Origin of the sequence: Pseudomonas sp. URIL14HWK12:I6 (assembly GCF_000514195.1) — a bacterium.
GTDB lineage: Bacteria > Pseudomonadota > Gammaproteobacteria > Pseudomonadales > Pseudomonadaceae > Aquipseudomonas > Aquipseudomonas putida_A.
The window spans coordinates 1-52,796 of the sequence record NZ_AZVL01000029.1 but is presented as its reverse complement, the minus strand read 5'-3'; the positions used below and the strand labels follow the sequence as shown (position 1 = coordinate 52,796).

44 protein-coding genes and 1 rRNA gene are annotated in these 52,796 nt (G+C 60.7%); 32 read left to right on the top strand and 13 right to left on the bottom strand.

Annotated elements, in window-relative coordinates:
- Positions 1-134: 134 nt before the first annotated feature.
- The 7 genes from rrf to H043_RS0125020 all read left to right on the top strand — a co-directional run bounded on the left by rrf (position 135) and on the right by H043_RS0125020 (position 12,099).
- A 5S ribosomal RNA gene (gene rrf / locus H043_RS0125050) occupies positions 135-250 on the top strand.
- A 154-nt stretch (positions 251-404) separates the two neighbouring features.
- Positions 405-3,857, top strand: coding sequence for an exodeoxyribonuclease V subunit gamma (gene recC, locus H043_RS0125045; protein ID WP_027614155.1), 3,453 nt, complete (start codon positions 405-407; stop codon positions 3,855-3,857).
- Entirely contained in the window at positions 3,854-7,543 is a 3,690-nt protein-coding gene (recB, locus tag H043_RS0125040; protein ID WP_027614154.1) for an exodeoxyribonuclease V subunit beta, read from the top strand. Before recC ends, recB begins: the two co-directional genes overlap by 4 nt.
- The gene (gene recD, locus H043_RS0125035; protein WP_027614153.1) at positions 7,540-9,639 is read left to right on the top strand and encodes an exodeoxyribonuclease V subunit alpha; all 2,100 of its coding nucleotides are present in this window, start codon (positions 7,540-7,542) and stop codon (positions 9,637-9,639) included. The genes recB and recD overlap by 4 nt, the downstream gene beginning before the upstream one ends.
- A gap of 120 nt (positions 9,640-9,759) precedes the next feature.
- A complete protein-coding gene (locus H043_RS0125030; protein ID WP_027614152.1) occupies positions 9,760-10,335 on the top strand; it encodes a YfiR family protein in 576 nt (191 codons plus the stop codon).
- A complete protein-coding gene (locus tag H043_RS0125025) occupies positions 10,332-11,600 on the top strand; it encodes a diguanylate cyclase (protein ID WP_027614151.1) in 1,269 nt (422 codons plus the stop codon). Before H043_RS0125030 ends, H043_RS0125025 begins: the two co-directional genes overlap by 4 nt.
- 43 nt (positions 11,601-11,643) lie before the next feature.
- Complete coding sequence (locus H043_RS0125020; protein WP_171061906.1) at positions 11,644-12,099, top strand: OmpA family protein; 456 nt, start codon at positions 11,644-11,646, stop codon at positions 12,097-12,099.
- Here the strand turns inward: H043_RS0125020 and H043_RS0125015 are convergent.
- On the bottom strand, positions 12,096-13,043 hold the full coding sequence (locus tag H043_RS0125015) for a LysR family transcriptional regulator (protein WP_007962101.1): 948 nt from the start codon (positions 13,041-13,043) through the stop codon (positions 12,096-12,098). The two genes, H043_RS0125020 and H043_RS0125015, sit on opposite strands and share 4 nt — an antisense overlap.
- 150 nt (positions 13,044-13,193) lie before the next feature.
- Here H043_RS0125015 and H043_RS0125010 point away from each other — a divergent pair, with 150 nt between their 5' ends.
- Both H043_RS0125010 and mmsB read left to right on the top strand, forming a co-directional pair.
- Positions 13,194-14,720: a CoA-acylating methylmalonate-semialdehyde dehydrogenase gene (locus H043_RS0125010; RefSeq protein ID WP_027614149.1), complete on the top strand. Its 1,527-nt coding sequence runs from the start codon at positions 13,194-13,196 to the stop codon at positions 14,718-14,720.
- A gap of 9 nt (positions 14,721-14,729) precedes the next feature.
- Positions 14,730-15,617, top strand: a complete 888-nt coding sequence (mmsB, locus tag H043_RS0125005; protein WP_007962098.1) for a 3-hydroxyisobutyrate dehydrogenase — start codon at positions 14,730-14,732, stop codon at positions 15,615-15,617.
- 246 nt (positions 15,618-15,863) lie between these two features.
- Here mmsB and H043_RS0125000 read toward each other — a convergent pair whose 3' ends face one another.
- The 4 genes from H043_RS0125000 to H043_RS0124985 all read right to left on the bottom strand — a co-directional run bounded on the left by H043_RS0125000 (position 15,864) and on the right by H043_RS0124985 (position 18,248).
- Complete coding sequence (locus H043_RS0125000; RefSeq protein ID WP_003221437.1) at positions 15,864-16,214, bottom strand: cupin domain-containing protein; 351 nt, start codon at positions 16,212-16,214, stop codon at positions 15,864-15,866.
- Between the two features lie 113 nt (positions 16,215-16,327).
- Positions 16,328-16,699: a MerR family transcriptional regulator gene (locus H043_RS0124995; RefSeq protein WP_027614148.1), complete on the bottom strand. Its 372-nt coding sequence runs from the start codon at positions 16,697-16,699 to the stop codon at positions 16,328-16,330.
- Positions 16,700-16,746: 47 nt separating this feature from the next.
- Positions 16,747-17,322 (bottom strand): NAD(P)H-dependent oxidoreductase, encoded by a 576-nt coding sequence (locus tag H043_RS0124990; protein ID WP_027614147.1) that lies wholly within the window; start codon positions 17,320-17,322, stop codon positions 16,747-16,749.
- A 44-nt stretch (positions 17,323-17,366) separates the two neighbouring features.
- Positions 17,367-18,248 (bottom strand): LysR substrate-binding domain-containing protein, encoded by an 882-nt coding sequence (locus tag H043_RS0124985; protein WP_027614146.1) that lies wholly within the window; start codon positions 18,246-18,248, stop codon positions 17,367-17,369.
- A 214-nt stretch (positions 18,249-18,462) separates the two neighbouring features.
- On the opposite strand from H043_RS0124985, the gene H043_RS0124980 reads away from it, so the two are divergent.
- Positions 18,463-19,227, top strand: coding sequence for a sulfite exporter TauE/SafE family protein (locus H043_RS0124980; RefSeq protein ID WP_027614145.1), 765 nt, complete (start codon positions 18,463-18,465; stop codon positions 19,225-19,227).
- Here H043_RS0124980 and H043_RS0124975 read toward each other — a convergent pair.
- The gene (locus H043_RS0124975; RefSeq protein WP_027614144.1) at positions 19,217-19,531 is read right to left on the bottom strand and encodes a putative quinol monooxygenase; all 315 of its coding nucleotides are present in this window, start codon (positions 19,529-19,531) and stop codon (positions 19,217-19,219) included. The genes H043_RS0124980 and H043_RS0124975 overlap by 11 nt on opposite strands.
- 182 nt (positions 19,532-19,713) lie before the next feature.
- Here H043_RS0124975 and H043_RS0124970 point away from each other — a divergent pair, with 182 nt between their 5' ends.
- The 9 genes from H043_RS0124970 to H043_RS0124930 all read left to right on the top strand — a co-directional run bounded on the left by H043_RS0124970 (position 19,714) and on the right by H043_RS0124930 (position 29,225).
- On the top strand, positions 19,714-20,304 hold the full coding sequence (locus H043_RS0124970) for an NAD(P)H-dependent oxidoreductase (protein ID WP_027614143.1): 591 nt from the start codon (positions 19,714-19,716) through the stop codon (positions 20,302-20,304).
- Between the two features lie 207 nt (positions 20,305-20,511).
- Positions 20,512-21,423: a LysR family transcriptional regulator gene (locus tag H043_RS0124965; RefSeq protein ID WP_027614142.1), complete on the top strand. Its 912-nt coding sequence runs from the start codon at positions 20,512-20,514 to the stop codon at positions 21,421-21,423.
- 103 nt (positions 21,424-21,526) lie between these two features.
- Entirely contained in the window at positions 21,527-22,420 is an 894-nt protein-coding gene (locus H043_RS0124960; protein WP_027614141.1) for an NAD-dependent epimerase/dehydratase family protein, read from the top strand.
- A 563-nt stretch (positions 22,421-22,983) separates the two neighbouring features.
- On the top strand, positions 22,984-24,705 hold the full coding sequence (locus H043_RS0124955; RefSeq protein ID WP_027614140.1) for a carbamoyltransferase C-terminal domain-containing protein: 1,722 nt from the start codon (positions 22,984-22,986) through the stop codon (positions 24,703-24,705).
- Between the two features lie 62 nt (positions 24,706-24,767).
- Positions 24,768-25,943 (top strand): MFS transporter, encoded by a 1,176-nt coding sequence (locus H043_RS0124950; RefSeq protein ID WP_027614139.1) that lies wholly within the window; start codon positions 24,768-24,770, stop codon positions 25,941-25,943.
- A gap of 1 nt (position 25,944) precedes the next feature.
- Positions 25,945-26,619, top strand: coding sequence for an HAD family phosphatase (locus H043_RS0124945; protein ID WP_027614138.1), 675 nt, complete (start codon positions 25,945-25,947; stop codon positions 26,617-26,619).
- Complete coding sequence (locus tag H043_RS0124940) at positions 26,616-27,254, top strand: YdcF family protein (RefSeq protein ID WP_027614137.1); 639 nt, start codon at positions 26,616-26,618, stop codon at positions 27,252-27,254. Before H043_RS0124945 ends, H043_RS0124940 begins: the two co-directional genes overlap by 4 nt.
- A gap of 25 nt (positions 27,255-27,279) precedes the next feature.
- Positions 27,280-28,737, top strand: a complete 1,458-nt coding sequence (locus H043_RS0124935) for an amidohydrolase family protein (RefSeq protein WP_027614136.1) — start codon at positions 27,280-27,282, stop codon at positions 28,735-28,737.
- A gap of 119 nt (positions 28,738-28,856) precedes the next feature.
- Positions 28,857-29,225: a glyoxalase superfamily protein gene (locus H043_RS0124930; protein WP_027614135.1), complete on the top strand. Its 369-nt coding sequence runs from the start codon at positions 28,857-28,859 to the stop codon at positions 29,223-29,225.
- A 61-nt stretch (positions 29,226-29,286) separates the two neighbouring features.
- Here H043_RS0124930 and H043_RS0124925 read toward each other — a convergent pair whose 3' ends face one another.
- Positions 29,287-29,652 (bottom strand): hypothetical protein, encoded by a 366-nt coding sequence (locus H043_RS0124925; protein ID WP_027614134.1) that lies wholly within the window; start codon positions 29,650-29,652, stop codon positions 29,287-29,289.
- A 520-nt stretch (positions 29,653-30,172) separates the two neighbouring features.
- Entirely contained in the window at positions 30,173-31,189 is a 1,017-nt protein-coding gene (locus H043_RS0124920; RefSeq protein ID WP_027614133.1) for an AraC family transcriptional regulator, read from the bottom strand.
- A 211-nt stretch (positions 31,190-31,400) separates the two neighbouring features.
- Between H043_RS0124920 and H043_RS0124915 the strand changes: the two genes are divergently transcribed.
- From H043_RS0124915 to H043_RS0124880, 8 genes are all read left to right on the top strand, one after another.
- On the top strand, positions 31,401-32,996 hold the full coding sequence (locus H043_RS0124915) for an FAD-binding oxidoreductase (protein WP_027614132.1): 1,596 nt from the start codon (positions 31,401-31,403) through the stop codon (positions 32,994-32,996).
- A 5-nt stretch (positions 32,997-33,001) separates the two neighbouring features.
- Positions 33,002-34,597: a glycerol-3-phosphate dehydrogenase/oxidase gene (locus H043_RS0124910; RefSeq protein ID WP_027614131.1), complete on the top strand. Its 1,596-nt coding sequence runs from the start codon at positions 33,002-33,004 to the stop codon at positions 34,595-34,597.
- A gap of 20 nt (positions 34,598-34,617) precedes the next feature.
- A complete protein-coding gene (locus tag H043_RS0124905; protein ID WP_049827951.1) occupies positions 34,618-36,186 on the top strand; it encodes an FGGY-family carbohydrate kinase in 1,569 nt (522 codons plus the stop codon).
- Positions 36,187-36,428: 242 nt separating this feature from the next.
- Complete coding sequence (locus H043_RS0124900; RefSeq protein ID WP_027614129.1) at positions 36,429-37,718, top strand: phospholipase; 1,290 nt, start codon at positions 36,429-36,431, stop codon at positions 37,716-37,718.
- A gap of 47 nt (positions 37,719-37,765) precedes the next feature.
- Positions 37,766-39,724, top strand: a complete 1,959-nt coding sequence (locus H043_RS0124895) for a DUF1302 domain-containing protein (RefSeq protein ID WP_027614128.1) — start codon at positions 37,766-37,768, stop codon at positions 39,722-39,724.
- Positions 39,725-39,875: 151 nt separating this feature from the next.
- Positions 39,876-41,249, top strand: coding sequence for a DUF1329 domain-containing protein (locus H043_RS0124890; RefSeq protein ID WP_027614127.1), 1,374 nt, complete (start codon positions 39,876-39,878; stop codon positions 41,247-41,249).
- Between the two features lie 221 nt (positions 41,250-41,470).
- Positions 41,471-41,716, top strand: coding sequence for a plasmid stabilization protein (locus tag H043_RS0124885; RefSeq protein ID WP_027614126.1), 246 nt, complete (start codon positions 41,471-41,473; stop codon positions 41,714-41,716).
- Entirely contained in the window at positions 41,713-42,132 is a 420-nt protein-coding gene (locus tag H043_RS0124880) for a type II toxin-antitoxin system VapC family toxin (RefSeq protein ID WP_027614125.1), read from the top strand. The genes H043_RS0124885 and H043_RS0124880 overlap by 4 nt, the downstream gene beginning before the upstream one ends.
- An 87-nt stretch (positions 42,133-42,219) precedes the next feature.
- Here the strand turns inward: H043_RS0124880 and H043_RS0124875 are convergent, their stop codons facing one another.
- Positions 42,220-44,139, bottom strand: coding sequence for a methyl-accepting chemotaxis protein (locus H043_RS0124875; RefSeq protein ID WP_027614124.1), 1,920 nt, complete (start codon positions 44,137-44,139; stop codon positions 42,220-42,222).
- A 255-nt stretch (positions 44,140-44,394) separates the two neighbouring features.
- Between H043_RS0124875 and H043_RS0124870 the strand changes: the two genes are divergently transcribed.
- The gene (locus H043_RS0124870) at positions 44,395-45,066 is read left to right on the top strand and encodes a histidine phosphatase family protein (protein WP_027614123.1); all 672 of its coding nucleotides are present in this window, start codon (positions 44,395-44,397) and stop codon (positions 45,064-45,066) included.
- Positions 45,067-45,143: 77 nt separating this feature from the next.
- On the opposite strand, the gene H043_RS0124865 is transcribed toward H043_RS0124870, so the two are convergent.
- Both H043_RS0124865 and rimJ read right to left on the bottom strand, forming a co-directional pair.
- On the bottom strand, positions 45,144-46,622 hold the full coding sequence (locus H043_RS0124865; RefSeq protein ID WP_049827950.1) for a glycosyltransferase family 39 protein: 1,479 nt from the start codon (positions 46,620-46,622) through the stop codon (positions 45,144-45,146).
- Positions 46,623-46,652: 30 nt separating this feature from the next.
- Positions 46,653-47,240 carry a ribosomal protein S5-alanine N-acetyltransferase gene (rimJ, locus tag H043_RS0124860; RefSeq protein ID WP_027614121.1) on the bottom strand — a complete coding sequence of 196 codons (588 nt, stop codon included), beginning with the start codon at positions 47,238-47,240 and terminating at the stop codon, positions 46,653-46,655.
- A gap of 142 nt (positions 47,241-47,382) precedes the next feature.
- Here rimJ and H043_RS0124855 point away from each other — a divergent pair, with 142 nt between their 5' ends.
- Complete coding sequence (locus H043_RS0124855) at positions 47,383-47,955, top strand: GNAT family N-acetyltransferase (RefSeq protein ID WP_027614120.1); 573 nt, start codon at positions 47,383-47,385, stop codon at positions 47,953-47,955.
- Positions 47,956-48,106: 151 nt separating this feature from the next.
- Here H043_RS0124855 and H043_RS0124850 read toward each other — a convergent pair whose 3' ends face one another.
- Positions 48,107-49,030, bottom strand: a complete 924-nt coding sequence (locus H043_RS0124850) for a hypothetical protein (protein WP_027614119.1) — start codon at positions 49,028-49,030, stop codon at positions 48,107-48,109.
- 205 nt (positions 49,031-49,235) lie between these two features.
- On the opposite strand from H043_RS0124850, the gene H043_RS0124845 reads away from it, so the two are divergent.
- The 3 genes from H043_RS0124845 to H043_RS0124835 all read left to right on the top strand — a co-directional run bounded on the left by H043_RS0124845 (position 49,236) and on the right by H043_RS0124835 (position 52,302).
- Positions 49,236-50,276 carry a DMT family transporter gene (locus tag H043_RS0124845; protein ID WP_027614118.1) on the top strand — a complete coding sequence of 347 codons (1,041 nt, stop codon included), beginning with the start codon at positions 49,236-49,238 and terminating at the stop codon, positions 50,274-50,276.
- 33 nt (positions 50,277-50,309) lie between these two features.
- Positions 50,310-50,987, top strand: coding sequence for a hypothetical protein (locus H043_RS0124840; RefSeq protein WP_245223421.1), 678 nt, complete (start codon positions 50,310-50,312; stop codon positions 50,985-50,987).
- Between the two features lie 574 nt (positions 50,988-51,561).
- The gene (locus tag H043_RS0124835) at positions 51,562-52,302 is read left to right on the top strand and encodes a hypothetical protein (RefSeq protein ID WP_027614116.1); all 741 of its coding nucleotides are present in this window, start codon (positions 51,562-51,564) and stop codon (positions 52,300-52,302) included.
- A gap of 220 nt (positions 52,303-52,522) precedes the next feature.
- Here the strand turns inward: H043_RS0124835 and H043_RS30575 are convergent.
- A partial coding sequence (locus H043_RS30575) for a hypothetical protein (protein WP_256214481.1) occupies positions 52,523-52,796 on the bottom strand: 274 nt, incomplete at its 5' end.

Below are 52,796 nucleotides of genomic sequence, written 5' to 3'. Positions count from 1 at the left end.
ATGCTCGAAAGAGACCAGATTGCGGTGTGTGAAGACGCAATGAACCGAAAGTTCGCGATGCTCACAAAACACCTGTATCACATACCCGATTTGCTGAAGCGAGGCCAACCGGTCACGAGTCAGTACCCGAATTTCTTGACGACCATAGAGCGTTGGAACCACCTGATCCCATCCCGAACTCAGAAGTGAAACGATGCATCGCCGATGGTAGTGTGGGGTTTCCCCATGTGAGAGTAGGTCATCGTCAAGATTAAATTCCGAAACCCCAATTGCGAAAGCAGTTGGGGTTTTGTTTTGCCCGCAGGAAAGTTCCTACAGCATGCGGTAGGCCCTTCCGGCTGTCACAGCCTGCCGACAGTGCTAAGGTTCTGCCTTGGCTTTTGTACTTTTCCAAGGAAGCTTTTATGCCGGACGCCTCGTCCCTCAACGCTGCATTCATGGTGGTCCAGAGCAATAGCCTGGACGAGCTGCGCAGCCTGGTGGTCAGCATCATGCGGCGCTACCCATTGGCTCCCTTGGAGAATGAAATCGCTCTGGTCCAAAGCAACGGTATCGCCCAATGGCTCAAGCTGGCATTGGCAGAAGATCCTGAAGAGGACGATCTCGGTGGTTGCGGAATAGCCGCTGCCATCGATGTGCAGCTTCCAGGCAGTTTCATGTGGCAGCTCTACCGTATGGTGTTGGGCCGAGACGAAATCCCCGCCACATCCTTGCTCGACAAAGCTCCCCTGACCTGGCGGCTGATGCGCCTGTTGCCGCAAGTGATTGATCGCCCCCATTTCGAACCGCTACAACGCTTCCTCACCCATGACACCGACTTGCGCAAGCGCTACCAGTTGTCCGAGCGCCTGGCAGACCTGTTTGACCAATATCAGGTGTATCGGGCCGACTGGCTCGAAGATTGGGCCGAGGGCCGGCATCAGTTACGTAATGTTCGAGGCGAGATAAAGCCACTGCCTCCAGTCAGTTGCTGGCAGGCTGAATTGTGGCGTGCTCTTTTGGAAGATGTCGGTGAGCAAGGCATGGCCCAGAGCCGCGCCGGTGTTCATCAACGATTTATCGAGTGCATAAATTCCCTCGAACATGCACCAGCAGGACTACCCTCGCGGGTGATCGTGTTCGGTATATCCTCGTTGCCCGCCCAGGTGCTTGAAGCGTTGGCCGGACTCGCACGTTTCAGTCAGGTGCTGTTGTGTGTACACAACCCTTGCCGACACCACTGGACCGATATCGTCGCCGACAAGGATCTGCTGCGTCATCAATACAAGCGTCAGAGCCGCAAGAACGGCATGCCGGTCGTACTCGATCCTGAAACGTTGCACCAACATGCTCATCCGCTGCTCGCCGCCTGGGGCAAGCAAGGCCGCGACTATATCAACCTGCTCGACAGTTACGATGACCCCAACAGCTATCGCGCGGCGTTTCGTGATGGGCGCATTGATCTGTTCAGCGAAAATCAGCCACATAACATGCTCAACCAACTTCAGGACGACATCCTCGAGTTGCGGCCACTGAATGAAACGCGTGAGCGCTGGCCTGCCGTTGACTTGACGCAGGATGGGTCGATCCGCTTTCACATAGCCCACAGTGCCCAGCGCGAAGTGGAAATCCTTCACGATCAGTTACTCGCACGCTTCAGCGCTAATCCAGATCTGCGCCCACGAGATGTAATTGTGATGGTGCCGGACATCGACAGCTATGCGCCGCATATCCGGGCGGTGTTCGGACAACTGGATCGACATGATCCACGCTTCATTCCATTTACCTTGGCCGACCAGGGCCAGCGGGGCCGCGATCCGTTGCTGATTGCTGTCGAGCACCTGCTGAAGCTGCCCGATAGTCGTTTCCCGGTGAGCGAGATCCTCGATCTGCTCGACGTCCCTGCGTTGCGCGCCCGATTTGGCGTACAAGAGCGTGATTTGCCTACTCTGCATCGCTGGATCGAAGGAGCAGGCGTGCGCTGGGGAATGAACGCCGGGCAACGTGCCGGCCTGGGCTTGCCGGATGAGCTTGAACAGAACAGCTGGCATTTCGGTTTGCGGCGGATGTTGTTGGGGTACGCAGTTGGCAGCTCCAGCGCCTGTGCCGGTATCGAACCCTACGATGAAATCGGTGGTCTGGATGCTGCGTTGATCGGTCCGTTGGTTGCCCTGCTCGATGCATTGGAACTGGCCCATCACGAACTCACTCAAGTCGCTCAGCCCAAGGTGTGGGGCCAGCGCCTGCAAATCCTGATGCAGCTGTTTTTCAAGGCCAGTAATGAGCACGACGATTATCTGCTCACGCAACTTGAGGAGTTGCGCGAAACCTGGCTGCAGACCTGTGAATCCGTTGGGTTGGTCGATGAATTGCCGCTGACGGTGGTTCGCGAAGCCTGGCTCGCGGGGCTGGATCAGGGGCGTCTGTCCCAGCGTTTTCTCGCCGGCGCAGTAAACTTTTGCACGCTGATGCCCATGCGGGCAATCCCGTTCAAGCTTGTCTGTTTGCTGGGGATGAACGATGGCGATTATCCCCGGGCGCAACCCCCGCTGGATTTCGACCTCATGGGCAGTGACTACCGGCCAGGGGACCGTTCCCGGCGTGAAGACGATCGCTATCTGTTGCTCGAGGCGCTCCTGTCTGCGCGCGATCAGCTGTACATCAGTTGGGTCGGACGCAGCATTCGCGACAACAGTGAACGGCCTGCTTCAGTGCTGATCGGGCAGTTGCGCGATCACCTCGCCAGTGGCTGGCGGTCGCTCGATGAGCATCAGGATATGTTGACCTCCATGACCGAGGAGCATCCCCTGCAACCGTTCAGTTCGCGCTATTTCCATGACGGCGATCAACTATTCAGTTATGCCCGTGAATGGCAGGTTTTGCACCAGGTGCATGCGCCACAACATGAGACGGAGCTACTCGCGCCCCATGTTCAGGAGGAGCCGCTGAGTCTGGCTCTGCTGCAGGATTTCTTGCGTAACCCGGTCCGGCACTTTTTCACGCAGCGCCTCAAAGTGTACTTCGAGGCCGCCGAGGCGCCCCTGGCTGACGAAGAACCGTTCGTGCTGGACGCATTGCAACGCTACACACTGAGCGACAGCCTGCTCAACGCCGCACTCCGGCAGCCCGACAATATCGATCGGGCACTCGAAGATCAGGCGCGGCGTTTGCAAAACAGCGGATTGCTGCCCATGGCCGGCTTCGGCGAATGCCTGCAACGAGAGTTGATCGAGCCGTTACCGGACTTGCTGCAACGTTACCAACACCTTCTGGCGTTATGGCCGACACCATTGACCAGCGCGCTCCCGGTCAGTCTTGAGTTGCAGGGCGTGCGTGTTGAAGGCTGGCTCGCCGGTTTGCATCAACGCGCTGACGGTGGCGTGTTGTCGGTCACGACCATTCCCAACAGCATCGGCTCGATCAACAGTCGGAAATGGCATCGGTTGATCAAGCCGTGGGTCAATCACCTGGTGGCCTGCGCCAGCGGACTTATCCTGACCACGGCACTGGTGGCGAGTGACGATACGCTGCTGCTTGAGCCGCTGGAGAAGGATCGAGCGGTTCGTTTTCTGGGTGATCTGCTGCTCGCCTGGCAAGCCGGCATGCGCCAGCCGTTGCCGATCGCGGTCAAGACGGCCTTCGCCTGGCTTGCGCAGACTGATCCGCTCAAGGCTGAGGCGGCTGCCAGAAAAGCCTACGAAGGCGACGGCCAGACCAGTGAAGGTGAGCGCCGTGAAAGCCCTGCGCTGTCACGCCAATTCGCTGACTTTGACGCATTGAGTGCCGACGAAACATTCTCCGGTTGGTGCGACGCGTTGTATCGCCCCCTGTTTGAAGCGCCATGGCGCTCGTTGGCCAGCGAAGGGGCACGCGCATGAGTACCAAAACACCGCTGGCTCTGGCCTTCCCGCTGCACGGCAGTCAACTCATCGAAGCCAGTGCGGGTACCGGCAAGACCTTTACCATTTCTGCTCTCTATCTGCGGCTGATCCTTGGCCACGGCGGCGAATCGAGCGGCTTCGGCCGTGAATTGCTGCCCCCGCAGATACTTGTGGTGACCTTCACCGATGCCGCCACCAAGGAGCTGCGTGAAAGAATCCGTACGCGGCTGGCCGAGGCTGCGCGGTTTTTCCGTGAAGAAACCCCCGCGCCGGATGGCTTGATTGCCGAGCTGCGCGAGCAGTTTGACCCGGCACAATGGCCCGGTTGCGCCAATCGCCTGGACATCGCCGCGCAATGGATGGATGAAGCGGCCGTCTCCACCATCCACAGTTGGTGCCAGCGCATGCTGCGCGAACACGCGTTCGACAGCGGCAGCCTGTTTACCCAGTCCCTGGAAACCGATCACAGCGATCTGCTCGGTGAAGTACTGCGCGATTACTGGCGACTGTTCTGTTACCCGATGCAGGGCGACGCGCTGAACTGGGTTCGCGCTAACTGGGGCGGGCCGGCAGCGTTGTTGCCACGAGTGCGCGGCCTGTTTGGCAGTGAGCGCGACAGTGATGACGGCAAGGCCCCTGCAGAATTGATCAATGAGTGTCTGCAAGAACGGCGTGCCGCGTTGCTCGAGCTGAAGATGCCGTGGCGTCAGTGGGCCGATGAGCTGCTGGTGATCTGTCACGAAGGCGTTGCGAGCAAAGCCGTCGACGGACGCAAGATGCAGGCGCGCTACTTCGAGCCCTGGTTCGAGAAACTCAAGGCGTGGGCCGAAGACGAGGCCATGGAGCAACTGGACATCGGCACCGGTTTCACCCGATTGACCCCTGACGGAATGGCCGAAGCCTGGAAGGGCCAGGCACCGAGTCATCCGGGTCTCGACGCGATGCCGGGGCTCAAGTCGAGCCTCGACGCGCTTCCCACCCCCGATGCCGCCGTATTGCAACATGCGGCGAGATGGGTGGGCGCGCGTTTTGAGGAAGAGAAGCGTCGTCGTGCGGAAATGGGGTTCGACGACATGCTGTTGCGCCTCGATGCGGCGTTGCAATCCGACAGCGGCGAGCGCCTTGCTGCGGTGATCCGCGAGCAGTTTCCGGTGGCATTGATCGATGAGTTTCAGGACACCGATCCGGTGCAATACCGGATCTTCGAAAGCATCTATCGCATCGAAGATAACAGTCCGGACACCGGCCTGTTCCTGATCGGCGACCCCAAGCAGGCGATCTACGCGTTCCGTGGCGCCGATATCTATACCTACCTGCGCGCGCGTCAGGCCACCACCGGCCGCCTGCATACGCTGGGCACCAACTTCCGCTCCAGCCATGGCATGGTCAATGCGGTCAATCATGTATTCGAACGCGCCGAGTCCCGTGAGCAGGGGCGCGGCGCGTTTTTATTTCGGGAAAAAACCGGGGAAAACCCGGTGCCGTTCCAGCCCGTTGATTCGCAAGGACGCAAAGAGCGGCTGCAGATTGCCGGCCAGGATGTCGCGGCACTGAATGTCTGGCACCTGTCGACGGACCAGCCGCTGTCAGGGGCGGTCTATCGCCAGCAGTTGGCGGCGGCCTGTGCCAGCGAAATCACCGCGTTGCTCAATGGCGGGCAAACCGGTGCGGCGGGATTTGTCCGCGACGGAGAAGACTTCAGAGGCTCGCGACCCTCTGACATTGCGATTCTGGTACGCGACGGCAAAGAGGCCCAAGCCGTACGCGCAGAACTCGCGGCCCGTGGCGTGCGCAGCGTTTACCTGTCGGACAAGGACTCGGTGTTCGCCGCCCAGGAAGCGCATGACCTGCTCTCCTGGCTCAAGGCCTGCGCGGAGCCGGATGTCGAGCGCTCTCTGAAGGCTGCGCTGGCCAGCATCACCCTCAATCTGCCGCTGGCTGAACTGGAACGATTGAATCAGGACGAGTTGGTCTGGGAAGCCCGGGTCATGCAGTTTCGTGGCTATCGCGAACTGTGGCGCAAGCAAGGTGTGTTGCCGATGTTGCGGCGCCTGCTGCACGACTTTCACCTGCCGCAGACCCTGATCGCACGCAGTGATGGCGAGCGGGTACTGACCAACCTTTTGCACTTGTCGGAACTGATGCAGCAGGCTGCCGCTGAGCTTGATGGCGAGCAAGCGCTGATTCGTCATCTGGCCGAGCTTCTGGCGTTGTCTGGTCAGGCCGGCGAAGAGCAGATATTGCGTCTGGAGAGTGACGAGCAACTGGTCAAGGTCGTGACCATTCACAAGTCCAAAGGGCTTGAGTATCCACTGGTGTTCCTGCCGTTCATCTGCTCGGCAAAACCGGTGGATGGCAGTCGCTTGCCGCTGCATTACCACGATGCCTCCGGCAAAGCCCAGGTGACACTGAAGCCGACCGCCGAATTGATCGCCCTGGCGGATGACGAGCGTCTGGCCGAAGATCTGCGTCTGCTCTACGTCGCCCTGACTCGCGCGCAACATGCCTGCTGGCTGGGTGTCACGGACCTCAAGCGCGGTAATAACAACGGTTCGGTGCTTCATCTTTCGGCGCTTGGCTATCTCCTGGGTGGCGGCGCAAGGCTGGATGAGTCAACCGGTCTGAGCCGCTGGCTGCAGGATTTGCAACAGAACTGCACGGCCATCAGTTTGGGGGAGTTGCCTCAAGCCACTCAGGAGATCTACCGGCCCGAGCGCAACGAAGCGATCCTCAGCGCTACATTGGTGCCCAAGCGCAAGGCCAGCGAAAACTGGTGGATTGCCTCCTACAGTGCTTTGCGCATCAGTGACGTGTTGAGCGTGGGCAGCGATGAGGCGCCGGACAGTCCACAAGCGCAAAAGCTGTTTGATGATGAGCGTCTCGACCCGGATGCGCCGCGAGAGCTCGTGGTTGGTGGCGCCGATATCCATCGTTTTCCCCGCGGTCCGAACCCGGGAACCTTCCTCCATGGTTTGCTGGAGTGGGCTGGCGATGAAGGCTTTGCCGTTTCCAGTGAGTCGATCAAGGACGCAATTGGCCGGCGCTGCAATCTGCGCGGCTGGCAGGGCTGGATTGTTACCTTGAGTGACTGGCTGCAGCACTTGCTCAAGTCCCCGCTGCCAGCAGGTGGCGGACAGCCTCCGGTCGTGCTCGAGCAACTGAAGCAGTACCGCGTTGAAATGGAGTTCTGGTTCGCCAGCCACAAGGTCGATGTTCTCAAACTCGATGAGTGGGTGCGCCAGTACACCCACAACGGTGTGGCACGAGTGGCCGCCGAGCCAGTACAGCTCAACGGCATGTTCAAAGGCTTCATCGACCTGACCTTCGAACACGAGGGGCGCTACTACGTGGCCGACTACAAATCCAACTGGCTGGGTGTCGACGATGCGGCCTATACCGAGCAAGCCATGGAGCGCTCGATTCTCGACAACCGTTATGACCTGCAATACGTGTTGTATCTGCTGGCCTTGCATCGGCAATTGAAGGCGCGCCTGCCCGACTACGATTACGATCGACATGTCGGTGGTGCGTTGTATGTGTTCCTGCGCGGGACCCGGGCAGACAGTCGCGGCGTGTATTTTGCGCGGCCGCCGCGCGAACTGATCGAGCGCCTGGATCGCCTTTTCCAAGGCAAGCCGGAACCCAAGGCCGAACCCGCATGGGAACAGGGAGTCCTGTTATGAGCCGTACCTTCGCCGATCTGTCATCGGCTATCGACAACCCGTCGAGCCTGGCGCCACTGACCAGTGCCTCGGATCTGCTGATCTTGCTTGATCGCTGGGTCGAGCGAGGCTGGCTTCGTTCGCTGGACAAGGCCTTTATCGGTTTTCTGTACGAACTCGCGCCTGAGTCCGATCCACTGGTGTTGCTCGCTGCCGCACTGACCAGCCATCAACTGGGTCACGGACATGTCTGCCTCGACGTGTTCGAAACCCTCAAGGCCCCGGATTTCGCCCTCTCTCTGCCTCCGGAAGGCGATGAGCAAAGTGATGTCTTGCTCCTGCCGTCGCAGTTGCTTGAAACGCTGGATGGCGCCCATTGGTGCAAGGTGCTGGCGAGCAGCGCTCTGGTTGCACTGGCTGCGGACAATAGCGAAGCGGCGCATCAGCGACCGTTGGTGCTGTCCGGCAAGCGTCTGTACCTGCGGCGCTACTGGGCCTATGAGCGGCGTATCGATGCGGCGTTACGCACACGTCTGGCCCAAGGCGAAACGCCGCCGGATGACTTGCCCCAGCGTCTCGATGAATTGTTCGGCCCCGCCAGGCCGGGAGCAGTGATCGACTGGCAGAAACTCGCCTGCGCGCTTGCCACTCGGGGAGCCTTCAGCATCATCACGGGCGGCCCGGGAACTGGCAAAACCACCACGGTGGTGCGTCTGCTCGCGCTGCTTCAGGCGCCGGCGGTGGAAGCCGGTCAGCCGTTGCGCATTCGTCTGGCGGCGCCCACGGGCAAGGCTGCTGCGCGGTTGACCGAGTCCATCAGCCAGCAAGTGCAGTCGCTGCAAGTCACCGAAGACGTGCGCGAGAAGATCCCCTGCGACGTGACCACTGTCCATCGTTTGTTGGGCAGTCGGCCCGGCACCCGACATTTCCGCCACCATGCCGGCAACCGCTTGCCGCTGGATGTGCTGGTGGTCGATGAAGCTTCCATGATCGACCTGGAAATGATGGCTAACCTGCTCGATGCGTTGCCGGCGCATGCGCGTCTGGTGTTGCTCGGTGACAAGGATCAACTCGCCTCCGTAGAGGCCGGGGCGGTGCTCGGCGATCTGTGCCGCGATGCCGAGGCAGGCTGGTACAACCCGCAGACCCGGCGGTGGCTGGAGTCGGTCAGTGGTGAGTCATTACAGGACAGTGGCCTGCACGATGACCACGACGGCTCGCATCCTTTGGCTCAGCAACTGGTGATGTTGCGCCATTCCCGACGCTTCGGTGAAGGCAGCGGCATCGGTCAGCTGGCGCGGCGGGTCAATCAGCAGTTGCCGGAGGAGGCGCGCCAGTTGCTGGCGGCCGGTCACTATGATGACGTGTTTTCCCTGCCGCTCAAGGGCGAACACGATCACACGTTCGAGCGGCTGCTGCTCGACGGTCATGGGGAAGGTCCAAAGGGTTATCGCCACTATCTGAATATCCTGCGCCAACAACGCCCGCCAGCGGAAAGACCGCTGGAGCATCCGGACTGGATCAACTGGGCGCGGGAAGTGCTGCAGGCGTTCGACACCTTCCAGTTGTTGTGTGCTGTGCGCAAGGGGCCTTGGGGCGTTGAAGGGTTGAATCTGCGGATCACCGAAACGCTGGTCAAGGCACGCCTGATCGAGCATGACCAGCAATGGTACGAAGGCCGGCCGGTGCTGATGACGCGCAACGATTACGGTCTGGGTCTGATGAATGGCGATATTGGCATCGCCCTCAAGTTGCCCGAGCGCGAAGGCCCCGACGCCGGCAAACCGGTGCTGCGCGTGGCCTTTCCGCGTAACGACGGGCAGGGCGGTGTGCGTTTCGTGCTGCCGAGCCGGCTCAACGATGTGGAAACGGTGTACGCGATGACGGTGCACAAATCCCAGGGCTCCGAGTTCGCCCACACCGCGCTGATCCTGCCGGACGCCTTGAATCCGGTGTTGACCAAGGAATTGATCTATACCGGTATTACCCGGGCCAAACACTGGTTCACTTTGATCGAGCCCCGGGCCGGCGTGTTTGAAGAGGCGGTGCAGCGCAAGGTCAAGCGCCTGAGCGGATTGATGCTGGAACTGGAAGAAGGTGGCGAGGTTCGGGAATGAAATAACCTGATGTTCGGTGCCGATTATTGACCATCTGGTCAGCAGCTGCTGTCTCGCTGGTGTTACTGCGCTGTGCTATCGTTGCGGCATCATTTCGGTACGATCCAAGAGAATCCCTGCATGAAGGTGGCTGTCTGGGCGACAGAGCGCGTGGTTCGCTGCAAGCACGCATTGCTTGTCGGTCTGCTCTGTTTGCTGACCGGCGCCGCCATGGCGCAGGCACAGACGCCGGTGGGCATGGCCGAGCAGCGCGCCCAGTCGGTGACGCAGGTTGTGCTGGGCATCCTCAGTTACGCGCGCTGGCCGGTGGAACCCGCACAATTGCGCCTGTGCATCGTCGGCCCCACCGAATACACCGATGACCTGGTCAAAGGCACTACGCAAGCCACCGGTCGTCCGGTCGCTGTGCGCCGACTGCTGGCCGACAACCCGGCGATCGTCAGCGAATGCGATGCGGTGTACATCGGCAAACTCACCGCAGATGAACGCAGTCGGCTGTTCACCTCATTGATCGGCCATCCGGTGCTGAGCATCAGCGAAGGTGGCGATCAGTGCACGGTCGGCAGCCTGTTCTGCCTGCGGGTCGGCGATCAGCAGGTTTCCTTCGAGGTCAATCTCGACTCCGTCGCCCGCAGCGGTGTACGCATCCACCCGAGCGTACTGCAGTTGTCGCGCCGCAAACCGGCGGCACCATGAAGCTGTTTCGTTCCAGGAGCCGCCCGACACTGGGCTCGGTCATCGGCCGCGGCCATTTGATTGTCGCGCTGGTGGCCGTGACGATGGCCAGCGTGTCGCTGACCCTGCTGGGCGTTCTCGCGCTGCGGGTGTACGCCGATCACAACCTGCATCTGATTGCACGTTCGATCAGCTACACCGTGGAAGCGGCGGTGGTGTTCAACGATAAGGACGCCGCCACCGAAGCGCTGGCCTTGATCGCGTCCACCGAAGAGGTGGCGGATGCCCAGGTGTTCGACACACAGGGGCAGTTGCTGGCGCGTTGGCAGCGGCCCGAAAACGGTCTGTTTTCCCAACTGGAAATGCAGGCTGCCCGGACCATTCTGGAAAAGCCGATCAGCCTGCCGATCGTGCATCAGGATCGTGAAATCGGACGCATCCTGCTGGTCGGTCACGGCGGTAGCCTGATGCGCTTTTTGCTCAGCGGTCTGGCGGGGATCATTCTTTGCACCGCGATCAGTGCCTGGGTCGCGCTGTATCTGGCGCGCCGACAGCTGCGCAGCATTACCGGCCCGCTTCGCAGCCTCGCGGCGGTGGCCCACGCTGCCCGCAGCGAGCGAGCACTGGATCGCCGGGTACCACCGGCGCAGATCGCCGAGCTCGACAACCTCGGCAACGACTTCAATGCCCTGCTCGATGAACTCGAATCCTGGCAGACCCATCTGCAAAGCGAGAACGAAACCCTCGCCCATCAGGCCAGCCACGACAGCCTCACCGGTTTGCCCAACCGGGCGTTTTTCGAGGGGCGATTGATTCGCGCCTTGCGCAACGCCGGCAAGCTCAATGAGCGGGTGGCGGTGCTGTTTCTCGACAGCGACCGCTTCAAAGGCATCAATGACAACTTCGGTCACGCCGCTGGCGACGCGGTGCTGGTGGCGGTCGCCAATCGGATCCGCGCGCAACTGCGTGAAGAGGATCTGGTGGCGCGGCTCGGCGGCGACGAGTTCGCCGTACTGCTCGCGCCGCTGCACAAGATCGAGGACGCCGAGCGCATTGCTGACAAGATTCTCGCCAGCATGGACATGCCCATCGCGCTGCCGGGGGATACCAGTGTGGTGACGTCGCTCAGTATCGGCATTGCCGTTTTCCCTGATCATGGTGTCACGCCAGGTGCCTTGCTCAACGCCGCCGACGCCGCGATGTATCAGGCCAAGCGCCTGTCGCGTGGCGCTCAATTCACTGCCGGGTCGGAGAGCCCGGTCGTCAATCTGCAAACCAGGAGCTGATTCCGTGTTCACATTTCCCGCTCGACTGTTTTCCGCCTTGCTGATGATCGCCGTACTGGCGCTGACCGGGTGCCAGACCGCACCGCAGAAAGGCCTGACCCCGGCGCAGATCGCCGTCCTCAAACAACAAGGCTTCGAAGCGACCGACGAGGGCTGGGAGTTTGGCCTGTCCGGCAAAGTACTGTTTGGCAGCGATATCGAAAGCCTGAACAACCAGAGCACCGAAATCGTCGAACGCATCGGCAAGGCACTGCTCGGCGTCGGTATCGAGCGGGTGCGGGTCGACGGTCATACCGATGCCTCGGGCAAGGAAACCTACAACCAGCAACTGTCGCTGCGTCGGGCCAAAAGCGTGGCCAAAGTGCTGACCACCGTCGGTATGAAGGAAGAGAACATTCAGCTGCGCGGACTGGGCAGCAGCGAGCCGGTGGCGTCCAATGACACTGCCGCCGGACGCACCGAGAATCGCCGGGTGTCGATTGTGGTCAGCGCCGATTAATCGGCAAACCGCATCTCGCGGGTCTGCCCCATCAGCAGACCCTGATTACGCTCGGTCACCTCACGGATGTAATCCCACAATAGGGTGATCCGCTTCAATTTCCTGAGATCCTCCCGGCAGTACATCCAGAACTGCCGGGTGATGTCGATTTCTTCGGGCAGCACCGGCAGCAGGCGCGGATCCTGCGCCGCGAGGAAGCACGGCAGAATCGCCAGTGAACGCCCTTGCTGCGCCGCGACGAACTGCGCGATCACGCTGGTGCTGCGCAGGTTTGCGCTGGCGCCGGGCAGCACGTTCGCCAGGTACAGCAGCTCCGAGCTGAACGCCAGGTCATCCACATAACTGATGAATTGATGCTTGCCCAAGTCCGCAGGGCGGCGGATCGGTGGGTGCTGGTCGAGGTAGTCCTGGGTTGCGTACAGCTGCAAGCGGTAGTCGCAGAGTTTGCAGCACACGTACGGGCCGTGCTCCGGGCGTTCCAAAGCGATGACGATATCGGCCTCGCGCTTGGACAGGCTGATGAAGTGCGGCAGCGGCAGGATGTCCACCGAGATCGCTGGGTAGGCGTCGACGAAGTGGCTCAGCTGCGGGGTGATGAAAAAACTGCCGAAACCTTCGGTGCAGCCCATGCGTACATGCCCGGAAAGTGCCACACCAGAGCCCGAGACCTGCTCGCAAGCCATGTGCAACGTGCTTTCAATCGACTCGGCATAGCCCAGCAAACGCTGGCCTTCAGTGGTCAGGACAAAACCGCTGGTGCGCGATTTTTCGAACAGCAATGTACCCAGCGCCGCTTCCAGCGAACTGATGCGTCGCGACACGGTGGTGTAGTCCACCGCCAGGCGTTTGGCCGCGGTGCTGGCCTTGCGGGTGCGGGCGACTTCGAGGAAAAACTTCAGGTCGTCCCAGTTCAGCGACCCCAGGGAGGTGATGTTTTTTTGCATGATGGACGGGCTTATATGTGCGTTCTTATTAGAAGTTTGCACATCTATACTCCAAAAACAGTCCGACAACCAATTCGTGACACACGCCTCATCTCAAGGCGAACCCTTTCGCCTTGGCTCCTACGATAAAAACAAGTTTCGGAGACCAGCATGAACGCATCGCTTACGCCCAACGAAACCACGGTCCAGAAGGTCAAGCTGCTGATCGATGGCGAGTGGGTCGAATCGCAGACCACCGAATGGCACGACATCGTCAACCCGGCGACCCAGCAAGTGCTGGCCAAGGTTCCGTTCGCCACCGCCGCTGAAGTCGATGCCGCCATCAGTGCCGCGCACCGCGCGTTCCAGACCTGGAAACTGACCCCGATCGGCGCGCGGATGCGCATCATGCTCAAGCTGCAGGCACTGATCCGCGAACACTCCAAACGCATCGCCGTGGTGCTGAGCGCCGAGCAGGGCAAGACGATTGCCGACGCCGAGGGCGATATTTTCCGTGGCCTGGAAGTGGTCGAACACGCCTGTTCCATCGGCACCCTGCAAATGGGCGAGTTCGCCGAAAACGTGGCCGGCGGCGTCGATACCTACACCCTGCGCCAGCCGATCGGCGTGTGCGCCGGCATCACCCCTTTCAACTTCCCGGCGATGATTCCGCTGTGGATGTTCCCGATGGCCATCGCTTGCGGCAACACCTTCGTCTTGAAACCTTCGGAACAGGATCCGCTGTCGACCATGCTGCTGGTGGAGCTGGCGATTGAGGCGGGCGTTCCGGCCGGTGTGCTCAACGTGGTTCATGGCGGTAAAGACGTCGTCGATGGTCTGTGCACCCACAAGGACATCAAAGCGGTGTCGTTCGTCGGTTCGACCGCGGTCGGTACGCATGTCTACGACCTGGCTGGCAAGCACGGCAAACGCGTGCAATCGATGATGGGTGCGAAGAACCACGCCGTGGTGCTGCCGGACGCCAATCGCGAGCAAGCGCTGAATGCCTTGGTCGGCGCCGGTTTCGGTGCGGCAGGGCAACGCTGCATGGCCACCTCCGTGGTGGTGCTGGTCGGTGCGGCGAAACAGTGGCTGCCGGACCTGAAAGCGCTGGCGCAGAAGCTCAAGGTCAACGCTGGCAGCGAGGCGGGCACCGATGTGGGTCCGGTGATCTCGAAGAAAGCCAAGGCGCGGATTCTCGAGCTGATTGAAAGCGGCATCAAGGAAGGCGCCAAACTGGAACTCGACGGTCGCGACATCAAGGTGCCGGGCTACGAGCAAGGCAACTTCGTCGGCCCGACCCTGTTCTCGGGCGTGACCACCGACATGCAGATCTACACCCAGGAAATCTTCGGCCCGGTGCTGGTGGTGCTGGAAGTCGACACCCTCGATCAGGCCATCGCGCTGGTCAACGCCAACCCGTTCGGCAACGGCACGGGCCTGTTCACCCAGAGCGGTGCGGCGGCGCGCAAATTCCAGACGGAAATCGACGTCGGTCAGGTCGGTATCAACATCCCGATTCCAGTGCCGGTGCCGTTCTTCAGCTTCACCGGTTCGCGCGGATCGAAACTCGGCGACCTCGGCCCGTACGGCAAGCAAGTGGTGCAGTTCTACACCCAGACCAAAACGGTCACGGCGCGCTGGTTCGATGACGACAGCGTCAACGACGGCGTGAACACCACCATCAACCTGCGCTGAGGAATCGCCATGAAAATCGCATTTATCGGTCTGGGCAACATGGGCGCGCCGATGGCGCGCAACCTGATCAAGGCCGGCCATTCACTGAATCTGGTCGACCTGAACAAGACGGTGCTGGCGGAGCTTGAGCAACTGGGCGGCACTATCCGCGCCTCGGCCCGTGAGGCCGCCGAAGACGCCGAGCTGGTGATCACCATGCTCCCGGCGGCGGTGCATGTGCGCAGCGTCTGGCTCGGTGAGGACGGTGTGCTGGCCGGTATCGGCAAAGGCGTGCCGGCGGTGGATTGCAGCACCATAGATCCGCAAACCGCCCGCGATGTGGCCGCCGCTGCTGCCAAACAAGGCGTGGCCATGGCTGATGCACCGGTCTCCGGCGGCACTGGCGGCGCGACCGCCGGCACGCTGACCTTCATGGTCGGCGCCACTCCGGAACTGTTCGCCACCCTGCAACCGGTGCTGGCGCAGATGGGCCGCAACATCGTGCATTGCGGCGAAGTCGGCACCGGGCAGATCGCCAAGATCTGCAACAACCTGCTGCTGGCGATCTCGATGGTCGGCGTCAGCGAAGCAATGGCGCTGGGCGATGCACTGGGGATCGACACCTCGGTGCTGGCCGGAATCATCAACAGCTCGACCGGGCGTTGCTGGAGTTCGGAAATGTACAACCCGTGGCCGGGCATCGTCGAAACGGCGCCGGCCTCGCGCGGTTACACCGGTGGTTTCGGTGCCGAGCTGATGCTCAAGGATCTGGGGCTGGCCACCGAAGCGGCGCGTCAAGCGCATCAACCGGTGGTGCTCGGCGCGGTGGCGCAGCAGTTGTATCAGGCGATGAGCCAGCGCGGGGAGGGGGGCAAGGACTTCTCGGCGATTATCAACAGTTATCGCAAGCCACAGTAACTTGGACATCAATACTTTTTGTGGCAACGGAGACTTTCTGGTGAGGGGATTTATCCCCGATCGACTGTGTAGCAGTCGCAACCACTGAGCCTGCGTTTCAACTGACACAATGCGGGGGGCGCTTTGCGCCCATCGGGGATAAATCCCCTCGCCACAAATCTCACAGGCGCCACAACCATGGCGTCAGCCAGAATGCAGTAGGTGTTGCCGGGAAATCACGTCGGGTGGTTTCCCGGCTTTTTTGCATCAGGCGAAGACGAAATATTTGCGTACGGTCTCCACCACTTCCCAGGTGCCTTTCATCCCCGGTTCAACCACGAAGATGTCGCCGGCACGCAGGTGAATCGGCGCCATGCCGTCCGGGGTGATGATGCAGTAGCCTTCCTGGAAATGGCAGTACTCCCACTTCACATAATCGACCCGCCACTTGCCCGGGGTGCAGATCCAGGTGCCCATGATCTTGCTGCCGTCTTCGCTGGTGTAAGCGTTGAGGTTGACGGTGTGCGGGTCACCTTCGAGTTTTTCCCATTTGCAGGCATCGAGTACCGGCAGCGGGTGGGTGTCGCGCAGAACGGTGATGGGGGCGGTCGCGGTCATGAGAACTCCGGGCAGTGGGCGGATGGCAAAGAAACCAACTCGCACCCTATAGCGCCCGGTTGCCGCTCAGTTGTCTGTGCTCGACATCGAGCTGCTCAGAAACGCGCAAACCGTCAAAGGTTTTCCAGCGGGCATTCGACCCGCGCCCGTTCAAGGTCGATTTCGAAACCTTCCAGTTGCGCGTATTGCCGCGTCAGCTCAGCGATGCTGCTGTTGATCTCGCGTTTTTTTGCCTCGATAGCCTGTTGGGCCAGATCCCATGGCATGGCCTCGCCATGATGCGCGGCAAAAATCGTCTGCAATTCCCGGAGCCTGAAGCCCATCTCTTTTGCGCATTTGATGAAGATCAGCAGTCCGATGCTTTGTTGGTCGTAGAGGCGATATTTACCTTGGCGCCGGGGCGCGGGCAGCAGACCGATCGACTCGTAGTGGCGAATGCTTTTGATGGTGGTGCCGGCACGTTGCGCGGCTTGGCCGATGTACATAAAAGTCCTTTTTCAATGTGAAACCGTGCGGCGCATTATCGGCAGACTTAGCGGCGGGCGATAGCGTGCGCCTGTTGCAGCCAGCGCTGGCGCTGCCGGTCGCTGGACTCAAGCAGCGGGCCGAAGGTCAGCGTGCGCAGGGGGGTGATACCACAGAACTGCAGGGTGGTCTTGCGCACCTGATGCAGTCCCGGCATCCGGTAGATCCAGCGGTAATACCAGAGTGGCGTGTCCATCGTCACCAGCAAATGCGCGGTGCGCCCCTTGAGCAACTGATCGGGAAAGGGTTTGCCTTTTCGGTATTTGAAGGCGAATCCCGGCAGCAACACCCGATCAAAAAAACCTTTGAGCAGCGCTGGAATGCCGCCCCACCAGATCGGGTAGACCAGCGTCAGATGTTCGGCCCAAAGGATGTCGGATTGCGCGCGGCTCAAGTCTTCTTCCAGCGCTTGAACCTGTTGATACCCCTGGCGCAACACCGGGTCAAAAGCCATCTCTCCCAGGCGTAGCTGACGCACCTGGTGTCCGGCATCGAGCGCTGATTGTGCGTAGCGCTCGGCGAGTGCGGCGCAGAAACTCGTCGCGCCGGGATGGCCGAGAATCAGCAGAATGCGTTTGCCCATGGTCATGCTCCTTGCCGTTGAACGCCAAGGATGAAGTCTGCCCCTCAGGGGAGAGTCAAGGCTTGCAGCAAGGCTTTGGCATAACCGGGCAGGGCGCTGAAGTCCCGGGCGCAGAGCATCAGCGTGCGGCGGGCCCATGGCTCATTGAGGGCGATGCTGTTGAATGAACGCGGCGTCGCGCGTTCAATCGCCGCCAGCGGCACGATGGCGAGGCCGGCGCCTCGGGCGACCATGCGCAGCACCCCTTCGAAACCGTCGGCGCGGATCCGCACCTGCATGCGCGAGCCGCTGTGCAGCGCCTGTTCTTCGAGGTAGATCGCCAGCGCGCTGTCGGTGCTCAGACCGACGAAATCGTAGTGCAAAGCGGCGCTGAAACTGACCTCGGCGGCGTCGGCCAGTGGATGTCCGTGCGGCGCGATCAGTCGCAACGGGTCGTCGCGAAACGGCTGGGTCTGCAGATCGGTGGTGTCCACCGCATCGGAGACGATGCCAATATCGGCTGCGCCCTGGCGCAAGGCGTGGATGATGCGGGCGCTGGGCAGTTCCTGCAGATCGATGTCGAGGTTGGGATGCTCGCGCAAAAAGTCCGCGAGCACTTCCGGCAGGTATTCGGTGATCGCCGTGGTGTTGCACAACAGTCGCACCTGTCCTTTGACGCCCTGCGCGTAGTCGGCCAGATCCTGCTGCATGCGTTCGGCCTGTTGCAGGAGGATGCGCGCGTGGTGGGCCAGTGCCTTGCCAGCGGGCGTCGGGCTCACGCCACGGCGGCCGCGCTGCAGGAACTCGGTGCCCAGCGAGGCTTCCATGGCGCGGATGCGGGCGCTGGCGGCGGCGAGCGAAAGATGGCTGCGGGCGGCGCCGGCGGTGATGTTGCCGGTGTCGAGAATGTGCAGGTAGAGGCGCAGGTCGGTGAGGTCGAAGTGCATGGGGCCGCCTGTGGTTTTTGTGGTGTCTGGGCGGGCCTCTTCGCGAGCAAGCCCGCTCCCACAGTGGATCAGTGGTGAATCCAAAACTGTGGGAGCGGGCTTGCTCGCGAAGGGGCCATCAGCCGCAACGCAATTAACAGCCTCTTGTACCGGCAGAGGCAGCCTCAGTATATGGCAGATTTTCAACGCACCCGCCAAAGCGCACAGTAGCGCCATGAACGCATTTGCAGACTTCTATCAAAACCTCGGCTTGGCTCTGTCCCTGCTGGTCATCGCCACTTTCATCATGGCCGGGCTGGTCAAAGGCGTAATCGGCCTCGGTCTGCCCACCGTCGCCATGGGCCTGCTCGGTCTGGCTATGGCGCCGTCACAGGCAGCCGCGTTGCTGATCATTCCGGCGACGCTGACCAATGTCTGGCAATTGGCGTTCGGCGGGCATCTGAAAGGGCTGCTCAAACGCCTGTGGCCGCTGTTGCTGATGATCTTCCTCGGCACCGCCGTCGGCACGTTGTCGATCGGCATGGCAGGCGGGCATTGGGTGGTGCGTGGGCTGGGCGCGGCGTTGCTGCTGTATGCATTGAGCGGGTTGTTGCTGCCAACGCTGCAGGTCAAGCCTCGGCATGAACCGTGGCTGGGTCCGCTGTGCGGGCTGATCACCGGGGTTATCACTTCGGCCACCGGTGTGTTCGTGATTCCGGCGGTGCCGTACCTGCAGGCGCTGGGTTTGAGTCGCGATGAGCTGGTGCAGGCGCTGGGCCTGTCGTTCACCGTGTCGACTCTGGCGCTGGCCGGCGGCCTGTTCTGGCGCGGCGCACTGGGCAGTGGCGAATTGAGTGCGTCGCTGCTGGTGCTGATCCCGGCGATGCTGGGCATGGGGTTCGGCCAATGGCTGCGTCAGCGCATCAGCGCCGTGCTGTTCAAGCGGGTGTTCTTTATCGGACTGGGCGCACTCGGCGCCCATTTGCTGATCAGCGGCTAGCCGACGAGGCGCTGAGCATGTCGATCCGACGGATATCGAAATCACGCTCCAGATACGTCATGCGGTTGTCGAAAAACTCGCGCATGTGCGGCAGATTCGAATGCACGTCGAGGTGCGCCTGGCTTTCCCAGATCTCGTAAAAGATGAACAGCGTCGGGTCTTCCTTGTCGCGCAGCATGTGGTACTCGATGCAGCCTGGCTCGGCGCGGCTCGGCTCGACATAGGCGCGAAACAGCGCTTCGAAGGCCTCGGCTTTTTCCGGGCGGGTCTTGGCATGCAGGATGAAACCGTGGCGTTCACTCATCAAAACAACTCCTCAAATGCAGATGGCCGGGAATGCTATTGCAACAATCGGCATTCGATTCGTGCTTTTTGATCAAATGTATTTTGCGCCGACGCGGCTTATTCCGCGCGAGATGGATGGTTAACCTGCCGCCATTCGTTTTCCCATCTTTCTCCAGCCCAATGGCTGCGCGAGGCGTTCCGATGAAAAAAGTGTTGTTGCTCAATGGTGGCAAGAAATTCGCCCACTCCGACGGTCGTTACAACGCCACCCTGCACGAAACCGCGCTGAGCGTGTTGGATCGTGGCGGTCTGGATGTCAAAACCACGTTCATCGACGAGGGTTACGACGTCGCTGAAGAAGTGGCCAAATTCCTCTGGGCCGATGTGATCATTTATCAGATGCCGGGCTGGTGGATGGGCGCGCCGTGGACGGTGAAAAAGTACCTCGACGAAGTCTTCACCGAAGGCCACGGCAGCCTCTATGCCAGCGATGGTCGGACCCGTTCCGATGCGTCGCAGAAGTACGGCAGCGGCGGTCTGATTCAGGGCAAGCAGTACATGCTGTCGCTGACCTGGAACGCGCCGCAGCAGGCGTTTGACGACCCGAGCGATTTCTTTGAAGCCAAAGGTGTGGATGCGGTGTATTTCCCGTTCCACAAGGCCAACGAGTTCTTGGGCATGAGCGGGTTGCCGACGTTCCTGTGTGTGGACGTGATGAAGCGCCCGAACATCGAGAATGATGTGGCGCGGTATGAGCAGCATCTCAAGCAGGTATTTGGCCTCAAGGCTTGAGGTGATTTCATGTGGTTACGGTTGTAACTGTGGTGAGGGTTGTAAATGTGGTGAGGGGATTCATCCCCGATGGGTCGCGCAGCGGCCCCCTGATCTTGATCTCGAAAAGCGGGGCCTGCTGCGCAGTCCATCGGGGATAAATCCCCTCGCCACAGGGGTGTTCTCTCTCCACAATGGATTTGTGCAGTTGATCAATAAGGGACACCCGTGAAAGCCAGATCCGATGAGTTGCAGATTTTCGTCTGCGTGATCGAATGCGGTTCGATTTCCGCCGCTGCCGAGCAGGTCGGCCAGACCCCTTCGGCGGTCAGCCGCACACTGTCGCGGCTGGAAGCCAAGCTCGACACCACGCTGATCAACCGCACCACGCGGCGCATGGACCTGACCGAGGAGGGCAAGTATTTCTTCGAGCAGGCCAAGCTGATTCTCGATCAGATGGACGCCCTCGAAGAGCGACTGTCCTCACGCCAGCAAACCCCGTCCGGGCGCCTGCGAATCAACGCCGCGTCGCCCTTCATGCTGCACGCCATCGTGCCGTATATCGACGAATTCCGTGGTCTGTACCCGGACATCCAGCTCGAACTCAACAGCAATGACCTGATCATTGACCTGCTGGAACAAAGCACCGACGTCGCCATCCGTATCGGCACTCTTGCCGACTCGACGTTGCATGCGCGCTCACTGGGTTGCAGCCCGCTGCTGATCGTCGCCAGCCCGGCGTATCTGGAAAAGCACGGCGCGCCGCAGCAGGTCGCCGACTTGAGCGAACACACCCTGCTCGGCTTCACCCACAACGAAGGCCTCAATCAGTGGCCGCTGCGTTACGTGCACGGTGACCGTTGGCCGATCACCCCGGCGATCAGCGCTTCCAGCGGCGAGACCGTGCGCCATCTGGCGCTGGAAGGCCAGGGCATTGCCTGCCTGTCGCACTTCATGACCATCGACGACATCCGCGCCGGGCGCCTCAAGGTTTTGCTGGCGGAGTTCAACAGCGGTTATCGCCAGCCGATCAACGCGGTGTACTACCGGAACTCGCAACTGGCGCTGCGCATCCAGTGCTTCCTCGATTTCATCCAGAGCAAACTCGCGGCGTACGCCAGCGCCGATTTCAAGGGTTGATTCGTGATCCCTGCGCAACAGTGATTTGGGCGAGGGCGGGTTTTTCCATCGGAGTGGCCGGTCGATACTCGCTGCATCACTTATTCACGCAGGGAGTTTCTCCATGAACGTATTCATCACCGGCGCTGCCGGGTTTATCGGCGGCTCGATCGCTACCGGTCTGGTTCAGGCCGGGCACCGTGTCACGGGCCTGGTGCGCAGCGCCGAACAGGCCGATGAGCTGAAAGCTTTGGGCATCACCCCGGTGATCGGCACCCTCGAAGACAGCACATTGCTGGCTGAACAGGCCCGCGCCGCCGATGCGGTGATCAACGCCGCCAGCAGTGACCATCGCGGCGCGGTCGAAGCGTTGCTCGATGCCCTGCGCGGTTCGAACAAAGTGTTCCTGCACACCAGCGGTTCGAGCATCGTCGGCGATGCTTCGGGCGGCAAGTCCAGCGATGTCATCTACTACGAAGACAACCTGCCGGAACCCACCGTCGACAAGGCTGCCCGTGTGGCCATCGACAACCTGATCCTCGCCGCCGCGAAGGACGGCGTGAACTCGGCGGTGATCTGCAACACCCTGATCTATGGCCACAGCCTGGGCGTCAATCGCGACAGCGTGCAGTTGCCGCGCCTGCTCAAACAAGCACGCAAAAGTGGGGTGGTGCGCCATGTCGGCACTGGCCAGAACATCTGGTCCAACGTGCACATCGAAGACGTCGTCGCCCTGTACCTGCTGGCGCTGACCAAAAACGTACCGGGCACTTTCTACTTCGTCGAAAGCGGCGAAGCCTCGTTCATCGACATGACCACTGCCATGGCCGAAGCGCTGAATCTCGGCGAGCCACAAGACTGGCCGCTGCAAGATGCCGAAGCGGAGTGGGGTTACGAAATGGCCAACTACGGCCTTGGCTCGAACAGCCGCGTACGCGGCAAACACGCTCGTGAACTGCTGGGCTGGGCGCCAAAGCGTACGTCGGTGGTGGAGTGGATTCGTAACGAAATGGTGTGAGTTCACGCTGCACCGCGTGAAGCCATTCGCGAGCAAGCCCGCTCCCACAGGTTAACCGCATTCTGGCTGACGGAATGCGATCAACCGGTGGGAGCGGGCTTGCTCGCGAAAGCGGTGGAACAAAAACAGAAAAGTTGAATGGCACGCCGTCATCGTCCGTTTTTTTGTCCCGGTAAACCCCCGCAAATACGCCGCATGCCAGTGGAATTTAATTTTTAGCGGGTGCTTCGCCGGGTGCTCGGGAAATTACCGGCTAGGCTGCTACCGCGATGAAACGAGGACGGCTGCGATGGATGTCGCCCTCCACGTATTGCAGGCATGAGGCCCGTGCAGCACGGCACCGCCCATGGAGTTTTTTGGCAAAAGGAATTTGCGATGGCGAGACACATTGATGCCTTCTCGTAAAGGCGTATCCCCCCGGCGGACCTACATGAATCCGCGATCTCCCGATGAGAAATGGTCGGCCATGACGGCCGGCATCTGTCATTGACTCTGGTTATTGCATTGCACGCTACGCGCGTGGGCGAAGCCGTCACCTCAATTGGCGAAAACAAGGAATAGTTATGATCATTTTGGGTATTACAAACAATGATTTGGCGGGTGCTTGCCTGGTACGTGATGGTCAGATTCTTTCAGCGGTCAGTGAAGAGCGCTTCACCCGCATCAAGGATCATAAAATCTGGCCGGCCAAGTCCATCGAGTTTGTGTTGAGCCAGGCCGGCGTGTCGCTGGAAGACGTCGATCATGTCGCCTATGGATGGAACGCCGGTTTCAGTGCCGACAAACATCTGGCGTTGTACTTCGATCGCATCGTCGAGGAAGTCCGGAGCAACCCCCAGGGCCTTGCGCAGTTCCGTCAGCGTGTGACCGATGAAATCAACAACGACAAGGCCAAGCGCGGCGAATTCGACCAGTTCATTGTCGACAACGGTCTGCAAGGCAAGGCGTACTACATTGATCACCACGAGTGCCATGCGCTCGGTGCCTATGTCTGCTCGCCATTCGAGGACGCGTTGACCCTGACGTGCGACGGACGCGGCGACTTTCAGTCGCTGACCGTCACCTGGTACAGCCCGTCAGAAACCACGGTGCTGCAACGCGAAACCAGTGTCGACAGCCTCGGTTATTTCTACGGCCGGATCACCCACCTGCTCGGTTACAAACCCAACCGCCACGAAGGCAAGGTCACCGGTCTGGCCGCATTCGGCGATCCGCAGAAACTGCTGGGCGTAATGCAGCAGATGATCCGTTTCGAAGACGGCCGCATCAAGGCGCGCTGCGGCGATATGTTCCTGCCGTCCTACAACACCTACAGCGAGCCGCTGGAAACCCTGTTTGCCCGGGAAACCCCCGAGGACATCGCCGCCGCTGTACAGCGTCACAGCGAAGACCTGCTGGTGGCCACCGTCAGCCATCATCTGGCCCAGCGCGGCAGTGCCAACCTGTGCCTGGCCGGCGGCGTGTTTGGCAACGTCAAACTCAACCAGCGTCTGCGTGAGATCCCGGGCGTCAAAGACGTCTACGTGCTGCCGTGCATGGGCGATGGCGGCCTGGCACTGGCTGCTGCGGTCGGTACCGCGTACCTGGAAAACGGCACCCGCTTCAAGAATCCGTCAATGATGCTTGGCCCGGAATCGCGCAGCGTTTCGCAGAACATCAACCTGATCAATCGCGACTACCCTGAACTCGGTTATCACACGCCGTCGAACATCATCGAGGTGTTGACCGAGGCCCTGACGGAAAATCAGGTGCTGGGCATGTTCAAGGGCAAGATGGAGTTCGGCCCGCGTTCGCTGTGCAACCGCAGCATCGTCTATCACGCGCAGGATGCCGAGGTGAACGACTGGCTCAACAAGCGCATGCACCGCACCGAGTTCATGCCGTTCGGCCCGGTCACCGCCATTGAGCAAGCACCGGCCTGCTACGTCGGTTGGGACGAGGAGCAAGTGGCCGCCGATACCATGACCATGACCTACGACTGCCATCCGCAATTTCGCGAGGCGAGTCCGGCCGTGGTGCACATCGACGGCACCGCGCGCCCGCAGATCATTCGCCCGCAGAGCGACCCGTTCATGCATCGCCTGCTGACGGCCTGGCACCAGAAAACCGGTCAGGCAGCCTTGATCAACACCTCGTTCAACCGCCATGAAGAGCCGATCGTGTGCTCTTCCCAGGACGCACTGGATGCGCTGAAAGAAGGCATGGTCGATCTGGTGGTCATGAGTGAATCGCTGATCGTCTGGCGCAAGGGCAAAAACAGCTTCACCCAGCAACGCTTCGAATAATGGATGGTATTCAGGGCTCCTGGGGAGCCCTGCTTCTGGAGTGTCAGGCGTATGGTTGACGAATGTATTTAATCTTTTTCGGGTTCTTTGCGGCGGAAGGGATCATCTATCCGTTCTGGCCGACCTGGCTGGATTCCCTGGGCTTCAGTGCCAGTGAAATCGGCTTGCTGATCGCCGCGGCGTATTGGCCGCAGGTGGTGACCGGGGTGCTGATCACCTATGTGGCCGACTGGCGCGTGGATCAGTTGCGGCTCGCCGCTGTGCTGAGCGTTACCGCCGCGTTATGTACGTTGCTGTTCTACTTCATCCCGGCGCACTTATGGATGTTCGTGTGCCTGAGTGTGCTGTTTGGAGGGGTATGGATGGTGGTGTTGCCGCTGTCCGAGTCCTATCTGCTCAAGCGCGACAAACTGGCCCTGCAGAATTACGGTTGGGTGCGGGCGGTAGGCTCATCGGCCTTTATCCTGACCTCGACCCTCGGTGGTTTTCTGTTTGCGCAGTACAGCCAGTCGTGGGTGCCGCTGGTGATCGCATCGAGCATGTTGATCACCGCTGTGGCGTGTCTGCGTCTAAAGCGCCAGGTGTCGCGGGCGCATCTGGCGCCGTCCGGTCCGACGCGCAAACGGCCTGACTGGAAAGCTCTGTTGGCGCACAAAAGCCTGCTGATTGCGATTGCTGCCGCCAGCTTCATTCAACTGAGTCACACCCTGTACTTTTCCACGGCTTCGATTGGTTGGGGGGTGAAGGGTTTTTCTTCCTCGGCAATCGGCATGTTCTGGGCGGTGGCCGTGATTGCGGAAATCACCTGGTTCGCGCTGTCCAACAAAGTCCTGGCGTTTTGCGCGCCGTTGTCGTTGGTGATGTTTTCCAGCGTGTGTGCGGCGCTGCGCTGGGCGCTGTTTGCCAACAGCGATGCGGTGTCGATGATCATTCTGGGCCAGTGCCTGCACGCGCTGAGCTTTGCCGCCTACCACGCGGCGATCATGCGCTTTATTCGCGACCAGGCACCGCAGGATATTCAGGTCTTTACTCAAGGGGTCTATTACTCCCTGGCGGTGGCCTTGCCCATGGGCCTGGCCACACCTTTCGCCGGCTACCTGTACCAGACCCGGCCGCAGTGGTCCTACTACGTGATGGCGCTGTTCGCGTTGGTCGGAACGGTGCTGGCGTTCATTGCTCATCAGAAAATGCGAAGTTCAACTCATGGCTCAACAAACGTTTACAGCCGTCTGCTTTGATATGGACGGCGTGCTCATTCAGTCGCGCGAGGTGATTGAACACGCCTGGACCACCGTGGCGCGCGAGTACGGGCTCAGCGTCGATCAGGCGTTCATTGACGAGCACATCCACGGCCGCCCCGGTGGTTACACCCTCAAGACCTTGTTTGCCGAGTTCGACGAAGCACAGCGGGTGGCGATCAAGCGTGAAGTCGACGCCATCGAGCAGGTGACGAACTGTGCGCTGGTGCCGGGCGTCGCGGCGTTGATCGCCCGACTCCGCGAGCACGCCGTGCCCTTGGCGCTGGTCACCAGCAGTTGGCGGGCGCGGGTCGGGCACGTTCTGCAGCAACACGACCTGACGTCGGCGTTCGACAGCATCATCTGCCGCGACGACGTACGCAGCGGCAAACCGGCCCCCGATCCCTATCGCCTGGCGGCGGCACAACTGGGTCGGCAAAGTGATGAATGCCTGGTGTTCGAAGACTCTGTCAGCGGCGTGCAGTCGGCGGTCAGCAGCGGCGCACTGTGCATCGGCATTGGCGACGACCCGACGCTGACCGCGCATGGTGCTGCAGGCGTGTATGCCGATTTCACTCGGCTTGCGCTCAGGCTGGACGGCAGGGGCGCCCACGGTTATGCCGATGGAGCGCTGTTCATCAACGCGCACCCGAGCCAGAGGTTTGCCCGGTCATGACATTGACGTTGCAGCACGCCAGCGTGCTCTGGAAATTCCTCGGTGCGGGGCGCCAACACAGCGCTTGTGAATTGATTGTGGTCTGCGGCTCCTACGACCTGCGGGTCTGCGATTACGCTTGCCAACTATTGAAAGACGGCGTGGCCCCCCACCTGTTGTTCACCGGCAATACCGGCAACTGGACCAGGCATTTGTGGGAACGCTCCGAAGCCGATATTTTTGCCCAACGCGCCTTGGCGCAAGGGGTGACGGCGCAGCAGTTCACCCTGGAAACCCGCGCGACCAACTTTGCCGAAAACATCGCGTTTGCCCGAGCGATGTTTCCCGACGTGCGTCGTGCGACGTTTCTGACCAAACCCAATTCGATCCGGCGCGTGGCGTTGACCCTGCCCGTGCAGTGGCCCGGACTGGAAGCCTTTGTGGATGCGCCGTCGTTCGATTTTCCTGATGACGTCAGCAACCTGATCGGGGTGCTGGGCCTGATCGACGAAATGGTCGGCGATGTGCACCGCATCATGGTTTACCCTGCGTTGGGTTTTCAGGTCGAACAGGCGATCCCCGAAGAGGTTCAGGTAGCCTGGCGGTATCTGGTGGAGCAAGGCTTCGATCACCATTTGATCAAGGGCAGGAGTTGACGCTGACTCCCGCCGGGAGACAGACATGCAGTACGACACGCTGATCCGCAACGCCACCGTCATCGATGGCAGCAACACCCCCGGCTACCGCGCTGATGTGGCGATTCTCAACGGGCGCATCGAACGCATCGGCGACTTGCGCGACGCCAGTGCGACCGAAGAAATCGACGCCGCCGGCCGCGTGCTCGCCCCGGGTTTCATCGACGTGCACACCCACGATGACACCGTGGTCATCCGCCAGCCCGAAATGCTGCCCAAGCTCAGCCAGGGCGTGACCACGGTGATTGTCGGCAACTGTGGGATCAGCGCCTCGCCGGTCAGTCTCAAAGGCAATCCGCCGGACCCGATGAACCTGCTCGGCAGCTCTGCCGCATTCGTTTACCCACGCTTCAGCGATTACCGCGCCGCCGTCGAAGCGGCGAACACCACGCTGAACGTCGCCGCACTGGTCGGCCACACCGCACTGCGCAGCAATCACCTCGACGACCTGTTGCGCACCGCCACGCCTGACGAAATCGCCGCGATGCGCGAGCAGTTGCGTGAAAGCCTTGAAGCCGGCGCGCTCGGTTTATCCACAGGCCTGGCCTACGCCAGCGCCTTTAACGCCTCCACCGACGAAGTGAAGCAACTGACCGAAGAACTGACCGCATTTGGCGCGGTGTACACCACCCACCTGCGCAGTGAGTTCGAGCCGGTGCTGGAGGCGATGGAGGAAGCGTTCAGCATCGGCCGTCACTCACAATCCCCGGTGATCATTTCCCACCTCAAATGCGCCGGTGTCGGCAACTGGGGGCGTAGTCCGCAGTTGCTCGCATCGCTGGAAGCAGCGGCGAAAACCCAGCACGTAGGATGCGATTGCTATCCCTACGCGGCGAGTTCTTCGACGCTGGATCTGAAGCAAGTCACCGACGCCCACCGCATCACCATCACCTGGTCGACGCCGCACCCCGAAGTCAGCGGTCGCGACCTGATCGACATCGCCGCCGAATGGAACGTGCCACTGCTCGAAGCCGCCAAGCGCCTGCAACCGGCGGGCGCGGTGTACTACGGCATGGACGAGGCCGATGTACGAAAAATCCTCGCGCATCCACTGTCGATGGTCGGGTCTGACGGACTGCCGGAAGACCCATTCCCGCATCCACGCCTGTGGGGCGCTTTCCCACGAGTGCTCGGCCATTTCAGTCGCGATCTCGGGTTGTTTCCGCTGCACACGGCGGTACACAAGATGACCGGCCTGTCGGCGGTGCGGTTTGGCTTGAAAGAGCGCGGCGAGATTCGCGAGGGGCACTGGGCGGATCTGGTGCTGTTCGATCCGGCGACGGTGCGCGATGTGGCAGATTTCGCTGATCCGCAGCGGGCGGCGCAGGGGATTGATGGGGTGTGGGTCAATGGTGTGTTGAGTTATCGCGACGGGCAGGCGAATGGTCGCCGGGAAGGGCGGTTTCTGGCGCGGGACGGGGATTTGCGCAACAACTTTCGCTGACGTTTCGCGGAGTGCGTCACAGTGGTGGCACATTGCAATTAAAGAAAGCCACCGCCAAGCCGAATTGCTGACATCCAGCCCGTCTACACTTTTGGGCCAAACAAGTCAGGGAGCACCCCATGAGCTTCGGCAAAACCACCCCGATCCTGCGGATCTTCGATGAAGCCGAGGCGTTGGAGTTTTACGTCGACTTCCTCGGTTTCAAGATCGACTGGCAGCATCGTTTCGAAGCGAACTTCCCGCTGTATCTGCAGGTGTCCCGTGGCGAGTGCGTGCTGCACCTGTCCGAGCATCATGGCGATGCGACGCCTGGCTCGGCGTTGCGCATCGAGACCGATGAGCTGGAGGCGTTTCAGCAGCAACTGATGGCCAAGGAATATAAATTCTCGCACCCACAGATTCAGGCGATGCCGTGGGGCAGTCAGGACATGACCATTGCCGATCCGTTTGGTAATCGACTGGTGTTCACCAACGCGATCAGTGTCTGATTCGAGACAGGCAAAAAAGCCCGCTGCCATACCATCAAGGTCTGGCCGCGGGCTTTTTCGTTTATTCGGTCGGCACTAACTTGTCCAGCACCCGGTTGACGGCGATCTCCGCCACCATCACTACTTGCGCGATGCCTTGCAGAGTCTTGCGGTGCGAGCCTTCCAGTAGCCCGGCGAAGTCGTTGAGCATCACGGTGGCCGAGCCGAGGGATTCGCAGGCGTCGGCCAGCAACGGTTCGGTGCCGCTGGCCGGATTGGCCATGTAGAGACGATTGGGCTGGTACGGGGTGGCCATGATCGCGGGCCTCGGTGGGCCGAGGTAGTGGTCGAGGGCGCGCTCGGCGGCTTCGTGGAATTTCCTTGATTCGGGGGATTCATAGGGGGAGGCCGCGTCGGTGGGCGGCGGGTTGGGCGTAACTTTGAACATGATTTTGGGTCCTGAAGTAGGAGCCATCACCGCTTCTCTACTAATAAGAAGAGGTGGCAGCTGTGCGCAGGTTAGTAGACCGGGGACCCAGGGAACCGGCGCGCTCGAAAGCGCCCTGCGCACAGCCACCATAGAGCGCAGACGGAAAATGCCTGACTGTTTGATGTGCAATGCACCCTGGAAGAACCTCGGGCTACTAAACCCGATCACTGGAAATCAGTGACGGACTCAAGTTACCGACGGCCTCCGGGGCGCACAAGCCGGCGGATTCTGGCGTAGCCGTAGGCAGTGGCGCAAGGATTTGTAGGCAGTAGGGCGTAACACTGAGTGTCTTTAAACACGGGGGTTGCAGTGGGTTTATTGGGTTGCTGAAATTGAGGAATTGTCTGTCGGGTTTTTGGTGTGGCCACTGGCGCCTTCGCTGGCAAGCCAGCTCCCACAGGGTTATGTGCGAGCCGCAGATTTTGTGTACGACCCGGTCACTGTGGGAGCTGGCTTGCCAGCGATGAGGCCAGAATAATCACCCGCGATGCATCTGCCGAAACTCCCCCGGCGGCATCCCGCGCCTGCTCTTGAACGTGCGATGAAACGACCGTGGTTCGGTAAACCCCAGATACTGCGCAATGTCCTGAATCGGCAAGGTGCTGTTGAGCAAATAATGCTCGGCCAGCTCCTGACGCAAGTCATCAAGAATCTGCTGATACGACGTCCCCGCCTGATGCAACTGGCGCTGCAACGTGCGCACCGACACCGCGAGCTGCTCGGCCACCTGTTCCTTGCGCGGCAAGCCTTCCTTGAGCAACTGGCGCAGGATGCTTTTGACCCGTTGTTCCAGCGATGCATCCTCCAGCGTCGCCATCAAACCCATCGCGTGTTCTTCCAGCGTACGCAGCAATTGCGCATCGGCCTGGCGCAGCGGTAATTGCAGATACGCCAACGGCACGATCAGCGCTGAATAGGCCTGCTCGAACAGCACCGGGCAATCGAAAAACGCTTCGTACTGCGCCTGGGTAGCATCTGGCGGGCACGGATGTTCCAGCCACACGGCGGCGGGCGACATCTGCGTGTCGGCGATCCAGCGTGCATATTGCAGCCAGGAGCCGAGGACGTTTTCCACCAGATGCCGACGAATCCGCGGACGCTCGTAGCGGCAAGTCCAGATCAGGTGTACATGACCGTCCTGCACCTCGGCGCGGCTGACGCCCATGTCGCCCACCAGTTTTTCGAACGGCATGATCCGGCTCATGGCATCGCCCAGGGTCGCACAGTTCATGGTGATGTAACCGAGCACGCTCCAGGAATTGGGCAGGACGAAATTGGCCGCGTTGAGACCAAACAGCGGATCGCCCGAGTGCTCGCAGAAATAATCGAGCAGGCGTTCATGGGTTTCGCCCGGCAGGCGCAGGCTGTTGTCGCTCAGTTGCTGCGCCTGCAATCCGGCTGCCGCCAACGCCGGCTCGATGGCCATGCCCAGTTGCTCGGCATGGCGCACGTATTTGAGCAGCGGCGGAACCGAGGTGAAGCCGAGCGATTGCATGATCCGAATCCCTTGATCAAGGCCTGCGTGAGCGAATGAATGCCTGAAAGGTAATTTGAAACCCCGACTAAAGTAAATGGCTGGCACTTGCGCGACGTTTGACTCAATTGGCTACTCGAACTGGCCGGATGCGACCGTGACACTTTGCGGCCGCTGACTAGTATGGAGGCCTGCCACATCACTGATCAGACTGCATAAGAAGGACACACGCATGCGACGCTGGAACGGCTGGGGAGATGCAACCACGGTGGTCGAACTGCCGGCCCAGGGCGCGAGTTTTCTCCATGAACGACTGGGGGCCGGGCACGTGTTGCCCGATGCCACGCTGGACGCGGCATTGGCGCGGGTGCCGGTCTCGCGGCTGGCGACGCACACCTTGTACAGCGTCGACGCCCATGACCGCCTGCTGCACGCCCGGGGCCAGAGCCTGCCGGATTGGCTGGCGCTGCGCGAAGGTGCGCTGGGCAATTATCCGGACGCGGTGGCGTTTCCCGAGACTGCCGCGCAGATCCGTCAATTGCTGGCGCTCGCCCATGAGCAGGACCTGTGCCTGATTCCCTACGGCGGCGGCACCTCGGTGGCCGGGCATATCAATCCGCCGGATTCGGCGCGGCCGGTGGTGACTGTGTCGCTGGCGCGGATGAATCGCCTGATCGACCTCGACGAGCAGAGCCAACTGGCGACGTTCGGCCCCGGCGCCAGTGGCCCGCAGGTGGAAAGTCAGCTGCGCGCTCGCGGCTATACGCTGGGGCATTTCCCGCAGTCGTGGGAGTTGTCGACGCTGGGCGGTTGGGTGGCCAGTCGCTCCAGTGGTCAGCAGTCGTTGCGCTACGGGCGCATCGAGCAATTGTTCGCTGGCGGCACCCTGGAAACTTTCGCCGGGCCCTTGGAAATTCCGACGTTCCCAGCTTCGGCGGCGGGGCCTGATCTGCGCGAAGTGGTGCTCGGTTGCGAGGGCCGCTTCGGGATCATTTCCCAGGTCAAAGTTCGGGTCAGTCCGCTGCCCGCCGATGAGCGTTTCTACGGGGTGTTCCTGCCCAGTTGGAGCAAGGCGCTGCAAGCGATCCGCCAATTGGCCCAGGCGCGAGTGCCGTTGTCGATGCTGCGCCTGTCGAACGCGGTGGAGACCGAAACCCAACTGGCGCTGGCCGGTCATCCGCAGCAGATCGCCTGGCTGGAAAAGTATCTGAACCTGCGCGGTGCCGGTGAAGGCAAGTGCCTGCTAACCTTCGGCGTGACCGGCAACCGTCGGCAAAACGCGCTGTCGTTGAGCCAGGCGCGGCAGCATCTGAAAGCTTTCGGCGGCGTGTTCACCGGCACCTTGCTCGGCAAGAAGTGGGCGCAGAACCGCTTCCGTTTCCCCTACCTGCGCGAGAACCTGTGGAACGCCGGTTACGTGGTCGACACCCTGGAAACCGCCACCGACTGGAGCAACGTCGACCACCTGCTCAACCTGATCGAAAACAGCCTGCGCGATGCCTTGGCAGCGCAAGGCGAGCGGGTGCATGTGTTCAACCATCTGTCCCACGTTTACGGCGAAGGCTCGAGCATCTACACCACTTACGTGTTTCGCCCGGCGGCGGATTATCCGGCGACGCTGGCGCGCTGGCAGGCACTCAAGCACGCGGCCAGCCAGACCATCGTCGACAACCACGGCACCATCAGCCACCAGCATGGGGTCGGCAAGGATCACGCGCCGTATCTACCGCGCGAAAAAGGCGCGCTGGCGATGGATACCTTGCAGGCGCTGAGCAGGCACTTCGATCCGGCCGGGCGCCTCAACCCCGGCACGCTGTTGCAGGAGTGACGATCATGCCCCCGGACTGGAACGCCGCGTGGCGCCAGCAAACCTTGCCGACATTGACCGACGAAACCTGGGACCTGATCGTGATTGGCGGCGGCATCAGCGGTGCTGGAATTCTGCGCGAAGCGGCGCGGCGTGGCTGGCGTTGTCTGCTGCTGGAGCAACGGGATTTCGCTTGGGGCACCTCTAGCCGATCGTCGAAAATGGTTCACGGCGGTTTGCGTTACATCGCCAAGGGCCAGTGGCGCCTGACCCGCGATTCGGTGCGCGAGCGTCAGCGTCTGCTCGACGAAGCGCCGGGACTGGTGGAACCGATGAGTTTCATGATGCCGCACTATCGCGGCGGCTTTCCCGGGCCGCGTGTGCTCGGTGGCTTGTTGACGGTTTACGACGCGTTGGCGGGACGCCGCAGCCATCGTTTTCATGACGCGCAGCAACTGCGTTTTCTCGCGCCGGGGGTGAAGGAAAATCACCTCCTAGGCGGCACCTGTTTTATCGATGCGCTGACCGATGACGCACGGCTGGTGATGCGCGTGTTAAGCGAAGCGCGGGCCGATGGCGCGGTAGTGCTCAACGGGGTGCGCGTCGAGCATTTGCTGCGCGAAAACGGTCGGGTGTGTGGGGTGCAGATCGAGGACTGCGAAGCGGGTGGATCGCTGCAATTGCGTTGCGGCGTGCTGGCGGTGGCGACGGGCGCGTGGGCTGAGCGTTTGCGTTTGCCCGAGGCACCGCGACAACTACGGCCATTGCGCGGCAGTCATCTGCTGCTGCCGGGCTGGCGTTTGCCGGTGGCGCAGGCCTTCACTTTTTTGCATGAGCGCGACCGTCGGCCAGTGTTCGTTTTTCCGTGGGAAGGCGCGACGGTGGTTGGCACTACCGACCTCGATCATCGCGAGAATCTGGATCAGAGCGCGAGCATCAGCGCCGACGAACTCGACTATCTGCTGGCGGCTTGCACGCAACAATTTCCAGGTGCCGAAGTGACGGCGAGCGATGTGCTGTCGACCTGGTCCGGCGTACGTCCGGTGGTGGGCAGCGCGGCGGGTGCACAGCAAGGCAAGCCGTCGAATGAAACCCGTGAACATGTGCTGTGGCAGGAGCCGGGTTGTGTCACGTTGGCCGGCGGCAAACTGACGACGTTTCGCCCGCAAGCCATCGAAGTGCTCAAGGCTTGTGCCGATATGCTCGGTCGCTCTTTCGAAGATGATGCCGCGCCAGTGTTCGCACCGGTGCCGCCGCTGCCGATCCCCGGACTCAGCCCGCAACAGTGGCGACGTCTGGCCGGACGCCACGGTCGCGACCTGCCGCGGCTGGCGCAGTTGATCGCCGAGTTGGGTCACGAAACGGTCGGCAACACCGACACCTTGTGGGCAGAACTGGCCTTCGCCTGTGAGGCGGAAATGGTGCTGCACCTCGATGATCTGTTGCTGCGCCGCACCCGTCTGGGCCTGTTGCTGGCGCGCGGTGGTGAAGAACATTTCGCTGCCATCCGCCAACTCTGCCAGCCACGCCTGGGCTGGGACGATGCACACTGGCAGCAAGAGCTGCAGCGTTACCGGGCGTTGTGGCAACGCCATCACGGTCTGCCGGATGCCACGCCTTGATGCCCCTTGAAGAGAGCGCCATGGATAACCACTCGAACAAGCGCTACCTGCTGGCGATCGACAACGGCACCCAGAGCGTGCGCGCATTGCTCTTCGATTTGCAGGGCAATCTGCTGGGCAAAGGCAAGATCGAGTTGCAGGCGTATTACTCGACGCAACCGGGCTGGGCCGAACAGGACCCGGAATATTATTGGGCAAAACTCGGCGAAGCCTGTCAGCAGGTGTGGGCGCAAACCGGGATTGATCGCTCGCAGATTGCCGGGGTGTCGCTGACCACTCAGCGCGGCACGGTGATCAACGTCGATGCTCAGGGCAAGCCGCTGCGCCCGGCCATTCTGTGGCTCGATCAGCGCCAGAGCGAAGTCGAGGGCGGGATCAAGGGGCCGTGGGGCTGGCTATTCAAACTGGTCGGCGCGCAGGCGACGGTGGATTATTTTCGCGCTCAGGCCGAGGCCAACTGGATCGCCCGACATCAACCGGAAATCTGGGCGGCGACCGACAAGTTTTTGCTGCTCTCGGGGTTTCTCACCCATCGTTTGTGTGGGCGCTTTGTCGACTCGGTGGGTTGTTGCGTCGGCTATCTGCCGTTCGACTTCAAACGGTTGAAATGGGCCGCGCCCAGTGACTGGAAATGGCAGGCGCTGGCGGTGCGTCCCGAGCAATTGCCGACCTTGCACAAACCCGGCGAAACCCTCGGCTACATCAGCGCCGAAGCTAGCCGTCACACGGGGATTCCCGAGGGTCTGCCGCTGATTGCCGCGGGCGCCGACAAGGCCTGCGAAGTGGTCGGCTCCGGCGTGGTCGATACGAGCACGGTGTGCCTGTCCTACGGCACCACCGCGACGATCACCAGCACCCGTTCGCGCTATCTGGAAATCGTCCCGTTGATCCCGCCATACCCCTCGGCGGTGCCGGATCAGTACAACTGCGAGGTGATGATTTATCGCGGTTACTGGATGGTCAGCTGGTTCAAGAACGAGTTCGGTCTGCGTGAGATGCAGCAGGCGAAAGAGCAGGGCATCGAGCCCGAGCAACTGTTCGATGCGCTGGTCAACGCGGTGCCGCCGGGGTCGATGGGGCTGATGCTGCAACCGTACTGGTCGCCGGGGATTCGTGAGCCGGGTGTGGAAGCCAAAGGCGCGATGATCGGCTTCGGCGACGTGCACACCCGCGCGCACATTTACCGGGCGATTCTGGAAGGGCTGGCGTATGCGTTGCGCCAGGGACTGGAGAACATCGAGAGGCGTTCGAAGGTGTCGATCAAGCGTCTGCGGGTGGCCGGTGGCGGTTCGCAGAGTGATGCAGCGATGCAGCTCACGGCGAATATTTTTGGTCTGCCGGCGGAGCGTCCGCATGTGTACGAGGCGTCCGGTCTGGGCGCGGCGATTTGCTGTGCGGTGGGGTTGGGCTTGTATGCGGATTTCCCCACGGCAATCGCCGCGATGACCCGCGTCGGGACGGTATTCACCCCGCAGCCCGAGGCACAGCAGGTCTATGAGCGTTTGTACAACGAGGTGTACCTGCGCATGTATCGCCAGCTCAAGCCGCTGTACCAGAGCATCCGCAAAATCACCGGTTACCCCGCTTAAAAGTACGGTGGTGATCTCCTGTGGGAGCGGGCTTGCTCGCGAAGGCGGCCTGCCCGTCACCTCATGTGCAAGCTGACACACCGCCTTCGCGAGCAAGCCCGCTCCCACAGGGGAACAGTGGTGTTCTCGCTATTGTGCACATGGCGCTATCGGAGACTTTTTCTGGTGAGATCGGACAGTGTCAGCGCCGGGGGCGGTTGTTAGGCTCACCCCCACGGCACCTCCAATAAGAATTAAAAGCAATGAAGCTGACCTTTCTCCTGTTGCTGCTTTGTGCAACGGCCCCGACGGCGTGGGGCTGGTCGAACCACACGGTGGGCAGCTATCTGGCGTTGCAGGAACTGCCGGCGCTGCGCGATGCGCCGCCGGTCGAGGTCGAGCCGCTGGAGCGTTTTCTCGCCGAGCAGTATCCGGCAGTGGTCGCGCTGCTGGAACAACAGGAAAACTTCGCCCGTGAACACTTCACCCAGTACCCGCCGCGACCCGACAATCTGAAGCTGCCCGCCGTACCGAGTGACGATCTGCGCCACGATTTTCTCACCGCGTTGCGACTCAATCCGCGCATTCATCTGGCGATGGTCATTCAGCCGCTGTCGGGCCAAGACATCCCCGAGCGCGAACATCTCAGTGCCGATCAGGTGATGGTCGAACAGACGCTTTCGCCATGGAATCGTCAGCGTTTCATTCGCGTGGCGGACGGCGATAAAGTCGCGGCGCTGGCGGTACTGGCGAGCGCCGCCGACGAGCCGGATTACGGTCATGACATCAACCTGTTCAGCGATAACCCCGGCGAGGTCGGCGCGCTGTATGGCTTCGGCCCGCAGCCGTTTGGTGATGCGCGTTTTCAGTACAGCTCGCAGGCGCCGTTCCACATGGGCTTCTTCCATGAGAGTCCGGTGGTGTATGCCGCTGCCGGATTTCTTCAGCGCAGTTGGCCGGACTGGCGCGCTTATCAGTACTTGGGCTTGGCGCGTTTGGCGTTCGCCAGTGGCCATCCTTACTGGGGCTACCGGTTCCTCGGTTGGGGCGTGCATCACGTGCAGGACCTGACCCAGCCGTATCACGCCAAGCCGCTGCCCGGGGTCGAGCTGCCGAGTCTGTTGTTGCTGGAAGGCAAGGCGCTAGCCGGTTTTGCCGACGATAAAAAAGCCTCGATCGAACGGGTCGCCACCCGCCATATGGAAATCGAGAAGTATCAATCGACCTGGCTGCGCCGCGTGCTGCGCACCGGTCTGGCGCATCCGATGCTCGCGGCCTACGCCGATGTCGCTCAAGACCAACACTATCCGCCGTACTCGGTGGACTACTTGCGCGACGTGGTCAGCGCCGAGTCGGTCGAGGACTCGGCGGCGTTCGATGAAACCATCGGCCAGTGGCTGGAGACGGCCCCGGTGACCAGTGATTTCAGCAGCGGCAATCAGATGCAGCGCGAGACCTTCGAGCATCCAGCACTCAATCAGCAGCTGTTCAAACTGCTCGGGCATTTCGGCGCGCACAGCCGGATTTATGTCCGTGCGGGACTGGCACCGTAGCCATCGCGGTCACGCAAAAAACAATAAGAACAAGGAAGGAGGAACCCATGATCAACACTCGATTGCGCCTCACCGGCGTGGCCCTGCCCGGTGTCGGCCTGGCAGGGCTGCTGCAACTCTGTGCGGTGGATGCGTTGCAGGCTGCCGAGTTCAGCGTGCTGGACAATCAAGTCACCGGCTCGATCGACACGACCCTGTCCTATGGGCGTTTGTGGCGGGTGCAGGGCCGTGACAAGAACAACGACGACGTCAACACCAACGACGGCAATCGCAACTTCGACACCGGATTGGTTTCCGAGGTGTACAAGATCACTTCCGAGCTTGAGGCCAACTACCAGAACTACGGGATGTTCCTGCGCGGCACGGCGTTCTACGACACCCAGTTGATGGACAAGCGCAACGATTACTACCGCAACAACAACCCGTCGCAGCCGAGTCAGAGCTACCCGCAGGACGACCGCTTCACCAGCCAGACCCGCGACATCGCCGGCAGCCGGATCGAAATGCTGGACGCTTATGTCTACGGTAACTGGGACGTGGCGCAGATGCCGGTCACTGCGCGGGTCGGTCGTCAGGTGTTCAACTGGGGCGAGGGGATTTTCTATCGCGGCGGGATCAATACCACCAACCCGGTGGACGCGGCCAAATACCGTTTGCCGGGGGCCGAGGTCAAGGAAGTGCTGATGCCGGTGGAGGCCGTGAGCTTCAACATCGGCCTCAGCGATTCGCTGACCCTGGAAAGCTTCTACCAGACCAACTGGAAGGAAACCCGCATCGACCCGGTTGGCACTTTCTACTCACAGACCGACCTGTTCGCCGATGGCGGCAACACCGGTTACAACAACTTCAGCGGCACCGCGCTCGATACCCCGGTGCCGGGCTTCGGCAACGTCATCGGTCTGTACAGCGCACTGGGCAACAACCCATTGCTCGGCCCGGCGCTGAAAAGCACTGGCCTGTACGCCAACGGTGTGACGCCGGCCTACGGCAATACGCTGAAAGTGGCGTCGATCGGCAAGGACTACAACGCGCGCAACGACGGCCAGTTCGGCTTCGCCTTCCGCTACATCGCCGAGGAACTCAACAGCACTGAGTTCGGCCTGTACCTGGTCAATTACCACGCCAAGGAACCGACCATCGCCGCTGATCTGGGGGGCTACAAGGGCATCGACATGAATGCCCTGACCAACATGCTCTCCAGCGTCGCTGGCAGTCAGGCCGGGGCGCTGGCTAACGGTCTGGCGACGGCCGATGTGATGGGCAACATTCAGGCACATCGGCGTTATGCCGAAGACATCCGCATGTATGGTTTCAGCTTCAACACCACTTTGGGTCAGGCTTCAGTATTCGGCGAGATCGCCTATCGACCGAACCTGCCGATCGGTGTCGCTGCCACCAACGATCTGATCGGCGACCTGGCCAACGGCGCCGCTGTGGCGGTGACCGGCAAACCCGTCAATGTCGGCGGGCAGATGGTCACCCTCGACAGCGAGATCAACAACGCCGAGCGCGTGGAAGCGTTCAACACCTCACTGGGCAGCATCTACAACTTCGGCCCGACGCTGTCGTTCGACTCGATGTTCGGCATCTTCGAACTGGCCTCCGAACACCTGCGCGGCAGCAGTCTGCAATACACCGCCTACGACGGCAGCACGCGTTATTACGCCGGTACCGGCAACACCTCTTATGTGTCCGGCGGTGATCGTGATGATCAGGTCAACCGCAACTCCTACAGCTACACGGTGATGTTCAACGGCACTTGGAACGACGTGTACGCCGGGGTCAACGTGTCGCCTTACGTCGTCTACAAGGACGACTTCAAGGGCAACAGCTATCAGGCCGGCAACACCATCGACGGGCGCAAGGCCTACACCCTGGGGATCAAGGCCAACTACCAGAACAAGCTCGAAGCCGAGGTGCAGTACACCAACTTTTGGGGCGGCGGGCAGAACAACGGGATTCGCGACCGCGACAACGTCGGGTTCAATCTCAAGTATTTCCTTTAAGGGACTACACGAGATTTCAGCAACACCTCATCCCCCCTGTGGGAGCGAGCCTGCTCGCGAAGAGGCAGGCACCTTCAACATTGATGTCGACTGATACACCGCTTTCGCGAGCAGGCTCGCTCCCACAGGTTTTTGTACTTTGGAGAAGATCATGTTTCACACTTCAAGCATGACCCGAATTTCGCTGGCGCTGGTTCTGGGCCTCACCGCCGGCAGCGCCCTCGCCGCCATCACCCCGCAACAAGCCGAACAACTGAAAACCACCCTCACGCCTATGGGCGCCGAGCGCGCCGGCAACGCCGCCGGCACCATTCCGGCCTGGACCGGCGGCATCACCCAGGCGCCCGCCGGCTACAAACCGGGCCAACATCACCCGGATCCATATGCGGCGGACAAGCCGTTGTTCACCATTACCAAGGCCAATCTCGACCAGTACAAGGCCCACCTCAGCCCCGGTCAGATTGCGCTGTTCAACAGCTACCCGGACACGTTCCAGATGCCGGTCTACCCGTCGCGTCGTTCCGGTTCGGCGCCGCAGTGGCTGTATGACAACACCCTGAAGAACGCGACCTCGGCCAAGTTGCTGGAGGGCGGCAGCGGATTCGCCGATGCCTACGGCGGCGTACCGTTCCCGGTGCCCAAGGACGGCATCGAAGTGCTGTGGAACCACATCACCCGTTATCGCGGAATCTACGTGGTACGTCGCGCGTCCGAAGCCCCGGTGCAGCGCAACGGCAGCTTTGCGCTGGTGACCTCGCAGCAGGAAGCGCTGTTCAACTTCTACCGTCCGGGCGGGCAGTACGCCGACCTGAAAAACATCCTGTTCTACTACCTCGCTTTCGTGAAAAGCCCGGCGCGGCTGGCCGGCGGTGCGGCGTTGGTGCACGAGATGCTCGATCAGCTCAAGGACCCGCGCCAAGCCTGGGTCTACGATGCCGGCCAACGCCGCGTGCGCCGTGCGCCGAACCTGGCGTATGACACGCCGATCGCCTCGTCCGATGGCCTGCGCACCGCCGATGACACCGACCTGTTCAACGGCGCGCCGGACCGCTACGACTGGAAGCTCAAGGGCAAGCAGGAAATCTACATTCCCTACAACAACTACAAGGTCGGCAGCCCCGACGTGAAGTACGCGCAACTGCTTACCCCGGGCCACCTCAACCCGCAATTCACCCGCTATGAGCTGCACCGCGTGTGGGTGGTCGAAGGCAATCTCAAACCGGGCGCGCGGCATGTCTATTCCAAACGCGTGCTGTTCCTCGACGAGGACAGCTGGGGGGCGGCGCTGGTTGATCAATACGATGGGCGAGGGGAGCTGTGGCGGGTGTCGATGGCCTACCTTAAAAACTTCTACGATCTGCCGACCACCTGGAGCGCACTGGACGTGTTCCACGACCTGCAGGCCCGCCGTTACTACGTGCAGAACCTCGACAACGAAGAAGCCTCCACCGTGGACTTCTCGCAACCGGTGCCGGAAGACGCGTATTTCATGCCCTCGGCGTTGCGCCAGCGCGGGACTCGCTAGAGTCAGGCAACACGCGCACCGGCCTGCTGATCCAACGCAACCCCTGTAGGAGCGAGCCTGCTCGCGAATCGATCTTTCGTTCAGCGCAGAGGTGAAGGTCAGACGCAGAAATGGCTGACCATCTGCTGCAGTAAGAATGGCCGTTCGGAAGATTGCCCGGTGTGAGCCGGAACGGATGTGCTAGCCTGCAATCAATGATTTCATTGATTGCAGGAGGCGTCATGGCCAGCATCACCATTCGAAACCTTGACGAGAAGCTCAAGGAACAGTTGCGTATCACCGCTGCACACAACGGACACTCCATGGAGGAAGAGGCGCGCCTGATTCTCGGTCGAGCCTTGGCAACGGTGGATCGTGCCGGCGGACTTGGAAGCCGGATACGCAACAGATTCAGTGCTCTCGGCGGAGCAGAACTTGATCTGCCAGAGCGCTCAGAGAAAGCCACCGGGGTGGATTTTTCTGAATGATAGTGCTCGATACCAACGTGCTTTCAGAGTTTATGCGTATCGAACCTGAAGCCAGGGTGCTGGCCTGGGTTGATGCGCAGCCCGCCATGGATCTGGCCATCAGTGCGATAACGGTGGCTGAGATACTCCACGGCATCGCCCGACTTCCCTCAGGCAAACGCAAACAGAATCTTCAAGCTCATGCGATGGCTATGTTCGAGGAAGACTTCGCTGGACGCATTTTGCCGTTCGATGCGCATGCCGCTGTCGAGTACGCGTCACTCGTCGCAGATTGCGAAGCAAAGGGGCGGGCGGTGTCGATGGCTGATGCGCAGATAGCCGCAATCTGCCGTGCTCATGGTGCGGCAATCGCCACGCGGAACGTGAAGGACTTTCAGTTCTCGGGAGTGGAAGTGATGAATCCGTGGGAGGTGTGAGCGTTGGGGCAGTGAGTATGGGCTGACTGGACTGACGCAATCGCGGGCTTGCCCGCGATTGGATTTACCCTTTGGCGCTGACTGAGGTCAGACGCGGAAGTGGCTGACCATCTGCTGCAACTGACCGCCCAGGCGCGCCAGTTCAACGCTGGACGCTGCGGTTTCATCACTGGCCGCGGCGGTCTGTTCCGACACGTCGCGCACGTTGATGATGCTGCGGCTGATTTCTTCGGCCACGGCGCTTTGCTGTTCGGCCGCGGCGGCGATCTGCTGGTTCATCGACTGGATATTCGACACCGTGCGGGTGATGTTTTCCAGGGAGTCGCCAGCCTTGCGGGTCAGGGCCACGCTGCTGTCGGTCAGGGCGCGGCTGTTGTTCATCACGGCGGCCACTTGCTGGGTGCCGTTCTGCAGACCGGCGACCAGACCTTCGATTTCTTCGGTGGATTTCTGCGTGCGCTGGGCCAGACCACGGACTTCGTCGGCGACCACGGCAAAACCACGCCCGGCTTCACCGGCACGCGCCGCTTCGATCGCGGCGTTGAGCGCGAGCAGGTTGGTCTGTTCGGCCACGGCTTTGATCACGTCCATGACGCTGCCGATCTTGTCACTTTCCTGTTGCAGCACGCTCATGGCTTCGGTGGAACGCACCACTTCGCTGGCCAGACGCTCGATCTGCGCGATGGCTTCGTTGACCACCTTGTCGCCTTCACGGGCTTCGCCGTCAGCGGCGGCTGCGGCTTGCGAGGCTTCTTCGGCGTTGCGCGCGACTTCCTGCACAGTGGCGGTCATCTCGTGCATGGCGGTGGCCACCTGGTCGGTCTCGACCTTCTGGCTGTTTACGCCGGCGCTGGTCTGCTCGGTCACGGCCGATAGTTCTTCGGCGGCGCTGGCGATCTGGGTGACGCCGTCGCGGATGCCGCTGATCAGGTCGCGCAGGGTCACGCCCATGCGGGCGATGCCTTGTTGCAGCACGCCGAGTTCGTCGCGGCGGGTGACGGTGACGTTCTGGGTCAGGTCGCCGCTGGCAATGCGCTCGACCACGGCCAGGGTTTCCTGCAGCGGACGGGTGATCTGACGGGTGATGATCACTGCAGCAATCACACCGACCAACAGCGCCAGCAGGGTGCTGATCAGCTGGAAGGTACGGGCCTGGGCGCTTTCGATGTCACGGCGGTCGAGCTGGATCTGGTACAGCTGCTCGCTGGTGTTGACGATCGCGGTGCCCTGATCGGTCATCTCCTTACGCGCCTGCACCGCTTCGCTGTTGGCGTTCTTGTACGCCTGTAACGCGCTGCGGTAGTTGGTCAAAGCGGTTTCCAGCTGACGCAGGGCGTCTTGCTGGGTGGCGGCGAAATGCACGTTCAGTTGCTTGAGGCTGGCGATCGCTGCGTCCAGTTGGCCGACGGCTTTCTGCTCGGTTTCGGCGTTGGTGGTGGCGGTGTAGCCGCGCACTTCATAGCGCGCCAGGATGAACGCTTCCTTGGCCTGGGTGATGGCCTGGAACTGCTCGAAGCGCTGCTCGCTCATGTCCATTTGCTGCACGCGCTTGCTGATCGTTTCGATCAGGTTGTAAGCGGTGTCGGCGTTAGTGCCCATCACGTCGCGGGCGCTGTTGCCGGTGCGGTAGGCGTTGCGCATCTTGTTCAGCGAGGTCTGGTATTCGGCGATAGTCGCGGCCTGCTCTTTCAGCAGTTTGACGTTTTCCGGGCTCTTGAACTTGTTGATCAGCGCCTGTTGTTGCGCGGCGAAGCTTTCGAGGGTGGTTTGTACATTCTGCGCGGCGGTTTCGTCGCCGTTGGTCAGCATGTATTGCAGGCGGACCACGCGCAGCTTGGTCAGACCGGCATTGAGCTGGGTGATGTCGCTCATCCAGTTGCTGCGGTCAATCAGGCCGCCGAGGCTGGTCCAGCCCGTCAGGGCCAGCACGCAGGTCAGGGCCAGGACCAGGCCGAAGCCCAGGCCCAATTTCATGTTCACGCTGATGTTGCCGAACCAGCTATTCATCACAATTCCTCCAGGAACGTAGAGCTACTTGATCGTCGGTCAGGCTGGAAGATTGTTGTTTTTTTGAGCCAGCAAGGGTGTTAGCAGGTCTGTATCGGCCGCAAACACGAGAGCTGAAAGGTTTTTGTCCGACGGAATTTGTAACAAGGGCGCTTCAAGACTTTTTTCACATGCGTTTCACTCGTCACTTACGCCCGTCTCTCTACCCTCGCCGCATCGAATTGACTGTGATGGATGCCGACGAGGCGGCCCGATGTGGAATTGAGACTGAGTCTGTTCGGCGTCAAACGCTCGATTTCCCTGAGCGGATTGGCCCGCTATCGCAATACCTGGGTGGTGCTCGGCGCGTCGCTGCTGGTGATTCCGCTGACCCTGTGGCTGCTCGCCCCGGCGGCGGTGCCGGACCTGGCCCATGGCAATGTGTCCGGTGACCGGGCACTGGCGGCCGGGTGGGCCAAGGGCGACATGATTGTGCTGGTGCGTCACGTCGAGCGCTGCGATCACTCGCCGGCGCCGTGCCTGAGTGGCGACGACGGCATCACCGACCGCTCGCGCAGTGTTGCGGTCGGTGTCGGTGCGCAGTTTGAACATCTGGGCCTGAATAACGCCGACATCTACAACAGCCCGATGCTGCGCACCGTGCAGACCGCCGGTTACATGTTCAACCGCGCAGCCAGCGGCGAAGACTGGCTGATCAGCTGCAAGGGCCACATCCTGCAGGAAGCGCTGGCGCACAAGCTTGCGGGGCGCAACCTGATCCTGGTGACCCACAGCGAATGCATGGCGGAGCTGGAAAAGGACTTGAATACACCGGTTTCTGACCCTGGCTACGGTTCCTCACTGTTTGTGTCTGCCGCAAACAAAGCGGACCCGCGGGTGCTTGGCTTCATCGAAGCCTCCGACTGGCACTCAGTGAGCACCCGATGAAACGACGTTTGCCAAGCTTCAGCGCAAACAAAACCCGCCAGTGACGGCGGTTTTTTTATTGTCTGGTGCGAAGGACGTCAGTAGCCGACGAAGTAATACGCCTGACGCCCGACCATCATGGTCTTGAGCACTTTGAGTGGTGCGGCGGGTTCGCTGTCTGCCGAGATCACCGCGACGTTCGAGGGGGAAGCGCTGAGGAAGTCGTGCAGTTGCGCGTCAGTATCCAGCCCCTTGAGCACGCTTTGGGTGTAGAACACGCTGGCGCCGCCGACTCGTTCATTGGCCTGGAACAGTGCGACCTGCTGACCGTTGGCCTGCAAGCTCTGAATGTGTTCGGTCAAAGGCAGGAACGACAACTCCTTGTCGGCGTTGGGCAGTGCCCACTGCGCGGCGCCGAGGTAGCTGGCGATCACCACCGTGAGCAATCCTGCGGCAATCGCCTGACGATGGCGGGCGACTTTTCCGATGAAGCGGTCTGCGTTTTCACGCGCCTGCAAGCGCTCGAACAACACGCGTGCGTACTCAGCGGCGATCACCGCCGCCGCCGGGGTCATCGACATCAGGTACACCGTGCGCTTGCTTGAGGCCAGGGTCAGCATGATGAACTGCGCGACGATCCACAGGCTGAAAAACAACAGGTAACGGTTGGCCTTCAGTTCTTTGCGGAAATGCCACAGTCCCAGATACACCAGAATGTTCCACGGCAGGAACGCTTCCGGCAGTTTGGCCAGGTAGTAATAGAACGGCTCGTAATGCCCGGCTTCGACGAACGAGCCGCTGAAGCGTCCGACGCTGTTGGTCAGCAGCACTTCAGCGACAGCGTGCGAACCACCGCGCTGATAGAGCACGGCGAGCCAGATCAGCAACGGAATCAGACCTACAAGCGTGAGCAGGCCGGGACGCAGCCACGCGCCGACCTTCAGGCGTTTGTCGATCAGGTTGTCGGCCAGCAGGTAGGCGAAAATCACTACCCCAGGCATCGCCAGGCCGAGCACGCCCTTGCTCAAAGTGGCGATAGCGATCCCGACGATAAACAGCAGCGAGTTAGCCGCGTTCGGTGCGCGTTGTGCCTGAAAGAACGCCAGCAGCGCCGTGGTCACGCCGAGCGCCAGCAGCGCATCTTCGCCGACCCCGCGCACGTTGCTCCAGTAGCTGGCCATGGTCGCCAGCAGAATCCCCGCCGTCCACGCGACCGCTTTTGGCCGGCCGAAGCGGCGCAGCATGCCGTACAGCAGCATCACGCTGAGCAACCCGGCCACCGCCGACGCCAGCCGCACTGCCCACGGCGAAACGCCAAACACGCGCATGGCGCCGGCGTCCAGCCACAGGCTCAGCGGCGGCTTTTCCAGAAACGGTTCGCCGAACAGGCGCGGCGTCACCCAGTCATCGTCCAGATGCATCTCCATGGCGATCCCGGCGACCCGGGCCTCGGTAGAGCCTTGCAACTGGTGGTTACCCAAAGCGAAAAAAAACAGCAGGGCGGCGAGTAGAAACAGTGAAGTGGCGGCACGCGGCATGGATTTCAGGCAACCGGAAAGGGCAGGAGCCTTGAGCATACTTCGCCAATGCTTAACAAATTGTGAAACTCACGCCAGTTGACGCGACCAACGCTTCTCCGGCGTTTCAAACAGCGGATTGACCAGCGCCGTCAGCACATGGTCCTGCCAGCGCCCGGCGATATTCAGGTACGCCTTGGCGTAGCCCTCGCGTTCGAAACCCAGGCGCTCCAGCAACCGCGCACTGCGTTCGTTGCCGGGCATGTAGTTGGCCATGATCCGATGCAGGTTCTGCGCGTCGAACATGTAGCCGATGCCAGCCTCCAGGCCTTCCTGCATCAAACCCTGACCCTGATGCGCGTGGTCAATGTGATAACCCAGATAACACGCCTGAAACGCGCCGCGAATGATCCCGCTGAAATTGCACGCGCCGATCATCTGTTGGCCATCCAGCGTCAGCAGGGCGAAATGCATCGCCAGCCCGGCCTCGAAAGCACTGGCCTGAACTTCAAGGCGTCGACGAATCTGTTCGGTAGAAAAGTATTCGGTGGTGCGAATCGGCGACCAGGGGGCGAGATGGCGCTGGTTGCGTGCATAAAAGTCACTTTCCAGCTCGGCCTGTTCCGGGGCGAGGATGGCGAGCGTCAGGCGTTGGCAGGGCAGGCTCAGCAGTGACATCGGGCGCTCCGGTGGGCAGGGTTGAGGGACAGGATTGCCTAGGAGATGGAAAAAAACAAACCGCGCTGGCGCTCTGTAAATTTCTTTGGTTGAGTGCACAGGGTTATCGACTGCGGCATTTCCGGGATTGGAGGAACAAGCAATGGACTTTGCATTGACGGTAAATGGGTTGGCGCTGCGTGTTCGGGCGCCGGACCCAGCGCTGGTCGCTCCGGTGCGGGAGGCGCTGAACGCCAGTTACCGCGAGCATGCGCCTTTTCTCGAGTGGGCGGTTGAACACACCAGTGAGGAGCGGACGCTGTCGTCCATGCTGCGAGCAAGGGATGATTTCGCCAGCGAGACCGGTGAGCGGCGCCTATTCATCGTGACTGAAGACGGACAAGCCGTCGTTGGCTGCATCGGTCTTGTGCCGCGTCGGCGCAAGCGTTATGTCGTCGGTTATTGGGCCAACAGCGCGTTTGCCGGCAAGGGCTACATGCGCGAAGTGCTCCAGCAACTGGTCAGGCGCCTGCCTGAGTTCACCTTTTACCTGACCACATCGTCGGCCAACGCTCGCAGTCAGCGTCTGGCTGAAGCGGCGGGGTTTGCGCTGATCAGGGTTCACCCACAGGCGCGGCAATCGCAGCAGCACGGCGTGCAGGACACTTGGGTGTATCGCTTCGACAGCAAACGCCAGGCAAAAAAAAGCCCGCGGGAGAGCGCGGGCGAACCGTAGTTTCTTGAATGAGCGAGCGGACTGTACCGTGTTGATCGAACGGGGGCAGTGAAGAAAAATTCATCTCGGCGGCGACCGCTCTGCAACGCCTCAGGGCAGATGATCCGCGGCGAAATCGGCTTCCGGGTCGGCCGTAACGAGCCAGGTCATTTCAGAATTCCGTGACCTTGTCCTCGCGCAAAATCCACCCGGCTTCACCCGCCACCAACTTGTACTGAACCTGACGCATCTTCCCAGTACGCCCGGCGCCAGCGTCGGCACTGTCATACACCGGGAAACGTTGCACCAGGGTGCTTTCCACCACCGCAAACGAGTCCTCGCCCTGATAGCCCGACGCGGTCTTCGGGTTGTCGCTGACCGGAGGCAAGTAGATTGCGCTCAGGGATTTCTTGTTGTTGGCTGAATAGGCGATCAGTTCGCCCGGCATGCCGCGCCCGGGCGAGCGGGTAAAAACGTAGAGTTCGGGGGAACCGTCGTTATTGATGTCGGCGACTTCGGCGCGTACCACATCACCCGTTAGCGCCTGGCTGATGACCGTGTTGTCGATCTCCAGCCCCTTGGGAGCGATACGCAGCGTCGGTTTGCCATCGACCTGCTCGGTGCTGACGTGAAAAGCGATGCCGTGCAATTCCAGCGTCTGGTCGAATGGCTGCTGCCGGCTGATGGCATCGCCATTGACCAGCCTCAGCGACAACTGATAGTTGGCCACTTCATTACGCCGGGCGGCGTTGCGCATGAGGTAGACCTGAACCGTGTACTCGCCATCGCCGGGCAGTGGGCCGAGAAAGTGATTGCCCATGATCGAGCCGTTGAACAGCGCGTAATCCGCACCCTTGGCGAGGATGTTGAAGTAAGCGGAGGTGTTGGACGGTTTGAAGTCGACGGTCAGTATCTGGCCGGCCTTGGCGTTGAATGTGTACTGCGCGGTCTGGTCCCCCTTGATCGACTGTTTGCGCTGGATGCTGTCGGCACTGGTTGTGAACGCGATCGGCTCGACGCGCACGGTGGGGGCGTCGGCCGCATGGACGGACAAGGAAATCAGCGCGGCCAGCGCTACGGCAATCCAGCTCTTCATCTTCAACTCCATTACATCTCGATGTTCGCAGCATAGAGCCTGCGTCGAGCGACCGCCCAGAGATTGCGCGGATTAAATGTTGCTGGATTTGAGCACAAGCCAGAGATGATGTTCGCTGACACGAATCAGCTGTTCACATAATTCTCACCTGAGTTTTGCGATGATGGGCGTCGGTATTCCATCGGCCCCAGCGAGTGATCCCAGCATGAATGTGAGCGTTCTCCACGCATTGATTGCGGCGGCGCTGTTTGGCGCCAGTACGCCTCTCGCCAAACTGTTGGGGGTACAGGTTTCGCCGATTCTGCTGGCCGGGTTGCTCTATCTCGGTAGCGGTCTGGGCTTGACCGCCCTGCGTTTTGTCCGCGATCGTGGCTGGAAGCCTTCCGGGCTCGGCACCGGTGAATGGCCATGGCTGCTCGGCGCCATCGGCTTCGGCGGAGTGCTGGCGCCGGTGGCGCTGATGTTCGGTCTGACCCGAACGTCCGGCGCGAGCGCGTCACTGATGCTCAACCTCGAATCCGTGCTCACGGCGCTGCTGGCGTGGGTGGTGTTCAAGGAAAATGCCGACCGACGAATCGTGATCGGCATGCTCGCCATCGTCGCCGGCGGTGTCGTGCTGTCCTGGCCGCAAGAGACCGTTTCGGCGCAAGACTGGACCGGCCCGTTGGCCGTCGCTTTCGCCTGCTTTTGCTGGGCCATCGACAACAACCTGACCCGTAAAGTCTCGGCTTCGGACGCACTGTTCATCGCCGGCAGCAAAGGCCTCGTGGCCGGTTTGGTCAACTGCACACTGGCCCTGTTCATCGGCACCCAACTACCCGTCGCCACCTCGCTGGTGCCGATCATGCTGGTCGGCTTTCTCGGCTACGGCGTCAGCCTGGTAATGTTCGTCCTCGCCCTGCGCGGCCTCGGCAGCGCACGCACCGGCGCCTACTTTTCCACCGCACCGTTTCTCGGCGCAGGCATCTCGATTCTGCTGCTCGGCGAGTCGATATCGCTGATGTTTCTGCTCGCAGCGGCGTTAATGGCCGTGGGGGTATGGATTCATCTGATGGAAAACCATGTTCATGAGCATCAGCACGAACCGCTTGAGCATGATCATCGGCATACACACGATGAGCATCATCAACATACGCATGGTTTTGACTGGGATGGGGCGGAGCCGCATAGCCATCCGCATGTGCATACGCCGATGCGGCACAGTCATGCGCATTTTCCGGATGTGCATCATCGGCATGGGCATTGATTGAAACTCTGAAGTCTGTCGATTGATGTCATTGTGATATCGTCGCTGTCGATTTCTTCAGTCTTTCACTCGAGTCATTCCATGAAACCAATTTTCCTGTTGTTGCCCATTGCGGCCCTTTTTTCTGCTTTCAGCGTTGCCGCTGCACCTTCGCCGGTGGCGTCGTTTGCCGCTTGTGACGATCACTCCCTGGCAGTCGTGCAATCACCTTTGTTCAAGGATCTGGTGCCGAGCACGGTCGAAAATGGCCAGATCAAATTGTCCGGCGGCACCAAGAGCGATATGGGGCAGCGCTGGATGTTCGCCAAGCCGGTCGAAATTGACGGCATGTCGTTGACCGGCTTCTACGCCGAAGATACAGACCTGATGGGCACTCGCATCATCAGTTGGGGGTTCTACGCCAAACAGACGCCGAATGAACTCCACACCCAGTTGGAAAAAGCGGGCGGGCCGCGTATGGACATGTCGCAGGGACTCTACGCACGCGCGGAAATCTGGTCCCACGGCAAATCCAACTGGCAGCCGGAAGACCCATCCGCAACGGCGGGCAAGCTGGTTGTCGACAGTGCCGAGCGCGTGTTCCTGATCGAGCCTGCTCCGCAAGAGCTGACGACTGGCAGCAAGGGGATGTTTACCTGCTCGATTCAAGGCAAGGTCAATGAGGCAATGCTCAAATCCAGCCGCCCGGATCTGATCAGCGCGGTTCATTGATTTTGATGAATGCGGGTACGAAAAGGACGACATCGTGTCGTCCTTTTTTGTGAGTAGGCAGAGCATTGCCGGGGTTATCGAGTTCGATCGCTTGCAGGCTGTGGGCTTGTGTGGCCGGTTTGGCTGATGTCCAGATGCGACAAAGCCCGCACAAGGCGGGCTTTGTCGTCGAGAGTTGGTGGGCCGGGGTCGTTTGAACTCGAAGTTTTAACCCCTGTTAACGTTGAGTTTTGTTTGTTTCTGCTTTTGCAGGGATACAGGAGGGGATACACGGTGCTCTTTGCTAGAGCATTTGTTGGCCCTTTTGCATCTCCTCAAAAGCGATCAGGGTTCGGCGCTCCATCCCCGACGAACGGTAACCGTATCTAGTTGTGCATTCCGTTGCAAAGGAGTGCCAGGCGCCGCGTATATGGCGGATTAGCGTCACAAAGCACCTGTGGTGGCGTCGAGATGACTGGACAAATAAACAAGATGTTATTTCTATGCATATCTCTATAATGCGCGACCCGGTTAATGGAGGCCAAATGATGGCCGTTAGCCTGGGGTGATGATGGCAAGGGAATGAGAAAAGTCTATGACCACGACGGTGTACGATAAAACCAACAAGCTCCTGACCAGTGATTCTCGATGGTCTTATGACCGTGACTTCGGTGTCTTGTACGTCGACGACATCGGTTTTGACAAAATCGAGGCGGCGCCGGGGATGCATGGCATAGGCTACGTTTTTTTGTTCGCCGGTAATTCTGGAGTGATCCAGCAATGGAAAACGTTCATCCGTTCCAATCCCGCGCCTGGCACGGCGAGCCCTTCTTGTGACGGGATCGCGCTTTTGGTCGTCGTTGTGAGCACTGGTGAGATTGTTTTTGAATATGGTCAGGATATTCGATTGCCAGATTCGATTCAGCCGACTATAAGTTTTGCAGGGTCTGGCTCAATACACGCTGCTCTGTGCTGGGAAAGCAATCAATGCGCCCGCAAGGCCGTGGATTCCGCGAAGAGCTTGGATACTTTTAGCGGCGGCGAGATCAAATATTTCGAACTTTTGTCTGGAGAACACAATCTGAATGCACAGATTGACCTCTCGGACATGAGCAAGGCATTCATAGAGAAGGGAATGGTTATGTTTAAGCCTAATAGTCAGACTCCTGTGCCCGTTAAAGAAGCCGCGGCCAATGACGCACGCGTCAAGGATCTATGCGACAAGATCGCCAGCGGGCAGATCACCCTCAACGCACCATGTGACGCGATGTTCAATCGTCCAACGCCTGAGGATGAGCACCGTCTAAAGGACGCAATGGCTCGCGTATTCGGCTGATGCGATCCTGTGCAAAAAAAAGGTCCCTTTTTTAGGGGCTTTTTTTTTGTATCGAGCTTCATAAATCTCCTCAGCTAGCACTACCCCATATCAGGGTGGTGCTTTTTCATGAGCTCCCTCCGCAGCTGCCACCTGGTATTGGAGGCCCCCCTCCTTCCTAGGGGGGGGGGGGGGGGTCGCTTCTGGCTTTTGACTAGTCGTCAGCTCGCAGCCAGATAATTTAAAGGTACTCTTTTTGGCGTCTAATGAATTGACCCAGCAAAGGAACCGCAAATGAGTATTTGCCATGTCGGTTTTTATATATCAAACCTGATTCAGCCAAGCTAGATAGCATTTGATTGACGTGACTGCTTCCGAAAGGTTTCTCTAGTACTTCCTTCGATTTTACTGTCACGTCCTGAACAGAGAACTCTCCATCACAGTGGTCAAGTTCCGCGATAACTCCAAGAAGTTCTCGCTGCCGATCTGTTGCTCTTGCCCATCGACCTACAAAA

What these genes read in the sequence shown, in the direction of transcription:
- recC (WP_027614155.1), top strand. Translation starts at nt 405, where the DNA reads ATGCCGGACGCCTCGTCCCTCAACGCTGCATTCATGGTGGTCCAGAGC.
- recB (WP_027614154.1), top strand. Translation starts at nt 3,854, where the DNA reads ATGAGTACCAAAACACCGCTGGCTCTGGCCTTCCCGCTGCACGGCAGT.
- recD (WP_027614153.1), top strand. Translation starts at nt 7,540, where the DNA reads ATGAGCCGTACCTTCGCCGATCTGTCATCGGCTATCGACAACCCGTCG.
- H043_RS0125030 (WP_027614152.1), top strand. Translation starts at nt 9,760, where the DNA reads ATGAAGGTGGCTGTCTGGGCGACAGAGCGCGTGGTTCGCTGCAAGCAC.
- H043_RS0125025 (WP_027614151.1), top strand. Translation starts at nt 10,332, where the DNA reads ATGAAGCTGTTTCGTTCCAGGAGCCGCCCGACACTGGGCTCGGTCATC.
- H043_RS0125020 (WP_171061906.1), top strand. Translation starts at nt 11,644, where the DNA reads ATGATCGCCGTACTGGCGCTGACCGGGTGCCAGACCGCACCGCAGAAA.
- H043_RS0125015 (WP_007962101.1), bottom strand. Translation starts at nt 13,043, where the DNA reads ATGCAAAAAAACATCACCTCCCTGGGGTCGCTGAACTGGGACGACCTG.
- H043_RS0125010 (WP_027614149.1), top strand. Translation starts at nt 13,194, where the DNA reads ATGAACGCATCGCTTACGCCCAACGAAACCACGGTCCAGAAGGTCAAG.
- mmsB (WP_007962098.1), top strand. Translation starts at nt 14,730, where the DNA reads ATGAAAATCGCATTTATCGGTCTGGGCAACATGGGCGCGCCGATGGCG.
- H043_RS0125000 (WP_003221437.1), bottom strand. Translation starts at nt 16,214, where the DNA reads ATGACCGCGACCGCCCCCATCACCGTTCTGCGCGACACCCACCCGCTG.
- H043_RS0124995 (WP_027614148.1), bottom strand. Translation starts at nt 16,699, where the DNA reads ATGTACATCGGCCAAGCCGCGCAACGTGCCGGCACCACCATCAAAAGC.
- H043_RS0124990 (WP_027614147.1), bottom strand. Translation starts at nt 17,322, where the DNA reads ATGGGCAAACGCATTCTGCTGATTCTCGGCCATCCCGGCGCGACGAGT.
- H043_RS0124985 (WP_027614146.1), bottom strand. Translation starts at nt 18,248, where the DNA reads ATGCACTTCGACCTCACCGACCTGCGCCTCTACCTGCACATTCTCGAC.
- H043_RS0124980 (WP_027614145.1), top strand. Translation starts at nt 18,463, where the DNA reads ATGAACGCATTTGCAGACTTCTATCAAAACCTCGGCTTGGCTCTGTCC.
- H043_RS0124975 (WP_027614144.1), bottom strand. Translation starts at nt 19,531, where the DNA reads ATGAGTGAACGCCACGGTTTCATCCTGCATGCCAAGACCCGCCCGGAA.
- H043_RS0124970 (WP_027614143.1), top strand. Translation starts at nt 19,714, where the DNA reads ATGAAAAAAGTGTTGTTGCTCAATGGTGGCAAGAAATTCGCCCACTCC.
- H043_RS0124960 (WP_027614141.1), top strand. Translation starts at nt 21,527, where the DNA reads ATGAACGTATTCATCACCGGCGCTGCCGGGTTTATCGGCGGCTCGATC.
- H043_RS0124955 (WP_027614140.1), top strand. Translation starts at nt 22,984, where the DNA reads ATGATCATTTTGGGTATTACAAACAATGATTTGGCGGGTGCTTGCCTG.
- H043_RS0124950 (WP_027614139.1), top strand. Translation starts at nt 24,768, where the DNA reads ATGTATTTAATCTTTTTCGGGTTCTTTGCGGCGGAAGGGATCATCTAT.
- H043_RS0124945 (WP_027614138.1), top strand. Translation starts at nt 25,945, where the DNA reads ATGGACGGCGTGCTCATTCAGTCGCGCGAGGTGATTGAACACGCCTGG.
- H043_RS0124940 (WP_027614137.1), top strand. Translation starts at nt 26,616, where the DNA reads ATGACATTGACGTTGCAGCACGCCAGCGTGCTCTGGAAATTCCTCGGT.
- H043_RS0124935 (WP_027614136.1), top strand. Translation starts at nt 27,280, where the DNA reads ATGCAGTACGACACGCTGATCCGCAACGCCACCGTCATCGATGGCAGC.
- H043_RS0124930 (WP_027614135.1), top strand. Translation starts at nt 28,857, where the DNA reads ATGAGCTTCGGCAAAACCACCCCGATCCTGCGGATCTTCGATGAAGCC.
- H043_RS0124925 (WP_027614134.1), bottom strand. Translation starts at nt 29,652, where the DNA reads ATGTTCAAAGTTACGCCCAACCCGCCGCCCACCGACGCGGCCTCCCCC.
- H043_RS0124920 (WP_027614133.1), bottom strand. Translation starts at nt 31,189, where the DNA reads ATGCAATCGCTCGGCTTCACCTCGGTTCCGCCGCTGCTCAAATACGTG.
- H043_RS0124915 (WP_027614132.1), top strand. Translation starts at nt 31,401, where the DNA reads ATGCGACGCTGGAACGGCTGGGGAGATGCAACCACGGTGGTCGAACTG.
- H043_RS0124910 (WP_027614131.1), top strand. Translation starts at nt 33,002, where the DNA reads ATGCCCCCGGACTGGAACGCCGCGTGGCGCCAGCAAACCTTGCCGACA.
- H043_RS0124905 (WP_049827951.1), top strand. Translation starts at nt 34,618, where the DNA reads ATGGATAACCACTCGAACAAGCGCTACCTGCTGGCGATCGACAACGGC.
- H043_RS0124900 (WP_027614129.1), top strand. Translation starts at nt 36,429, where the DNA reads ATGAAGCTGACCTTTCTCCTGTTGCTGCTTTGTGCAACGGCCCCGACG.
- H043_RS0124895 (WP_027614128.1), top strand. Translation starts at nt 37,766, where the DNA reads ATGATCAACACTCGATTGCGCCTCACCGGCGTGGCCCTGCCCGGTGTC.
- H043_RS0124890 (WP_027614127.1), top strand. Translation starts at nt 39,876, where the DNA reads ATGTTTCACACTTCAAGCATGACCCGAATTTCGCTGGCGCTGGTTCTG.
- H043_RS0124885 (WP_027614126.1), top strand. Translation starts at nt 41,471, where the DNA reads ATGGCCAGCATCACCATTCGAAACCTTGACGAGAAGCTCAAGGAACAG.
- H043_RS0124880 (WP_027614125.1), top strand. Translation starts at nt 41,713, where the DNA reads ATGATAGTGCTCGATACCAACGTGCTTTCAGAGTTTATGCGTATCGAA.
- H043_RS0124875 (WP_027614124.1), bottom strand. Translation starts at nt 44,139, where the DNA reads ATGAATAGCTGGTTCGGCAACATCAGCGTGAACATGAAATTGGGCCTG.
- H043_RS0124865 (WP_049827950.1), bottom strand. Translation starts at nt 46,622, where the DNA reads ATGCTCAAGGCTCCTGCCCTTTCCGGTTGCCTGAAATCCATGCCGCGT.
- rimJ (WP_027614121.1), bottom strand. Translation starts at nt 47,240, where the DNA reads ATGTCACTGCTGAGCCTGCCCTGCCAACGCCTGACGCTCGCCATCCTC.
- H043_RS0124855 (WP_027614120.1), top strand. Translation starts at nt 47,383, where the DNA reads ATGGACTTTGCATTGACGGTAAATGGGTTGGCGCTGCGTGTTCGGGCG.
- H043_RS0124850 (WP_027614119.1), bottom strand. Translation starts at nt 49,030, where the DNA reads ATGAAGAGCTGGATTGCCGTAGCGCTGGCCGCGCTGATTTCCTTGTCC.
- H043_RS0124845 (WP_027614118.1), top strand. Translation starts at nt 49,236, where the DNA reads ATGAATGTGAGCGTTCTCCACGCATTGATTGCGGCGGCGCTGTTTGGC.
- H043_RS0124835 (WP_027614116.1), top strand. Translation starts at nt 51,562, where the DNA reads ATGACCACGACGGTGTACGATAAAACCAACAAGCTCCTGACCAGTGAT.